Annotated in this window: 49 protein-coding genes and 1 riboswitch (2 of these 50 cut by a window edge); of the genes, 24 read left to right on the forward strand and 25 right to left on the reverse strand. The window is 68.8% G+C overall.

The window, feature by feature from the left end; all coding sequences use genetic code 11:
* The 7 genes from ACG00X_RS15355 to ACG00X_RS15385 all read right to left on the reverse strand — a co-directional run.
* Positions 1-1,269, reverse strand: partial view of an efflux transporter outer membrane subunit gene (locus ACG00X_RS15355; RefSeq protein ID WP_394489066.1) — the 5' portion only. Its footprint begins 117 nt before the window's first position; the window shows 1,269 of its 1,386 coding nt (coding positions 1-1,269); its start codon is at positions 1,267-1,269; the stop codon falls past the left edge of the window.
* Positions 1,266-4,421: an efflux RND transporter permease subunit gene (locus ACG00X_RS15360; protein WP_394489067.1), complete on the reverse strand. Its 3,156-nt coding sequence runs from the start codon at positions 4,419-4,421 to the stop codon at positions 1,266-1,268. Before ACG00X_RS15360 ends, ACG00X_RS15355 begins: the two co-directional genes overlap by 4 nt.
* A 16-nt stretch (positions 4,422-4,437) precedes the next feature.
* Positions 4,438-5,601 carry an efflux RND transporter periplasmic adaptor subunit gene (locus tag ACG00X_RS15365; RefSeq protein ID WP_394489068.1) on the reverse strand — a complete coding sequence of 388 codons (1,164 nt, stop codon included), beginning with the start codon at positions 5,599-5,601 and terminating at the stop codon, positions 4,438-4,440.
* A 220-nt stretch (positions 5,602-5,821) separates the two neighbouring features.
* Positions 5,822-7,045, reverse strand: coding sequence for a multifunctional CCA addition/repair protein (locus tag ACG00X_RS15370; RefSeq protein ID WP_394489069.1), 1,224 nt, complete (start codon positions 7,043-7,045; stop codon positions 5,822-5,824).
* Between the two features lie 65 nt (positions 7,046-7,110).
* Complete coding sequence (locus ACG00X_RS15375; protein ID WP_394489070.1) at positions 7,111-7,419, reverse strand: DUF1272 domain-containing protein; 309 nt, start codon at positions 7,417-7,419, stop codon at positions 7,111-7,113.
* Positions 7,420-7,495: 76 nt separating this feature from the next.
* Positions 7,496-8,179, reverse strand: a complete 684-nt coding sequence (locus ACG00X_RS15380; RefSeq protein ID WP_394489071.1) for a glutathione S-transferase — start codon at positions 8,177-8,179, stop codon at positions 7,496-7,498.
* Positions 8,180-8,261: 82 nt separating this feature from the next.
* Positions 8,262-10,244: a lytic transglycosylase domain-containing protein gene (locus ACG00X_RS15385; RefSeq protein ID WP_394489072.1), complete on the reverse strand. Its 1,983-nt coding sequence runs from the start codon at positions 10,242-10,244 to the stop codon at positions 8,262-8,264.
* 142 nt (positions 10,245-10,386) lie between these two features.
* Between ACG00X_RS15385 and ACG00X_RS15390 the strand changes: the two genes are divergently transcribed.
* Together ACG00X_RS15390 and ACG00X_RS15395 are read left to right on the forward strand one after the other, a co-directional pair.
* Positions 10,387-10,932, forward strand: a complete 546-nt coding sequence (locus ACG00X_RS15390) for a 5-formyltetrahydrofolate cyclo-ligase (RefSeq protein WP_394489073.1) — start codon at positions 10,387-10,389, stop codon at positions 10,930-10,932.
* 22 nt (positions 10,933-10,954) lie between these two features.
* A complete protein-coding gene (locus tag ACG00X_RS15395) occupies positions 10,955-12,640 on the forward strand; it encodes a cation:proton antiporter domain-containing protein (protein ID WP_394489074.1) in 1,686 nt (561 codons plus the stop codon).
* A gap of 87 nt (positions 12,641-12,727) precedes the next feature.
* On the opposite strand, the gene ACG00X_RS15400 is transcribed toward ACG00X_RS15395, so the two are convergent.
* Positions 12,728-13,681: a LysR substrate-binding domain-containing protein gene (locus ACG00X_RS15400; RefSeq protein WP_394489075.1), complete on the reverse strand. Its 954-nt coding sequence runs from the start codon at positions 13,679-13,681 to the stop codon at positions 12,728-12,730.
* A 116-nt stretch (positions 13,682-13,797) separates the two neighbouring features.
* On the opposite strand from ACG00X_RS15400, the gene ACG00X_RS15405 reads away from it, so the two are divergent.
* The gene (locus ACG00X_RS15405; RefSeq protein WP_394489076.1) at positions 13,798-14,109 is read left to right on the forward strand and encodes a DUF2917 domain-containing protein; all 312 of its coding nucleotides are present in this window, start codon (positions 13,798-13,800) and stop codon (positions 14,107-14,109) included.
* Here ACG00X_RS15405 and ACG00X_RS15410 read toward each other — a convergent pair.
* Both ACG00X_RS15410 and ACG00X_RS15415 read right to left on the reverse strand, forming a co-directional pair.
* Positions 14,044-14,481 (reverse strand): TfoX/Sxy family protein, encoded by a 438-nt coding sequence (locus ACG00X_RS15410; RefSeq protein WP_394489077.1) that lies wholly within the window; start codon positions 14,479-14,481, stop codon positions 14,044-14,046. The genes ACG00X_RS15405 and ACG00X_RS15410 overlap by 66 nt on opposite strands.
* A gap of 7 nt (positions 14,482-14,488) precedes the next feature.
* Positions 14,489-15,616: a sterol desaturase family protein gene (locus ACG00X_RS15415; protein ID WP_394489078.1), complete on the reverse strand. Its 1,128-nt coding sequence runs from the start codon at positions 15,614-15,616 to the stop codon at positions 14,489-14,491.
* Between the two features lie 101 nt (positions 15,617-15,717).
* Between ACG00X_RS15415 and ACG00X_RS15420 the strand changes: the two genes are divergently transcribed.
* The 4 genes from ACG00X_RS15420 to ACG00X_RS15435 all read left to right on the forward strand — a co-directional run bounded on the left by ACG00X_RS15420 (position 15,718) and on the right by ACG00X_RS15435 (position 19,509).
* Complete coding sequence (locus ACG00X_RS15420) at positions 15,718-16,287, forward strand: 5-formyltetrahydrofolate cyclo-ligase (RefSeq protein ID WP_394489079.1); 570 nt, start codon at positions 15,718-15,720, stop codon at positions 16,285-16,287.
* A gap of 655 nt (positions 16,288-16,942) precedes the next feature.
* On the forward strand, positions 16,943-17,176 hold the full coding sequence (locus tag ACG00X_RS15425; protein WP_394489080.1) for a DUF1161 domain-containing protein: 234 nt from the start codon (positions 16,943-16,945) through the stop codon (positions 17,174-17,176).
* A 15-nt stretch (positions 17,177-17,191) separates the two neighbouring features.
* Positions 17,192-18,514 carry a Xaa-Pro dipeptidase gene (pepQ, locus tag ACG00X_RS15430; protein ID WP_394489081.1) on the forward strand — a complete coding sequence of 441 codons (1,323 nt, stop codon included), beginning with the start codon at positions 17,192-17,194 and terminating at the stop codon, positions 18,512-18,514.
* 356 nt (positions 18,515-18,870) lie between these two features.
* Complete coding sequence (locus ACG00X_RS15435; protein WP_394489082.1) at positions 18,871-19,509, forward strand: hypothetical protein; 639 nt, start codon at positions 18,871-18,873, stop codon at positions 19,507-19,509.
* A gap of 929 nt (positions 19,510-20,438) precedes the next feature.
* Here ACG00X_RS15435 and ACG00X_RS15440 read toward each other — a convergent pair.
* A complete protein-coding gene (locus ACG00X_RS15440; RefSeq protein ID WP_394489083.1) occupies positions 20,439-22,724 on the reverse strand; it encodes a beta propeller repeat protein in 2,286 nt (761 codons plus the stop codon).
* 221 nt (positions 22,725-22,945) lie between these two features.
* On the opposite strand from ACG00X_RS15440, the gene ACG00X_RS15445 reads away from it, so the two are divergent.
* The 3 genes from ACG00X_RS15445 (at position 22,946) to ACG00X_RS15455 (ending at position 26,566) form a co-directional block, all read left to right on the forward strand.
* The gene (locus ACG00X_RS15445) at positions 22,946-24,457 is read left to right on the forward strand and encodes an MFS transporter (protein WP_394489084.1); all 1,512 of its coding nucleotides are present in this window, start codon (positions 22,946-22,948) and stop codon (positions 24,455-24,457) included.
* A 241-nt stretch (positions 24,458-24,698) separates the two neighbouring features.
* A complete protein-coding gene (locus ACG00X_RS15450) occupies positions 24,699-25,214 on the forward strand; it encodes an SRPBCC family protein (protein ID WP_394489085.1) in 516 nt (171 codons plus the stop codon).
* A 233-nt stretch (positions 25,215-25,447) separates the two neighbouring features.
* Positions 25,448-26,566: an NADH:flavin oxidoreductase/NADH oxidase gene (locus ACG00X_RS15455; protein ID WP_394489087.1), complete on the forward strand. Its 1,119-nt coding sequence runs from the start codon at positions 25,448-25,450 to the stop codon at positions 26,564-26,566.
* 54 nt (positions 26,567-26,620) lie between these two features.
* Here the strand turns inward: ACG00X_RS15455 and ACG00X_RS15460 are convergent, their stop codons facing one another.
* The 9 genes from ACG00X_RS15460 to ACG00X_RS15500 form a co-directional block, all read right to left on the reverse strand.
* On the reverse strand, positions 26,621-27,643 hold the full coding sequence (locus ACG00X_RS15460; protein ID WP_394489088.1) for a LysR family transcriptional regulator: 1,023 nt from the start codon (positions 27,641-27,643) through the stop codon (positions 26,621-26,623).
* Between the two features lie 63 nt (positions 27,644-27,706).
* Positions 27,707-28,198 (reverse strand): low molecular weight protein-tyrosine-phosphatase, encoded by a 492-nt coding sequence (locus ACG00X_RS15465; protein ID WP_394489089.1) that lies wholly within the window; start codon positions 28,196-28,198, stop codon positions 27,707-27,709.
* An 8-nt stretch (positions 28,199-28,206) separates the two neighbouring features.
* Positions 28,207-29,466, reverse strand: coding sequence for a putative Na+/H+ antiporter (locus ACG00X_RS15470; protein ID WP_394489090.1), 1,260 nt, complete (start codon positions 29,464-29,466; stop codon positions 28,207-28,209).
* A gap of 139 nt (positions 29,467-29,605) precedes the next feature.
* Positions 29,606-31,963 (reverse strand): TonB-dependent receptor plug domain-containing protein, encoded by a 2,358-nt coding sequence (locus ACG00X_RS15475; RefSeq protein WP_394489091.1) that lies wholly within the window; start codon positions 31,961-31,963, stop codon positions 29,606-29,608.
* Between the two features lie 72 nt (positions 31,964-32,035).
* Positions 32,036-32,650, reverse strand: a complete 615-nt coding sequence (locus ACG00X_RS15480; RefSeq protein WP_394489092.1) for an OmpW/AlkL family protein — start codon at positions 32,648-32,650, stop codon at positions 32,036-32,038.
* Between the two features lie 128 nt (positions 32,651-32,778).
* Positions 32,779-33,618 carry a methylenetetrahydrofolate reductase [NAD(P)H] gene (gene metF / locus ACG00X_RS15485; protein ID WP_394489093.1) on the reverse strand — a complete coding sequence of 280 codons (840 nt, stop codon included), beginning with the start codon at positions 33,616-33,618 and terminating at the stop codon, positions 32,779-32,781.
* Positions 33,615-34,364 carry a TlyA family RNA methyltransferase gene (locus ACG00X_RS15490; protein ID WP_394489094.1) on the reverse strand — a complete coding sequence of 250 codons (750 nt, stop codon included), beginning with the start codon at positions 34,362-34,364 and terminating at the stop codon, positions 33,615-33,617. Before ACG00X_RS15490 ends, metF begins: the two co-directional genes overlap by 4 nt.
* Before the next feature lie 258 nt (positions 34,365-34,622).
* Positions 34,623-36,056, reverse strand: coding sequence for an adenosylhomocysteinase (ahcY, locus tag ACG00X_RS15495; protein ID WP_394489095.1), 1,434 nt, complete (start codon positions 36,054-36,056; stop codon positions 34,623-34,625).
* A 71-nt stretch (positions 36,057-36,127) separates the two neighbouring features.
* Positions 36,128-36,207: riboswitch (S-adenosyl-L-homocysteine riboswitch) on the reverse strand.
* A gap of 9 nt (positions 36,208-36,216) precedes the next feature.
* On the reverse strand, positions 36,217-37,119 hold the full coding sequence (locus tag ACG00X_RS15500) for an AraC family transcriptional regulator (protein ID WP_394489096.1): 903 nt from the start codon (positions 37,117-37,119) through the stop codon (positions 36,217-36,219).
* A gap of 155 nt (positions 37,120-37,274) precedes the next feature.
* On the opposite strand from ACG00X_RS15500, the gene ACG00X_RS15505 reads away from it, so the two are divergent.
* The 3 genes from ACG00X_RS15505 (at position 37,275) to ACG00X_RS15515 (ending at position 40,779) form a co-directional block, all read left to right on the forward strand.
* A complete protein-coding gene (locus ACG00X_RS15505; RefSeq protein WP_394489097.1) occupies positions 37,275-38,276 on the forward strand; it encodes an aldo/keto reductase in 1,002 nt (333 codons plus the stop codon).
* Positions 38,277-39,328: 1,052 nt separating this feature from the next.
* On the forward strand, positions 39,329-39,778 hold the full coding sequence (locus ACG00X_RS15510; RefSeq protein ID WP_394489098.1) for a hypothetical protein: 450 nt from the start codon (positions 39,329-39,331) through the stop codon (positions 39,776-39,778).
* A gap of 86 nt (positions 39,779-39,864) precedes the next feature.
* The gene (locus tag ACG00X_RS15515; RefSeq protein WP_394489099.1) at positions 39,865-40,779 is read left to right on the forward strand and encodes an AbiTii domain-containing protein; all 915 of its coding nucleotides are present in this window, start codon (positions 39,865-39,867) and stop codon (positions 40,777-40,779) included.
* Positions 40,780-40,927: 148 nt separating this feature from the next.
* Here the strand turns inward: ACG00X_RS15515 and ACG00X_RS15520 are convergent, their stop codons facing one another.
* Together ACG00X_RS15520 and ACG00X_RS15525 are read right to left on the reverse strand one after the other, a co-directional pair.
* The gene (locus ACG00X_RS15520) at positions 40,928-42,022 is read right to left on the reverse strand and encodes a DNA glycosylase AlkZ-like family protein (RefSeq protein ID WP_394489100.1); all 1,095 of its coding nucleotides are present in this window, start codon (positions 42,020-42,022) and stop codon (positions 40,928-40,930) included.
* Positions 42,023-42,038: 16 nt separating this feature from the next.
* Positions 42,039-42,245, reverse strand: a complete 207-nt coding sequence (locus tag ACG00X_RS15525; RefSeq protein WP_394489101.1) for a hypothetical protein — start codon at positions 42,243-42,245, stop codon at positions 42,039-42,041.
* Positions 42,246-42,597: 352 nt separating this feature from the next.
* Here ACG00X_RS15525 and yajC point away from each other — a divergent pair, with 352 nt between their 5' ends.
* From yajC to ACG00X_RS15545, 4 genes are read left to right on the forward strand one after another with little or no spacing between them, the layout of a single operon-like run.
* Complete coding sequence (gene yajC, locus ACG00X_RS15530) at positions 42,598-42,921, forward strand: preprotein translocase subunit YajC (RefSeq protein ID WP_394489102.1); 324 nt, start codon at positions 42,598-42,600, stop codon at positions 42,919-42,921.
* A 44-nt stretch (positions 42,922-42,965) separates the two neighbouring features.
* Complete coding sequence (secD, locus tag ACG00X_RS15535) at positions 42,966-44,843, forward strand: protein translocase subunit SecD (RefSeq protein WP_394489103.1); 1,878 nt, start codon at positions 42,966-42,968, stop codon at positions 44,841-44,843.
* Positions 44,844-44,854: 11 nt separating this feature from the next.
* Positions 44,855-45,889: a protein translocase subunit SecF gene (secF, locus tag ACG00X_RS15540; protein ID WP_394489104.1), complete on the forward strand. Its 1,035-nt coding sequence runs from the start codon at positions 44,855-44,857 to the stop codon at positions 45,887-45,889.
* Positions 45,890-45,935: 46 nt separating this feature from the next.
* A complete protein-coding gene (locus ACG00X_RS15545; protein ID WP_394489105.1) occupies positions 45,936-48,344 on the forward strand; it encodes a DUF1631 family protein in 2,409 nt (802 codons plus the stop codon).
* 42 nt (positions 48,345-48,386) lie between these two features.
* Here the strand turns inward: ACG00X_RS15545 and ACG00X_RS15550 are convergent, their stop codons facing one another.
* The 3 genes from ACG00X_RS15550 to ACG00X_RS15560 all read right to left on the reverse strand — a co-directional run bounded on the left by ACG00X_RS15550 (position 48,387) and on the right by ACG00X_RS15560 (position 51,226).
* Positions 48,387-48,839 (reverse strand): Smg family protein, encoded by a 453-nt coding sequence (locus ACG00X_RS15550; RefSeq protein ID WP_394489106.1) that lies wholly within the window; start codon positions 48,837-48,839, stop codon positions 48,387-48,389.
* 86 nt (positions 48,840-48,925) lie between these two features.
* On the reverse strand, positions 48,926-50,020 hold the full coding sequence (dprA, locus tag ACG00X_RS15555; RefSeq protein ID WP_394489107.1) for a DNA-processing protein DprA: 1,095 nt from the start codon (positions 50,018-50,020) through the stop codon (positions 48,926-48,928).
* Positions 50,021-50,062: 42 nt separating this feature from the next.
* A complete protein-coding gene (locus tag ACG00X_RS15560) occupies positions 50,063-51,226 on the reverse strand; it encodes a LysM peptidoglycan-binding domain-containing protein (protein WP_419964735.1) in 1,164 nt (387 codons plus the stop codon).
* A gap of 116 nt (positions 51,227-51,342) precedes the next feature.
* Between ACG00X_RS15560 and def the strand changes: the two genes are divergently transcribed.
* The 7 genes from def to ACG00X_RS15595 form a co-directional block, all read left to right on the forward strand.
* Complete coding sequence (def, locus tag ACG00X_RS15565) at positions 51,343-51,879, forward strand: peptide deformylase (RefSeq protein WP_394489109.1); 537 nt, start codon at positions 51,343-51,345, stop codon at positions 51,877-51,879.
* Positions 51,880-51,897: 18 nt separating this feature from the next.
* Positions 51,898-52,839, forward strand: coding sequence for a methionyl-tRNA formyltransferase (fmt, locus tag ACG00X_RS15570; protein WP_394489168.1), 942 nt, complete (start codon positions 51,898-51,900; stop codon positions 52,837-52,839).
* Between the two features lie 57 nt (positions 52,840-52,896).
* Positions 52,897-53,742 carry a zinc metalloprotease HtpX gene (gene htpX, locus ACG00X_RS15575; protein WP_394489110.1) on the forward strand — a complete coding sequence of 282 codons (846 nt, stop codon included), beginning with the start codon at positions 52,897-52,899 and terminating at the stop codon, positions 53,740-53,742.
* 47 nt (positions 53,743-53,789) lie between these two features.
* Positions 53,790-54,161, forward strand: coding sequence for a hypothetical protein (locus ACG00X_RS15580; RefSeq protein ID WP_394489111.1), 372 nt, complete (start codon positions 53,790-53,792; stop codon positions 54,159-54,161).
* 114 nt (positions 54,162-54,275) lie between these two features.
* Positions 54,276-55,025 carry a head GIN domain-containing protein gene (locus tag ACG00X_RS15585; protein WP_394489112.1) on the forward strand — a complete coding sequence of 250 codons (750 nt, stop codon included), beginning with the start codon at positions 54,276-54,278 and terminating at the stop codon, positions 55,023-55,025.
* Positions 55,026-55,089: 64 nt separating this feature from the next.
* Complete coding sequence (locus ACG00X_RS15590; protein ID WP_394489113.1) at positions 55,090-55,809, forward strand: AzlC family ABC transporter permease; 720 nt, start codon at positions 55,090-55,092, stop codon at positions 55,807-55,809.
* On the forward strand, positions 55,802-55,929 hold the start of the coding sequence (locus ACG00X_RS15595) for an AzlD domain-containing protein (RefSeq protein ID WP_394489114.1). Its footprint extends 202 nt past the window's final position; the window shows 128 of its 330 coding nt (coding positions 1-128); it begins with the start codon at positions 55,802-55,804; the stop codon falls past the right edge of the window. The genes ACG00X_RS15590 and ACG00X_RS15595 overlap by 8 nt, the downstream gene beginning before the upstream one ends.

Raw genomic sequence — 55,929 nt, forward strand, 5'->3', positions numbered from 1 at the left:
CAGCGAGCTGGCGATGCCGGCCTGGTAGCGCTGTTCCGACAACGCCAGCCGGCGGGCCTCGGCGTCCACCTGGGCGGCCTGCGCGGTGCGCTGCTCGGCCAGCGTGGCGCGGCCCGCCAGCGCGTCGGCCACGTCGCGGAACGCGCTCTGGATGGCCTTTTCGTACTGCGCCGTGGCCGCGTCGCGGGCGGCGCGCGCGCTGGCCAGGTTGGCGCGGTTGCGGCCGGCGTCGAACAGCGGCTGCACCAGCGATGGCGCGAAGCTCCAGGCCGACTGCTTGAACAGGTCGGACAGGTGGCTGCTGGCCGTGCCGTACATGCCGGTCAGCGTGATGCGCGGGAAGAACGCGGCGCGCGCGGCGTCGATGTTGGCATCGGCGGCCGCGAGGGCCTGCTCGGCCTGACGGATGTCGGGGCGGCGCGTCAGCACCTCGCTGGGCACGCCGGGCGGCAGCTCGGCCAGCGGCTCGAAGTCGGCCAGCTCGCCGGTCGGCGGCGGCAGGTCGGCCGGCAGCGCGGTGCCCAGCAGCAGCACCAGCGCGTTTTCGTCGAGCGCGCGCTGACGCTGCGTCTGCGCGAAGGCCACGCGGGCGGCCTGCAGCGTCGACTCGCCGGAGCGCAGGTCCATCTCGCCGATGACGCCGCCCTCGAAGCGCTGGCGCAGCAGCTGCAACGACTGCTCGCGGCTGGCCAGCGTGTCGCGCGTGATCTTCAGCAGCGCCTCGTCGGCCTGCAGCGCGATCTCGGCCGTCGCGACGGCGGCCACCAGCGCGATGCGCACGGCCTGCTGGTTGGCCTCGGCCGCCAGCAGCTGGGCCTGGGCGGCTGCGTCCAGGCTGCGCAGCCGGCCGAAGAGGTCCAGCTCGTAGGCCGAGACCTGCAGCCCGGCCTGATAGCTGCTGTTGATACCGCCGCTGCTGTTGGGCGAGCGCGAGCCGGTCAGGCCCGCATTCACCGTGGGCCACAGGTCGGCGTTGCGGGCCTGGGCGGTGGCGCGGGCGCTCTCGATGTTGGCCGCAGCCACGCGCAGGTCGCGGTTGTTGGCCAGCGCCAGCGGGATCAGCCGCTGCAGCCGCGCACCCTGGAAGGCCTGGGCCCAGGGCAGGGCTGCTGCGGCGGTGCCGCCGGTGGCGGCCAGCTCAGCGCCGGGGAAGGTGGCGGCCGGCAGCGCCGCCTGTGCGGCCTCGGCGGCGGCGGGCTTCTTCGGCTCGGGGCCGGCGCAGGCCGCGAGCAGCGCGGCCGTGGTGAGGAGGGTCAGTGCGGACTTCATGCCTGGCTCCCTGGGGTTTCCTCGGCCTCGTGGGCGTCGCGCCTTCGCTGGCGTTCGCTGCCGGGGAAGAAGCGCCGCACGACGACGAAGAACACGGGCACCAGGAACACGGCCAGCAGCGTGGCCGAAATCATGCCGCCCATGACACCGGTGCCGATGCCGCGCTGGCTGGCGGAACCCGCGCCGCTGGCCAGCACCAGTGGCAGCACGCCCAGGATGAAGGCCAGCGAGGTCATGACGATGGGGCGGAAGCGCAGGTGCGCCGCTTCGCGCACGGCGTCGAAGATGCTGTGGCCCTGGGCCTGCAGATCCTTGGCGAACTCGATGATGAGCACGGCGTTCTTGGCCGACAGGCCGATGATGGTGATCATGCCGACCTTGAAGTAGACGTCGTTCTCCAGCCCGCGGAAGTTGGCCCCCAGCACCACGCCCAGAATGCCCAGCGGCACCACGAGCAGCACGGCCAGCGGGATGCTCCAGCTCTCGTACAGCGCGGCCAGGCACAGGAACACGGCCAGCAGCGAGAAGCCGAACAGGATGAAGGCCGTGGAGCCGGACAGCTTTTCCTCGCGGGACTGGCCCGTCCACTCGTAGCCGAAGCCGTCGGGCAGCGTGGCGGCGATCTTCTCCATCTCGGCCATGGCCGTGCCCGTGGACACGCCCTTGGCCGGCTCACCGGCGATGCGCATCGTCGGGTAGCCGTTGTAGCGCACCGTCTGCAGCGGGCCGGTGATCCATTTGCTGGTGGCGAACGCGCTCAACGGCACCGGCTGGCCGGCACTGTTGAGCACGTTGAGCTGGAGCAGGTCTTCGGGCTGCATGCGGGCCGGTGCGTCGGCCTGCACGATGACGCGCTGCAGCCGCCCGGCGTTGGGGAAGTCGTTCACGTAGCTGGAACCCAGCGACGTGCCCAGCACCGCGTTGACGGCGCTCATGTTCAGACCCAGCGCCATCGCGCGCTCGCGGTCGATGTCCAGCTGCACCTGGGCCGCGTCTTCGAGCCCGTCGGGCCGCACGGCGGTGAGCAACGGGTTCTTGGCGGCGGCGGCCAGCAATTGGTTGCGCGCGGCCAGCAGCTCGGCGCGGGTGTGGCTGGTGCGGTCCTGCAGGCGCAGCGCGAAGCCGTTGGCGCGGCCGAGGTCGCGGATGGGCGGCGGGCTGGTCGGGAAGATGACCGCGTCGCGGATCTTGCTCAGCGCCGGGAACGCGCGGGCCACCAGCGCCTGCGCCGAATGCTCGGCGCCGTGGCGCTCGTCCCAGGGCTTGAGCGTCACGAAGGCCAGGCCGGCGTTCTGGCCGGAGCCCGAGAAGCTGAAGCCGACCACGCCGACCATGCTGTCGACCTCGGGCTGCTTGAGCATGAAGTCCTCGGTCTGCTTCATGACCTCCAGCGTGCGCGCCTGCGTGGCGCCGGGCGGCAGCTGCACGTTGACGAGGATGTTGCCCTGGTCCTCGTTGGGCACGAAGGACGTGGGCAGCTTCTGGAACATCACCACGGCGGCCGCGATGACGGCCGCGTAGACGAAGCCCATGCGCACGGTCGAGTGGATGAACTTCGTCACCCAGCCCTCATAGCCCTTGGCCATGCGCGCAAAGCCGCGGTTGAACCCGCCGAAGAAGCCGCGCTTGTCGACGTGGTGACCGGCCTCGACCGGCTTGAGCAGGGTGGCGCACAGGGCCGGCGTCAGCGACAGCGCCAGGAAGGCCGAGAACGCGATGGCCGAGACCATCACCGCCGAGAACTGGCGGTAGATGTTGCCGATGGAGCCGCTGAAGAACGCCAGCGGCACGAACACCGAGATCAGCACCACGGTCACGCCGATGATGGCGCCGGAGATCTGGCTCATCGCCTTGCGCGTGGCCTTGAGCGGCGACAGCCCCTCCTCGCTCATGATGCGCTCGACGTTCTCCACCACCACGATGGCGTCGTCCACCACGATGCCGATGACCAGCACCATGCCGAACATCGTCAGCACGTTGATCGAGAAGCCCAAAGCCAGCAGCGTCGCGAAGCTGCCCAGCAGCGCGATGGGCACCACCAGTGTCGGGATCAGCGTGTAGCGGATGTTCTGCAGGAACAGGAACATCACCAGGAACACCAGCACGACGGCCTCAATCAGCGTCTCGACGACCTGCGAGATCGAGATGTCGATGAACAGCGAGCTGTCGTAGGGGATGCTGGCCTTCACGCCGGCCGGGAAGTAGGGTGTCAGGTCCTTGAGCCGTTGCTTGATGAGCTTGGCGGTCTGCAGCGCGTTGGCGGAGGGCGCCAGCTGCACGCCGATGCCCACCGAGGGCACGCCGTTCAGGCGGGTCTGGCGGCCGGTGTAGCTGTCGGCGCCCAGCTCGATGCGGGCGACGTCCTTGAGCCGCACGGTGGAGCCGTCGGCGTTGGCGCGCAGCACGATGTTGCCGAACTGCTCCGCGCTCGTGAGCTGGCCGCGCACGACCACCGTCGCGGCGATGGTCTGGCCCGCCACGTTGGGCAGGTCACCGATGGAGCCCGAGCTGACCTGGGCGTTCTGCGCCTGGATGGCGGTGTTCACGTCCGCCGGCGCGAGCTTGTAGCCCACCAGCTTGGCCGGGTCCAGCCAGATGCGCATCGCGCGCTCGGTGCCGAACAGCAGGCCCTGGCCCACGCCCGGCACGCGCTGGATCTCGGGCAGCACGGTGCGCGAGGCGTAGTCGCCCAGCGCGATGGGATCGAAGTCCGGGTTGCTGCTCGACATCATGATGAAGAGCAGGAAGTTGGGGTTGGCCTTGTCCACCCGCACGCCCTGCTGGATGACGGCCTGCGGCAGCCGCGGCTGCGCGCGCGCATAGCGGTTCTGCACGTCGACCTGGGCCAGGTCGGGGTTGGTGGAGGGGTCGTAGCTCAGCGTGATCGAGCCGGTGCCGTCGGCCTGCGTCACGGCCTCCATGTAGATCAGGCCGGGCGAGCCGTTCATCTCGCGCTCGATGACGCTGATGACCGAGTCTTCCAGCGTCTGCGCGGACGCGCCGGGGTAGGTGACCGACAGCACGATGGACGGCGGTGCCACCGGCGGGTATTGCGCGATCGGCAGCTGCGTGACGGCCACGGCCCCGAGGACCGTGATGAACAGGGCGATGACCCACGCGAAGATGGGTCGGTTGATGAAGAACTGCGCCATGAGTGCTCGGTCCTCTTCAGCGCGAAGCCGCAGAAGCAGGCGCGGCCGGCGCCGAGCCCGGGGCGGCCCACGGCACGGCGCGCGCCTTGCCACCGGCCTTCACGCGCTGCAGGCCGTCCACGACGACCTTCTCGCCGGCCTTCAGGCCGTCCAGCACCAGGGCGCGGCCACCTTGCGATGGCCCCAGCTTCACGGGCCGCGCGGTGACGCTGCCGTCCTCCGCGACGACCAGCACGCTCTCGCCGGTGGCGCCGCGCGTCACGGCCTGCTGCGGCAGCGTGATGGCCGCGTCCACGGCGGCCTGTGTCAGCCGCACGCGCACATACAGACCGGGCAACAACTGCCCCTTGGCATTGGGCAGCTCGGCGCGCAGCGTGATCTGGCCGGTCGTGGTGTCCACGCTCAGGTCAGAGAACAGCAGCTTGCCGGGTTCGGCGTAGACGCTGCCGTCCTCCAGCAGCACCTGCACCTGGGCGGCCTCCTTGCCACTGGCGCGTTGCAGCCGGCCGTCGGCCAGTGCCTGGCGCAGCCGCATGACCTCGGCGGCCGACTGCGTGAAGTTCACATACAGCTTGTCGACCTGCTGCACGACGGCCAGCGGCGTGGCCTCGCCTTGGCCCACCAGCGCGCCTTCGGTGACGAGGGCGCGGCCGATGCGGCCGGCGATGGGCGACGTGACGGCGGCATAGCCGAGGTTGATCTGGGCTGTCTGTACCGCGGCCTTGCCGGCGGCGACGTCGGCGCGGGCCTGCAGCGCGGCGGCCTGGGCATTCAGCGCCTCCTGCTGGCTCACGGCCTGGGTCTTGGCCAGCGGCGCGTAGCGGTCGGCCAGCGCCTGGGCCTGCACGAGATTGGCCTCGGCGCGGGCCAGTGTGGCCTGCGCGCTGGCGAGCGTGGCGCGGTAGGGGGCGGCGTCGATCTCGAACAGCGCCTGGCCGGCCTTCACGTCGCTGCCTTCGGTGAACAGGCGCTTTTGCAGGATGCCGGCGGCGCGGGCACGCACCTGGGCAACGCGGAAGGCTTCGAGCCGGCCGGGCAGCTCGGTCGCCAGATCGGCATGCCCCGGAGCCACGGTGACGACACCGACTTCCGGCGCCGGGGGCGCACTCGCCGGTGCGGCCTGGCCGCCGGCGGGGCTGCAACCCTGCAGGCCAGCCCCCAGGCCGGCCATCAAGCACATGACACCCAGCCTGGCCTTGCTACTTCTTGCCCACTTCATCTTCATGCCCTTGTCCGACGTTTACTGCTGCCCCGGCGTCCGCGTCGCGCGGCGAGGCAAAGCGGCTCACTTTAGCGATGCAGACGGGGCTGCGCGGATGAAGCTGTGCAAATCCCGGCGTGGCGCTGGGTCTGTTTGCTAATGCCGCGGCCCGTGGCGGGTGCCATTCGTCATGGCGTGTTCAGGCGGGCATGGCGGCCAGGCGTGCACGCATGACGGCGTGGCCGATGTCGGGCCCCTTGGCGCCGCGCGCGATGGCCGCCGCGCTCGCCGCAGCGAGGTCCACGGCCTGCGTGGCGCGCAGGTCGGCCAGCAGCCGTTCGCGCTGCGGATAGTCGCGGTTCTCGAATCTCAGACGGCCGCGGGCATCGCACTCGCAGGCCCATAGCAGTTCGGCGAAACGCTCGGGCCGCCGCCAGGCGTCGCAGCGCGCCATCAGCCGCAGCCGCGCTTCGGCGCTGAAGCCGCTGCTCTGATGCACATGCGTGTGCTCGCGCGCCACCAGCTCGGCCAGCTCGCGGCAGTCGGCCGGCACCTTCCAGCGTGCGCTGACGAGGCTGGCGAGTTCTTCGCTGCGCTGTTCGTGCCCGATGTGGCGGGGCAGTTCCTCGGGGGGTGTCGTGCCCTTACCGAGGTCGTGGCACAGGCAGGCGTAGCGCACGGTCAGCGGCGCGCCCTGCCGCGCGCATTGGTCCAGCACCATCATGAGGTGGACGCCGGTGTCGATCTCCGGATGGTGGGCCTCGGGTTGCGCCACGCCGAACAGCGCCTCCACCTCGGGCAGCAGCTTGGCCAGCGCCCCCGCCTCGCGCAGCACCGCGAACATGCGCGACGGCTGCTTCTCCATCAGCCCGCGCGACAGCTCCTGCCACACGCGCTCGGCCACCAGCGCGTCCACCTCGCCGGCGGCCACCATCGCGCGCATCAGCGCGACGGTCTCGGGCGCAACGGTGAAGTCGGCGAAGCGCGCCGCGAAGCGCGCCAGGCGCAGGATGCGCACGGGGTCTTCGGCGAAGGCCGGCGACACATGGCGCAGCACCCGGTCCTGCAGGTCGCGCTGGCCGCCGTGGGGGTCGACGATGGCGCCATGCGCGTCCTCGGCCATCGCGTTGATCGTCAGGTCGCGGCGTGCGAGGTCCTGCTCCAGCGTGACGTCAGGCGCGGCGTGGAAAGCGAAGCCGTGATAGCCGGCCGCCGTCTTGCGTTCGGTGCGCGCGAGTGCCACTTCGTCGTGCGTGTCGGGATGCAGAAAGACCGGGAAGTCCTTGCCGACGGGCTGGTAGCCGGCGTCCAGCAGGTCCTGCGGCGACGCGCCGACGACGACCCAGTCACGGTCCTGCACCGGCAGGCCCAGCAGGCGGTCGCGCACGGCGCCGCCGACGAGGTAGGTTTGAAAACTTGGCATCGCGGTGATTCTCTGCGCTGGCTGGACGTGGCTGCCCGGCGGTGACTCACCCGCGACCGCTACCGCTACCGCCTCTCGGGCGGCACGCCGCTCAGCGCCTCCACCAAGGTTGCATGCGCCGCCAGATCCACCGGCCGCAGCTTCGGCTCGGTCCGCGCCGGGTGGGCGCCGAGGTAGTTCTCGCCCTTCCAGTTGTGGGCCGGCCTGATGGGCCGCGGGACGAAGCCGCCGCCGCAGTTGGGACAGACGTTGCCCAGCAGGCCTTCCGCGCAGGCCGCGCAGAAGGTGCATTCGAAGCTGCAGATGCGGGCCTGGGTGGAGGCTGGCGGCAGCGCGGTGGCGCAGTGCTCGCAGCAGGGGCGCAGTTCCAGCATGGTCAGCGCCGCCCGGCCGCCCGAAGGCGCCGCGCGCCCCCTCGGGGGGCAGTGATCGAAAGCGAGCGTGGGGGCCTCATGCCCGCGCCGAGCGGTAAGGCTCGTCCTCGACGATGAAGTCCTGCTCGCGCAGCGAGTCGGCGATCCAGTCTTCCACGGCGGGGTGCGCCAGCACGGTGTCTCGGTACGCGGCGGCGGTCTCCGACAGCGGCAGGCCGAAACGGCTCAGCCGCACGGCCACCGGGGCGAAGTAGGCATCGGCGGCGCTGAAGCTGCCGAATAGGAAGGGGCCGCCGCTGTGCTTCAAGGCGTCACACCAGGCCGCGCCCAGCCGCGTGACGTCGGCGCGCAGCGCCTCGTCCTCGGCCCACAACCTCGCGCCGACATCGGGGAAGAAGGCCTCGATGTTCATCGGGCAGACGTTGCGCAGCCGCGTGAAGCCGGCGTGCATCTCGGCGCACAGGCTGCGCGCGCGGGCCCGGGCCTGCGTGTCAGCCGGCCAGATGGGCAGCTCGGGGTGGCGGTCGGCGATGTACTCGGTGATGGCCAGCGTGTCCCACACGGTGAAGCCATCGTCCTCCACCAGCACCGGCACGCGCTTCGTCGGCGTGATGGCCGAGATGGCGCGGCTCCATTCGGAGCCCGGCGTGAAGTCGAAGCGCAGCTTGACCTCCTCGAACGGAATGCCGAACGCCGCCAGCAGCACGCCGCTGCGCATGGACCAGGACGAGTAGTTCTTGTTGCCGATGTAGAGCTTCATGGGGCCTCGCTGTTAGGGCACAGAGCTTAGGTGGCGGGCTCGCGGCGTGTGTTGATCAATCCGCAACGGATTGATGCGCGAATCACGAGCCCGATCCCGCCGCTGCCGCTGCCGGCGGCACGTCGCTGACGTCGGCATCGCGGGCACCGGCCGGGCCGATGCTGGCGCCCAGGCGTTCACGCAGCTTGGTGGCCGGCAGGCCCAGGATCTGGGCGTAGACGGCGCCGCCCAGCAGCACCTTGCGCACGTAGTCGCGCGTCTCGTTGAACGGGATGTTCTCGGCCCAGATGGCGGACTCGAGCACCGGGCCGTCGCGCCAGCGGGCGGGCCGGCCGGGGCCGGCGTTGTAGGCCGCTGCGGCCAGCGCCTGCGCGCCTTCGAAGCGGTCCAGCACCAGCTTGAGGTAGCTGGTGCCGATGCGCAGGTTGAAGTCGCGGTCGTGCATCAGCGCGGCGTTGTAGTCGATGCCGACCTTCTTGGCCGTCCACTTGGCCGTGGCCGGCATGACCTGCATGAGGCCGGCCGCGCCCACATGCGAGCGCGCGTCCAGCACGAAGCGCGATTCCTGGCGGATCAGTCCGTAGACGTAGGCCGGGTCCAGCGCGGCGGCCTGGGCCTCACGCAGCAGCTCGGCCTTGTGCGGCAGCGGGTAGCGCTGGGTGATGTCGATCTCGGCCTTGGTGCGCTCGCTGGTGTTGATGCAGCGGTCCCAGACCTCGCGGTCGCAGGCCTCTTGCGCAGCGGCCAGCAACTGGCGGTCGCTCATGCCGCGCAGCGAGAAGTTCCACTCGCGCACGCCTTCGCTGCGCAGGCCTGCGCTCATGGCCAGCAGTGCCCGCGCCAGGCCCGGGTGGTTGCGCGCGGCGCGGCGCTCGTCGGCCGTCAGTGGCGCGGGAGCGGCGGGCAGCGGGGTGGGCAGCGCCAGGTCCTCGGCGGCGAGCCGGCCGAAGTAGCTCAGCGCTGCGCCCGGCGTGGCGGTGGCCAGTGCGGCGAGCTGGGCGCGCGCGGCGGCGGCGTCGCCCTGCATGCGCGTGGCGCGGGCTCGCCAGTACACCCAGCCGGGCTCGCGTTGTTCGGCGGCACTCATCTGCTCGATGGCGCGCAAGGCCACCGCCGGCTGCTTGGCGCGCAACGCGGCCCGCGCCGTCCAGGCGAGGGTGTCGTCGCTCCATGGCAGTTCCGGTGCGAGCTTGCGGGCGCGCTCGAACGCGGGCAGCGCGTCGTCCTGCAGCCGCAGCGCGGCCTGCCGGCCGATCTGCATCCACACCCAGGCCTGCAGGTCGCGGGGCAGCTGCGGCCATTTCTCCTGCATGACATCGCCGGCCTGGCTCGGGTCGGCAGCGGCCACGCGGGCCAGCGCCAGCGCCGTCAGCTCGGCTTCCTGGCGCGGGGCCGAGCGGGCCTTGCGGGTGAGGTAGCGGCCGGCGTTGTCCTGCAGCTCGGCCAGGCGCTGGTCCAGCAGCTTGCTGGAGAGCAGCGCCACGGCCTGCTTGGCGGCGCGGGGGCGGGCCTGCTCGACGGCCTGGCGGGCCTTGGCCCACAGCAGCTCGGGCTTGAAGAGGCCGGCCTCGACGAAGGTGGTGGCCAGCCAGTTGCAGCCGTCGTCGCCATCCTTCTGCGCCATCCAGGCGTCGCGCGCGGTCTCCACGCCGACGCGGTTGCCCGACAGGTGCTCGGCCAGCAGCGCATAGCAGGCCACCTCGCGGTCGTCGCGCATCTGGTAGCTCGCGTGGTCGCGGCGAAAGCCCGCCCAGTCGCGGCGGCGGCCCAGCTCCAGCAGCCAGTCGTTGCGCAGCCGGTCCTCGACATAGCTGCCGGGGAAACGGGCGTAGAAGGCGTCCATCTCGGGCTGGCGCACCTCCAGCAGCCGCGCGTTCAGCTCGTAATACTCGACCCAACCCGCCAGCGGGTGGCTCTGCGCGCGGGCGGTGTCGACGAGGGCCGCGAGGCGCTTGCGGTCACGCTTGACCCAGGCGTCGCGGGCCTGCACCGCGAGCTCGCCGTCGACCGGGGCGGGCGGGGGGGCCGCATCCGCGCTCAGCGACACGACCATCGCGAGCGCCACTGCGGCCCTCCACATGTACCCACCCCTGCTGCCTTGCTTGCCGTTCACTGCGCTTGCCATCGGTTCAATTTAACCCACCGGGCCCGAGGCTTGGGGTTTTCACGATGGGTTCCAATACGCGCAATTCCACGTCAGCGCGCCCATGACCGCAGCCGCCCTTTCCGACCGAGCCGACCTTCGCCGCAGCCTGCTGGCCGCGCGGCGCGCCTTTGCCGACACGGCGGTGTTCCAGGCGGCGCAGCACGCCGTGCGCGAAGCGCTGGCGCCGCTGCTGGCGCAGCTGGAGCCCGAGCTGCTGGGCGTCTACTGGCCGCTGCCGGGTGAGTTCGATGTCGGCGTTCAGCCCTGGCCCCGTGCGCTGCCGTTCGCCAGGCGCGACCCGGCGGAGATGCTGTTTCGCCGCTGGGACGGCAGCGTGCCGACCGTGCAGGACGAATGCGGCATCGCGGCCAGCAGCGGCGCGGTTGCCGTGCCCGATGTCGTGCTGGTGCCCTGCGTCGGCTTCACGCGCGAAGGCTTTAGGCTCGGCTACGGCGGCGGCTATTTCGATCGCTGGCTGGCCGCCCATCCCGGCGTGACGACCGTCGGCCTGGCGTGGTCTGCGGCCGAGGCGTCATTTCCCGTCGAGGCGCATGACCGCGCCCTGACGGTCATCCTCACCGAGCGCGAGCTCATCACCCCCGACTGAAGCCTGAAAGGACCCCCGCACGATGCACGACGGCATGACCCTGATCTCCACGTTGGCTGCGGCCTTCGGCCTCGCACTCGTGCTCGGGCTGCTGGCCCAGTGGGCGCGCTTACCGGCCCTGGTGGGCTATCTGCTGGCGGGGGTGCTGATCGGGCCGTACACGCCCGGCTTCGTCGGCGACGTGCACCTGGCGCAGCAGCTGTCGGAGGTGGGCGTCATGCTGCTGATGTTCGGCGTGGGCCTGCACTTCTCCGTGGGCGACCTGATGTCGGTGAAGGGCATCGCGCTGCCTGGTGCGCTGGTGCAGATGGTGGCGGCCACCGCCATGGGCGCCGGCCTGGCGCACTTCTGGTGGGGGTGGGACCTGGGGGCCTCGCTGATCTTCGGCCTGGCGCTGTCGGTGGCCAGCACGGTGGTGCTGCTGCGCGCGCTGGAGTCACGCGAGCTGCTGCACACGGGCAACGGCCGCATCGCCGTGGGCTGGCTGGTCGTCGAGGACCTGGCCATGGTGCTGGCGCTGGTGCTGATCCCGGTGTTGGGCGGGCAGGGCGAGGGGGCGGGCGGCAGCAGCCTGGCCGTCACCGTCGTCACGACCTTGCTGGCCGTCGCGGCCTTCGTGGCCGTCATGCTGATCGCCGGGCGGCGCCTGCTGCCGTGGCTGCTGTGGCAGGTCAACCGTACCGGCTCGCGCGAGCTGTTCACGCTGGCCACCGTGGCCGCGGCCGTGGGCCTGGCGGTGGGCGCGGCGGCGCTGTTCGGCGTGAGCGTGGCGTTGGGCGCGTTCTTCGCCGGCCTGGTGCTACGCGAATCGGCCTTCAGCGAGCGCGCCGCGCACGAAAGCCTGCCGCTGCGTGACGCGTTCGCGGTGCTGTTCTTCGTCGCCGTGGGCATGTTGTTCGATCCCAAGGTGCTGATCGAGCAGCCGCTGGCCGTGCTGGCGACCGTGGCCGTCATCCTGGTCGGCAAGACCTTTGCGGCCGGCGTGCTCGTGCTGCTGTTGAAGTACCCGCTGTCCACGGCGTTGACGGTGGCCGTGAGCCTGGCGCAGATCGGCGAGTTCAGCTTCATCCTGCTGGGCCTGGGGCAGAGCCTGCACCTCGTGCCCGCGCAGGCGACCAGCCTGGTCGTGGCCGGTGCCATCGTCTCCATCGCGGTGAACCCGCTGCTTTTCGCGGGCGTGGAGCCGCTGCGCCACTGGGTGCTGAAGCGCTCGGCCTGGGCGCGCAAGCTGGAGGCGCGCGACGATCCGCTGGCCGAATTGCCGGCCGACACGCCCAGCACGGCGCTGTCGGGGCAGATCGTGCTGGTGGGCCACGGCACGCTGGGCACGGCGCTGCACGAGTTGCTGGGCGACCGGCCGCTGGTGGTCATCGACCGCGACCGTGACGTGGTGGAGCAATTGCGCGGCGCCGGCCAGGCCGCCGTGCTGGGCGACGCCGCCGAGGCCATGACGCTGGTGCAGGCCCACATCGCCCAGGCCGCCTGGTTGGTGGTGGCGCTGGCCGACGTGCGCGGTGTGCCCGCCCTGCTGGCGCTGGCCCGCCAGCTCAACCCGGAACTGCGCTGCGCCGTGCTGGCGCACACCGACGAGGAAGAGCAGTGGCTGGGCGAGGCCGGCGTGAGCCATGTGCTGCGCTCGCAGCGGGCGCTGGCGCAGGCGCTGGCGAGGGTGGTCGCCGAGCCGCGGGCGGTGGTGGCGTCTCACTGAGGGGCGTGGCGGGTGCCCGCCGGGGATGGCTCAACCCATGCCAAGGCGCTGGAGCGCCGTGCCGGATCGTTCCGCTGAGGCGAGCCTCTACACCCCCGCCAACTGATCCCGCGTGATCGCCGCCTGCTCCTTCACCCAGTCGGCGAACTGCTGCACCTCGGGCCGCCGTGCCGCGTTGGGGCCGACGATGAGCCAGTAGCTGAACGGGCTGCCCAGGCGGCCGGCCTTGCCGAAGGGCTCGACCAGTTCACCCCGTTGCAGCTGCTCGTGCACCAGCGGCAGCCGCGCCAGCGCAACGCCCTGGCCGGTCAGCGCGGTCTGTACCTGCTGGTAGGTGAAGTTCAGGTAGAGCCAGCGGCGCGGCTGCAGGTCGGGTTCGCCCTGGGCGGTCAGCCAGCGGCGCCAGCCCAGGTACTCGGCGCTGGGTCGGGCGTCGTCCTCCTCGGCCAGCGCGTGGCGGGCGAGGTCGGCGGGCTTCTTCAGCGGCGCGGGCGGCTTCTGCAGATACCAGGGGCTGACGGTGGGTGACAGCAGCTCCTCGAACAACTGCACGGCATCCGGCGGCACGGAGGGTCGGTCGTCGTAGCGCAGCGCGAGGTCGATCTCGCCGTCCTCCAGGTCCACGCGGCGGTCGTAGGCGGAGACGCGGATGTCGATGTCTTCGTTGGCGCGCTGGAAGGCTTCCAGCCGCGGGATCAGCCACAGCGATGCGAAGGAGGCGAACGTCGTCACGTTGACGATGCGCCGGCCGCGGGTGCGGCGGATCTGGCGCACCGTCTGGTCCAGCTTGGACAGCACCGACACGGCCGTGGGCAGCAGCACGGCGCCTTCGCCGGACAGCTCCACCTTGCGTGTGCCGCGCAGGAACAGCGTGCAGCCGATCTCCTCTTCCAGCGCCTGGATCTGCCGGCTGATGGCCGACTGCGTGAGGCTCAACTCCTCGGCCGCCGCGCGGAACGACAGCAGCCGGGCGACGGCCTCGAAGGCGCGCAACGGGCCGATGGACAGCGGGCGTTGCCGGGGGACGGGATGGTCGGACATGCGCGTGGCGGGCGGGCGCGATTGATGCGCGGATCGTATCAATCGCTGCGGCGCATTCATTGGACCGCCTTGGGGCTTCTCAGCAGAATCCCTGATATCAACGCAGGAGAGACATCATGAGCGATGCGCAATCGGTATGGCATCTGGCCGGCGGCCGGGCGCTGACGCTGGCCGGCGCCGCAGAAGCCCGCCGCCTGGCCGTGCAGCGTGGCCGGGTGTGGCTGACTTTGTCCGGCACCGCCGACCGCCCGGCCGAGGACTGCTGGCTGGCCGCCGGTGACGCCGTGGCGCTGGCGCCGGGGCAGACGGCCGTGCTGGAAGGCTGGCCGGCAGCGGAGTTCGAGCTGCTGGTGCCGCCCGGCTCAGCCGCGCCGGGCCGTGGTCTTTTTGGCGGCCGGCTGTTTGGCGGCGGGCTTGTTGGCCGTTGATTTGACCGCCCGCTTCGCGACGGCCGGGCCTGAGTTCTTGACCTTGGCATTGGCCGCCCGCAGCGCGGCCTCCAGCGCCAACCGCGCCCAGGGCAGCATCAGCGGCGGCGATTCCAGCGCTTCTTCCGGCGGGCGGAAGTAGCTCATCACCGTGCGCTCACCGTCCTTGGTCGGGTAGGTGAACGGCGCGCAGCCGGCGGCGACGAAGCGCTCTCGCGTCGAGTCGTCGGCCTTCAGGAACAGCTGGCCGTCATCGACGATGGCCATGAACAAGCCGTCCACGTAGAGCCCCTGGGCGCCGAACATCGCCCGCGTTCGCACGGGGCCCAGCGGCGACAGCATCTCCACGCAGAGTTCGGTGAAGGCGTCCATGGCGGCCTCAACCCTTCCAGGTAAAGGGGAAGTGCAGCTGCTTCACGAAGCCGTCGGGCACGTAGTCGCCCAGCACGCCGTACTGCTCCGGCCACTTGCGCTCCGACTGCACGGCGGTGCCGAACAGGTGGTCGAGAAACGCGAAATGAGCCGCGTAGTTCTTGTCCAGCGCCTCCTTGTCCTGCGAGTGGTGCCAGTGGTGGAAGTTGGGCGTCACGATGACGTAGCGCAGCGGGCCCAGCCGCACGCTGACGTTGGCGTGGTTGAACACGGCCTGGAAGCCGACGATGACGATGTAGGTGTCGATGACTTCCTTGCTGAAGCCCAGCACGAAGATCGGTGCCAGCACCAGCGTGCGCGTGATGATGAGCTCCAGGATGTGCTGCCGCGAGCCGGCCAGCCAGTCCATGCTCTTCACGCTGTGGTGCACGGCGTGCAGCCGCCACAGCGTGGGCACCTCGTGATAGGCCCGGTGCGTCCAGTACTGCACCAGGTCGGCCACCAGGATGATGAGGAACAGGGCCACGCCGAAGGGCAGGTCTTGCACCCAGGCGCGGATGCCGTCCTTGGCTGCCCAGCCGAACAGCTTGTGCACCAGCAGGTTGGTGGCCAGCAGCACGAAGCCCACGGCCAGGTGGTTGACGATGAAGTGGTGGAAGTCGGTCTGCCACTCGGGGCGGAACACCGGCTGGTCGCGGCGCAGCGCGAACAGCTTCTCGATGAAGACGAAGATCAGCGTGGAGCCCAGCAGGTCGAGGATGAACCAGTCCAAGCCGATGTAGGGCGTGTGGTCGGGGAAGTTCGGGTCCACCTCCACCTTGTGGCCACCCAGCGCCAGCGCCAGGCCCAGCAGCACGAAGGTCCACAGCGCCAGCCAGCGCGCGCGGCTGAACACGATGTTGAACAGCGCCAGCGCGCCCGAGATGACCAGGCTCCAGTACAGCAGGCGCCGGATGACCTCCACGTCGTAGGACTGGCGCAGCTGAGGTGTCGTCAGGTACTGCGGAAAGTGGAAGGCCAGCACGCCCAGGAAACACAGGATGGCCAGGGTGAATGCGATGACGCCGCTGATGAGCCCCTTGCCCGGCCTGAGTTCGCCGCTGGATTCGCTGAGTTGGTTGATCCGGTTCAACATGTGTCGTCTTTCCCTGGGGACTGCTTCGAGGCGCGACTCTACCGAGGCCGCCGAGTGGCCCACAATGGCTGCATTCACCGGCCCGCGAGGAAGCACCCACCTTGGACGCCAATGACCGCTCCGCCATCCGGCACAAGCTCATCGAGCAACGTCTGGCGTTGCCCAACCGCCTGGCGCTGGCCGGCGACCTGCAGGAGGTGCTGCGGGTCTGGCTGCTGCGCCGCCGCGAGACCACCATCGGCGCCTACTGGCCCATCAAGGGCGAGTTCGACCCGCTGCCCGCGCTGTACCGCTGGAGCGAGGATCACCCGGAGCGCCGCATCGGCCTGCCGGTCGTGGACAAGGTGCATGGCACGCTGCGTTTTCACGTCTGGTACCCCGGCTGCCCGATGGAGGAAGACGCTTTCCACATCCCCAAGCCCAAGGGCACCGAGGAATTCCAGCCCCAGCTGATGCTGGTGCCCTGCCTGGGCTTCGGCCCCTGCGGGTTGCGGCTGGGCTACGGCGGTGGCTTCATGGACAAGACGCTGGCCGAGATGTCGCCGCGCCCGGTGGCGGTGGGCATCGGGTATGCGCATGGCTTCCTGCCGTTGCTCAAGCCCAGCGCGCTGGATGTGCCGCTGGATGCGATGTTGACGGAGGAGGGGGTGGTGTGGGATCGGGAAGGGTGATGGTTGCGGCTTGCCTTGGCCGACATCGCGGCTGCGCGGTGCATTGCCGGGAGTCCGCCCCGGCGGGCGGGTAACTTTCTTCTGTCTTGCCAGAAGAAAGTCACCAAAGAAGAGGCGCTGAACCGCACACGAGCACCAAACGGCCGTGGCGCGGCGTGCAACAGCCCAAGCCACCGCCCCCATGCGAGCCGCTGCGCTCTCGCGTCTGACTTGTGACGAACACCAGCCATCGCGCCAGCTCGCCGTCCGACGCGCGGCTGCACGCCGTGCTCACCAAAACAGCCGAATGCAGCGCCGCCCGGGCGGCGCGGCTGTTAGGTCTTCAGGCTGCCCAGCGCCGGCGTGCAGCCGCGCGTTAAGCGGCATGAAGGTCCGAGCCGTGGTGCCCGGCACAAGTGGTGGGCGAGAGCGCAGCGGCTCGCGTTGCGGGCATGTCTCGCTTCGAGCTTGCGAGCGCGGCACCCTGCTCGAGTGCGGATTGCGTTGGCGCCTCTCTTTTGGTGACTTTTCTCTGGCGTGGCAGAGAAAAGTTACCCGCCCTCGCGGGGCGGATTCCCGCGGCACTGCGAGGAGTCGCAAGGCTCTTCGCATAGGCAACAAAGACAAGCGGCCTGCCTCACAATCCGAACGTCTCATCACCACTCACGGACTCACCATGTTCAAGCCCGCCCTGTTGACCCTTACGACCGCCGCGCTGCTGCTGACCCAGGCTGCCCAGGCCCAGACCAAGCCCTGTGAAGAGCTGAAGGCCGAGATCGCCGCCAAGCTCGACGAAAAAGGTGTCAAGGATTACGAAATCGCCATCGTCGACAGCGACAAGGTCGGTGACGCCAAGGTCATCGGCAGCTGCGAAGCCGGCGCGAAGAAGCTGACCTACGTACGCAAGTGATCCCTGGAGCGGCGCATGAGCCTTTATCTTGACCACCTCAACACGCTGCAGCGCCAGGCCGAAGCCGCGCTGGAGCGCGCCGGCTTCGATGCGCTGCTGATCGCGTCCGGCATCGAGAAGTTCGCCTTCCTCGATGACCGGCCGTACCTGTTCCAGCCCAACCCGCACTTCAAGCACTGGCTGCCGCTGACCAGCCATCCGAATTCCTGGATCGCCGTGCGGCCCGGCAAGAAGCCGCGCGTCGTCTACTTCCAGCCCGATGACTACTGGCATGTGCCGCCCAGCGCGCCCAGCGGCGAGTGGGTGGACGCCGTCGAGCTGGTCGTCATCCGCGAGCCCGAGGACGCCGCCCAGGCGCTGGCCGATCTCGTCACGCCGCGCACGGCCATCGTCGGCGAGGCGGATGCGGCACTGCCAGGCCTCACCCCCAACAACCCCGAGCCGCTGCTGAACTTGTTGCACTGGGCGCGCGGCGTGAAGACGCCCTACGAGCTGGCGCAGATGCGCGCCGCCCAGCGCCGCGCCGTGCCCGCGCACCGGGCCGCGCACCAGGCCTTTCTCGCCGGCGGCAGCGAGGCGGCCATCCACCGCGCCTACCTCGTCGCCAGCGGCCACACCGACCGCGACCTGCCCTACACCAACATCATCGGCCTCAACGAGCACGCGGCCGTGCTGCACTACCAGTACCAGGACGAGCGCCCGCCGGCCGAGTCGCGCAGCTTCCTCATCGATGCTGGTGCTCAGGTGAACGGTTATGCCAGCGACATCACGCGCACCTGGAGTGCGCCGGGCCACGACGAGTTCGCCGCGCTGATCGCGGCGATGGAGGTTGAGCAACTGGGCCTCGTCGATGAGGTGCGCGAAGGCGTGGACTATCGCGACATCCACCTCAGCGCCCACCGCCGCACGGCACGCCTGCTGCGCAACGCCGGCATCGTCAAGATGAGCGAAGAGGCCATGGTGGAAGAGGGCGTTACCAAGCCCTTCTTCCCGCACGGCATCGGCCACCTGTTGGGCCTGCAGGTGCATGATGTGGGCGGCTTCATGGCCAGCGAGACGGGCGGCGTGGCGACCAAGCCCGCCGGCCACCGCTACCTGCGCCTGACGCGCCCGCTGCAGGCCGGCATGGTGGTCACCATCGAGCCGGGGCTGTACTTCATCCCGATGCTGCTGCGCGAGCTGCGCGCGTCGAAGAACGCCGGCCATGTGGACTGGGCCACCGTCGATCGACTGTCACGTTATGGCGGCATCCGCATCGAGGACGACGTGGCCTGCCGCGCGGGCGGCGAGGCGCCGGAGAACCTGACGCGGGATGCGTTCGCGGCCACCGGCGATTGATGCGCTCTGCTCGTCGGGGCGGTGACGCGAACCGGGCAGCTTTGGTGGCTGGATTCGGCCAGGAGCGGTCGTCCGCAGACGACTGGTATGCGGAGGTCAACCCGGTGCCCCACACGGAATCGGTGGCCATGTCACGACGGGGCTGCTACCTCCATTGCGCGCGGTCCGAGCGGCTGGCAAAGTCGCGCCGGTCCACGCCGCTTTTCACTTCAATTTAATGACCGTCCACACCCTGTCCGCTGGACAAATTTCCCATGCGCAACAACGCTTTATGGCGAATCATGCGAGCCTAGTTAAGCAGCAGGCGGCGGAGTTCTGCGGCACGGGCTGCCGGATAAACCAATAGTTAGATTGCTATGACTCACGACCCACGAACAGAGCCGTTGCGGGAGTGGAACCGGCTTGCCAGGGAGAACACCGAGAACGCGATCGTCTCGTCAATGTTCGAAGCCGCAAGCAAGGCGTCGAAACCACTGGAAGAATTTTCGACATGGCTGCTGGTCGGGGCCGCAGCGGTTGCCTCATTTCTCATAGCTAACTCAGACAAGGTTCTTCCGCTACTCGGAGCGAGAGGCTTTTCTTGGTGTGGCGCTCTGCTTTGCCTCTCGTGCTTGTTTGGCCTTCTCTCAAAGCTGATAGGTCTGCGGGCTCATATCGGGAAAGAGACGGGCGAGGCAGTCAGAAAGACTTTTGCAGAGCACCTTGCACGCTACGAGGTGGAGGAGGAAAAGATCCGGCAAGGCGCGAAGTTCTGGGGAATAGATCTTCAGACTGGGATTCGTATTGATCGCGTGCTTTCGGAGTTCTATAAGCCGCTGCCTTGGTGGGCTACGTGGCTGGCAAAGCGTCAGTTGAAGAAACATGCGGGGAATCCGCAGGTCGGCCACATCATCCTCATTAATAGCCTGAACTGGCAGGGGTACTTTGCGGCAGGTCAAGCCCTCGCCTTTCTTGCGTTTCTTGTGGCTGGGTTCGTTTATGCAGCAGCAATATAACCATTCCATCGAGCGGATGTCTTGCCGACTGCGTCGTCAATCCACCGTTCATGTCAAACGTTGAACATCCGGTTCGCGGCGGCTCCCTTGGCCCAGGCGTACTTCTGCTTCGGGTCGGTAGCTGGCATTGCACGCCGACATCGTGAACCCCAGCGGTCCGGCACCGTGCGTCGGGCTTCGACTGACCCACGCTATGTGTCTACGCGCTGGTTGCGGGCCGCATTGGTGGCGGCTGGTCTCCCCGTGAGTCCCAGCCGGGATTTCGTCCCGGCGGCCGACCTACTTTCTTGCACGCGCAAGAAAGTAGGCAAAGAAAGCGCCCCTGTTCCGTCGCCCCTTCGCTGCGCGAAGGGGTCCCCTGCGTGCCGTGCCGCTTGCATGCGGCACGGCGTTCGGCAGGCGTCGCGCAGCACGCAGGTGCTGCGCTCGGCCCTGCCTCACTGCGTCGGAACCCGAGGCCCGCGCAAAACTCCCTGCGTTCGCTGCGCTCACTTCGGTCAGACAGTTGCGCGGAGTCAGTTCACGAAGCGAGCTTCGCTCGCGCCTCGGGCTCCTGCGCTTCTCGGCTCCTCCAAAGGGGAACCCCGCAACAGCCAAACGCCGAAGCCGGCTGCCGCGAGGTATTCGTCTTGCCCCCTTCGGCACCGCCGAGCAGGGCAAGGCCTTGAGGGCGTGCGCGAAGCGCACTTCGTGAACTGACTCCGTGCGGCTGTCTGACCGGAGCGAAGCGGAGGGAGTTCCGCACGGGCCCGCAAGGCCTGAGCAGCGCAGGGAACCGCTCGCGCAGCGGGCGGCGGTGCGGTCCGGGGGCGTTTCTTTGCCTACATTCTTGTCGACACAAGAAAGTAGGTCGCCCGCCGGGGCGAAATCCCGGCGCGATGCAACGGGTCAAGCCGACCGTCGCCAAGACCTCCTCAACAGCGCGCCCCTCAAGGCCGCGCAGCGTTGCCGGCCCCAGCCCGGGCCTGTGGATCACCGTACAGCACTCCCCGCCCGTGCGTGCCCACGTAAACGCGGCCGAAGACCTTGGGGTCGCCGTTGACTTGCAGGATCAGGCCCCACTGGTGGGCGTCGTCGTTGATGCGCTGCCAGGTCTTCGCGGCGTCGGTGGAGCGGAACAGGCCGTAGCGGCCTGACACGGTGCCGACGAGGTAGAGGGCGGGTTCCTTCGCACCCTGCGCCGCGCGGCCGAAGCCGAAGGCGTGGATCTCGTCGACGCCAGGCTGCTGCTTGAAGGCCTTGCCGTCGCCGGCCCGGTACAGGCCGTGGAAGGCCGCGACCCAGAGATCGCCCTCGCGACCCGGCGTGGCGTAGAGGCGGTCCTGCCCGCCGCGGTCGTCGCCGCGGTCGCTGCGGTTGTGGCCGCCAGCGGCGGCGCGCAGGACCGGGCCGTCCGGCAACGCGAGCGGCCGGCTCGTGAACGTGAGGCCACGGTCGTTGCTCGTGAAGAGCTGGTCGTCGAACAGCGCCATTGCGTGGAAGCGCTGCGGGTTCACGCGGTCGGCGATGACGCGGGTGCCGACGGGCAGGCCTTGCACAGCCGTCCACGTGTCACCGCGGTCGTGCGTGACGTGGGGCAGGGCACCCTTGGGTGTCCACACCCAGGCCTTGCCGTCGGCGGACACGGCGATGAAGCCGTCGCCGGTGGTCGCGCCGGCCGGCACGGTCTTGGGCTCGCGCCAGATCTTGCCGCCGTCCAGCGAGTAGCCGAGGTTCTTGCCGCCGTCGCGGGCGTGGCCGATGCGCACGATGACCTCGGGCGCCCGCTCCGCGCCGGTCACGTCGTGCGTGTTGCCGAAGAAGGGCGGCTTGGGGTTGCCTGGCGCCGGTTTGTCGAGGTCGGTGTGCACGAAGCCGGAGTAGTCGCCGATGGCCGTCACCAGCGGCACGCCTTGGGTCGGGCTGTGCAGCGCGAGGGCCACGGTCTCCTCGATGCCGCCGGCCATGACGCGCCAGTGCGTGGGCTGGCCTTTGTCGGCGGCGGTCAGGTCCAGCGTCTCCCAGCCGCCGTAGCCGGTGGTGAAGAGCGCGTGGTCGGGATTGGCGGGATTGATCTTGACGTCGTAGAGCCAGTGCAGATGGGTGTCGGCCACATAGGGCGCGGCGGCGGCGTCGAACCGGGCGGTGGCGAACAGGGATTGCCACGTCGTGCCGCCGTCGGTGCTGCGGAACAGCTCGTCACCCTTGGCACGGCCGGCGGTGCTGGCGAGCAGGCGCTGCGGATGAGTGGGGTCCACGGTGATCGTGGCGTAACCGAAGGGTTGGGCGGCGCTGGGGCGCTCGGGCGTGATGTCGGCCCATGTCTGCGTGCGTGGGTCGTGCCGCCACACCGATCCGTCCTTCATGCGGTGCGGGCCGGGGTCACTGGCGTACGCGATGTAGAGCCGGCCGTCGCTGGCGAGCGCCGCGCGCATGGGGCGGTGCTGCGCCGGGCCGCCGGGCACCGGCTGCCAGCTGGCGCCGGCGTCGCGGCTGACCCACAGCCCCGGCCGGCCGACGACGGACACACCGGCGTAGATCGTGCGGCTGGGCTGGCCGCGCGTGCCGCTGCTCGGGTCGAACAGCACGAAGTTGATCGTCGCCTTGCCGTCGCTGCCGCCCCAACTGGGCGGTGGGCCGTCGGACTCGTGGCGCTGCCAGGCGCTGTCGGGAAAGGCGTCGACACGCTGGAAGCTGCGTGCGCTGTCGGTGCTGCGCCACAGGCCGGCCAGGCGGCTGCCGAGGTAGAGCACGCGGCCGTCGTTGGGGTCCACGGCCAGGCGCTCGCCGTTGCCGCGCCCGCCCTCATTGCCGCCCAGTTTGAACGGCAGCTCGGTGCGCTGGAACGTGCGGCCGCGGTCGTGCGAGCGCAGCACGGCGCCGTTGGGCACCAGCGGATTGGTGTAGGTGCCGCAGGCGAGGTAGAGAGCGTCAGGGTCGTTCGCGTCGACGGCCAGGCTTTCGACGCCCATCAGGTTCACGTCCTTCAGCGGCAGCCCGTCGAGCAGCGGCTGCCAGGGGCCGGTGGCGCTGTCGCGGCGGTAGGCGCCGCCCATGTCGGTGCGGGCATAGGCCAGGCCTGGCACGGCGGGCTGGAAGGCGATGCCGCTGACGAAGCCGCCGCCGACGATGGCCACGGGGCGCCAGCGGTAGGGCTGGTCGGTTGATGCCGGCGTGCCGGCGAGCGCGATCTGGGCGCCGAGCAGCGCGCCCAACAGGGGCTTGAGTGGGTTCATGTCTCCAACGGGGTCTTGTTCTCGGAGATGGGATCGTAATTTGTTCGCTCCTCGAACAAATATCGGCCACTGAAAAAACACCTGCGCCAGCGCCCTCGGCTCGCGGTGGCGACGGCCGCCGGGTCGGGGTTCCCCGCAGGTCGGCGCGGCGATGGAGGTGGCATACTCAAAACCAAATACCACAAAAAATGGAACGAGATTCCATTTATGCAAGAGGCAGCATGAGCAGAGCGATTTCTTTGAAGCACACGCTGAGCTACGGCAGTGCGAACCTGTTGGGCAGCGGTGCCCTGGCCATCGCGGGGGCCTGGCTGCTGTACTTCTATACGACGTTCTGCGGGCTGACCATCGTCGAGGCGAGCGCGATCTTCTCGGTGGCCAGCATCCTGGACGCCATCAGCAACCCCGTCATGGGGTACATCAGCGACAACTTCTACAACACGCGGCTGGGGCGGCGGTTCGGGCGGCGGCGCTTCTTCATCCTGCTGGGCATTCCGCTGGTGCTGCTGTACCCGCTGATGTGGATCGAGGGCTTCGGGTTCTGGTACTACCTCGGCATGTACGCGCTGTTCGAGCTGGTCTACACGTCCATCATGGTGCCGTACGAGACGCTCGCGACCGAGATGACGACGGACTTCGCCGTGCGCTCCAAGCTGACGGGCTCCAAGGCCATGTTCGGCAAGGCGGCCAATTTCCTGGCGGCGTTCATCCCGGCCCAGCTGTTCCTGGTCTACAGCAAGGACTCGCCGACGCCCTTCCTGCTGATGGGCATCATCTACGCCGTCATCATGTGCGCGGCCATGACGGCGCTGTACCTGTCGTCCTGGGAGCGGGCGCCGCACGAGGTGGCTCAGGAGCGCGCGGGCAGCCTGCTGCAGGCGCTCAAAAAGCTGGGCGCGGACATGCTGTCCACCTTCCACCTGAAGATCTTCCGCAAGCACCTGGGCATGTATCTGCTCGGGTTCGGCGCGGAGTGGCTGTTCGCGTCCATCTTCACGTACTTCATCGTGTTCGTGATGGGGCAGGACAAGTCGGTCGTCGGCTACCTCAACAGCTTCAGCTCGGTGATGCAGTTGATCTCGACGATGCTGTTCATCGGCATCTGCATCAAGTTCGGTTTCGCGCGGCCTTACCGCATCGCGCTGCTGGTGGTCTGCGGCAGCGTGCTGGCCTACACGGCGCTGTACTACCTGGGTTGGTCCAAGCAGACGACGGCCATCGCGCTGTTCGCCATCACGGCCGTGTTCGGCCTGGGCACCGGCGGCGTCTACTACATCCCCTGGACGGTCTACACCTTCCTGGCCGACGTCGACGAGGTGCTGACCGGCCGCCGCCGCGAAGGCATCTACGCCGGCGCGATGACCTTCGCCGGCAAGATCACCCGCTCGGTCATCGTGTTCGCGATGGGCTGGTTGCTGGGCGAGTTCGGCTTCGCCTCGGGCCAGGCCACACAGCCGGCCTCGGCGATCGACGCCATCATCGGCATCTTCACGCTGGGCGTCATCGGCCTGGGCCTGGGCGGCATCTACTACACGACGCAGATGAAGCTGGACCGCAAGAACCACGCGATCCTGCTGGCCGAGATCGCCCGCATCAAGGCGGGCGGCCGCATCGCCGACGCCCCGGCCGAGGCCCGCGCCGTGGCCGAGGAGCTGACGGGCTGGGCCTATGAGCAGTGCTGGGGCAACAACAAGCTGGCGTTGAAGGACAGCGGCCAGCCGGTTCAGGCTTGACCTCCCGATCCGGGCGGGGGGCGTAGCACGGCGCGCAGGGCGACTCATGGGACGCACGGTCGGACTTGCGCTTCGCTCGCACCGGGGCTGATACGGCGGGCGAGTGCCGATGCCCATGTCGGCGCCGGCGAGGTGGGTTGTTTATCAGCGTTGCTGATGGCGACGATTTCAACTCGCGATTGGACGAATAAGTGGCGCCTCGTGATCATGACGGCACTTTCAACAAAGCCGTTTCACGACCATGCACGCCATCCATTGGCCCGAGGGCTACGTCCCGGGCTTCACCGACAACTTCTGCTCCAACGAGGTCATCGTGGCCGGCCTGACGGCCGCCGAGGTGTGGCCGTTCCTGGCAACGCCGTCGCACTGGCCTACGTATTACGCGAATTCGGCCAATGTCCGCTTCCACGGTGGCGGGCCGGTGCTGGCGGCGGGCGATCGCTTCTACTTCGAGACCTTCGGCTTCCCGGTCGAGGCGCAGTGCAACGAATTCGTGCCTCCCGCCGACGGCCAGCCCGGCCGCGTGGCATGGCATGGCTGGGCCGGCGAGCCCGGCGCCGATGACCGGCTGGACGTGCATCACGCGTGGCTGGTCGAGGACTTGTCCGGTGGCCGCGTGCGCATCTTCACGCAGGAGACGCAGCAAGGTCGGCCGGCGGCCGAACTGGCGCGCGCCAAGCCCAACCCCATGATCAACGGCCACCAGGACTGGCTGGACGGGCTCGTGGCCGCAACGCGGCAGGCCAAGGGGAGCTGAGCGATGGGTTCGGTCTTCAAGAGAGTCGGCTGCGCGAGCTGGGGGCCCGCTACGAGAAGGGGCCGGACTTTCAGCCCTTTGCGTTGCGCGACGGGCAACTGGTGACCGGGCGGAACCCTGCCTCCTCGGAGGCGGCGGCGCGTCTGACTCTGCAGGCCCTGCGCGGCCAATGAGCGCCGGGCGCCGCATGCGCGCCCGCGTATCCATCCTTCATCTCGAATCTCGACGTTTGCATGTCTTCTCTCTTTTCATCGTTCACGCTCAAGAGCACGACGCTGCGCAATCGCATCGCCATCCCGCCCATGTGCCAGTACAGCGCCGTCGACGGCGTGGCCAATGACTGGCACCAGGTTCATTACGCGGCGCTGGCGCGCGGCGGTGCGGGGCTGGTGATCGTCGAGGCGACCGGCGTGTCGCCCGAAGGCCGCATCACGCCGGCCTGCCTGGGTCTCTGGAATGACGCGCAGGCCGCCAGCCTGCAGCGCGTGGCGGCCGGCATCAAGGCCGGTGGCGCCGTGCCGGGCATCCAGATCGGTCACGCCGGCCGCAAGGCCAGTGCCAACCGCCCCTGGGAGGGTGATGACCACATCCCCGCTTCCGACCCGCGCGGCTGGACGCCGCTGGCGCCGTCGGCCCTGGCCTTCGGCGAGACGCTGAACCGGACGCCCCAGGCCATGAGCCTGGAGGACATCGCCCGTGTGCAGGCGGATTTCGTGGCTGCTGCGAGGCGGGCCCTGGCGGCGGGCTTTGAGTGGCTCGAACTGCATTTCGCCCACGGCTACCTGGCGCAGAGCTTCTTCTCGCCGCACAGCAATCGGCGCGACGACGGGTACGGCGGCGACTTCGAAGGCCGAGCCCGCTTCCTGCTCGAGACGGTGGCTGCCGTGCGCGCCGTCTGGCCCGAGCACCTGCCGCTGACGGCACGGTTCGGCGTCATCGAGTTCGATGGCCGTGATGAAGCCACCTTGCAGGAGTCCATCGAGGCGGTGTGCCGCATGCGCGATGCCGGCCTGGACCTGCTCAACGTCAGCATGAACTTCGTCATCCCCAACACGGCGGTGCCCTGGGCCACTCCCGGCTTCATGGCGCCGATCGCCGAGCGCGTGCGGCGCGAGGCGGGCCTGCCGGTGGCGTCGAGCTGGTGCCTGGACGACCCGCAGACGGCCCAGCGCGTCATCGTCGAGGAACAGATGGACCTGGTGATGATCGGGCGCGCTCATCTGGCCAACCCGCATTACCCGCGCGAGCTCGCCCATGCGCTGGGCGTGGACCGCCCGGACTGGGTGCTGCCCGCCCCTTATGCCCATTGGCTGTCGCGCTACCGTGGCCCGGGCAGTGCCTCGGCCCAGTGAGCGGGCGAGGCGCGGCGTCAACCGTGGGGCGCTGCGTGCGAGCGCGGTCGGCCGTCAGCGCCGCGCCGGGCCGGCCGGCTCCGGGCGCGCGCAAGCGTCGACCAGCAGCTGCCGCAACCAGCGGTGGCCGGCATCGCCATGGGTGCGGCCGTGCCAGGCCAGCAGCTTCGTGAAGCCGGCCACCGGCAGCGGTGGCGCCTTGACGCACAGCCCCTGTGGGTCGTCGATCAGGCGCTCGGGCACCAGCGCCACGAGGTCGGTCGATCGGATCAGATCCAGCAGCATCACGAAACTGGGCACGGACATGACGACCCGGCGCTGGCGCCCCACCAGCGCCAGCGCAGCATCTGTCGCTCCGGTGAAGCCGCCGCCCTGCAGTGACACGATGCCGTGGTCCTGGGCGCAGAAGTCATCCAGCGACCAGTCCGCCAGCGCGGCGCAGGGGTGGGAGGCGCGCATCGCGGCGACGTAGCGCTCGTCGAACAGGCGCCGGGCGTGCAGCTCGGGGGGCGTGCTCTCCGGCGTCAGCAGCGCGAGGTCTAGCTCGCCACGTTCCATGCGCTCCAGCACCGTCGCCTCGTCCAGCGGGCGCACCGCCACCTTGATGCCCGGCGCCTGCGCGCGCAGCGCGACGACGAAGGGCGTGACCACCGCTCGCAGCGCGTAGTCCGTGGCGGCCACCGTGACGGTGAAGGCGGCTGTCGCGGGGGTGAATTCGTCCGGCAGCAACAGCTGATCGGCCTCGGCCAGGATGCGATGGATGGGCTCGGCCAGCCCTTGCGCCTTGAGCGTCGGCGTGATGCCACGCTGGCTGCGGATGAACAACGGGTCGTCGAATGCTGCACGCAGCCGGTTGAGCATGCCGCTGACGGCGGGCTGGCTCAGCGCCATGCGGGTGGCCGCGCGGGTCACGTTGCGCTCCAGCATCAGGGCCTCGAAAGCGCGCAGCAGGTTCAGGTCGAGATGCCGGGGCAGCGCGGCAGGCCGCCGGGCAGCGGCCGGCGACCGGTTTGCGTCATCGGCCGCCGACTCGGCACTTCGGTCGATCGCTGGGGCGCTGTCGGCAGGTCTTGGCATGGCGGATCGGGGCGGCATCGTCAAGTAGAACGCATGAACGGCGCGCGCGGCTAGCGGCTGCCATCAGCGCCGCTGCACGCCCGGTAGCCGACCGTCGCGCAGCGCCGCGATGAGCCCGTCGCACGCGGCCTCGACGAGATCCAGCACGTCCTCGAACCCCGCCTCGCCGCCGTAATAAGGGTCCGGCACATGCGGGTTGCCGGCCTGCGGCGCGTAGCGCATCAGCAGCTTCAGGCGGTCCCGCCGTGCGGGCGGGCACAGGCGGGCGGCGTGGGCGAGGTTGTCGTCGTCCATGCCTAGCACGAGGTCGAAGCGTTCGAAGTCACGTGCCTGCAGTTGGCGGGCGCGCAGCGGGCTCAGGTCGTAGCCGCGCTTCAACGCATGCTCCTGGCTGCGCTCATCGGGTGGCGCACCGACGTGGTAGCCGTGCGTGCCGGCGGAGTCCACCTCGACGTCGAGGCCGGCAGCGGCCAGCTTGGCGCGCATGACGCCCTCGGCCGTCGGGCTGCGGCAGATGTTGCCCATGCAGAAGAACAGGATGCGGGGGGCAGGCATGGTGGCGCTCACAGCAGCAGGAAGGCGGCCGCCGCCAGCGCCGTGGGCCCCAGCGCGCCCAGCAGCAGGCCGCCTGCGCCGATGGACTCGTCCTCGAAGCCGCGCTTGAGCAGCGCCACGCCGGCCGGGTTGGGCGCGTTGGCGATGACGGTCAGCCCGCCGCCGGCCACGGCGCCGGCCACCAGCATGTACTGGGCATCCTGGGAGATGCCGGTGATCAGCGAGCCGAGGTAGGTCAACGCGGCGTTGTCGGTGACGGCCGTGAGGCCCAGGGCGCCGAAGAACAGCGCCAGCGGCTCCAGGCTGGAGACGATGGGCTGCAGCCACCAGGCCTGCATGCCGCCCAGCACCACCAGGCCGGCCAGGAAGAAGCCCACCAGCAGCGCTTCCTTCAGGATGAGCGGGCTCTGATGGCGCTCATAGGCCTGTGTGACCCCGAGGAACAGCAGGAACAGCCCGAGGAAGGCCACCGGGTGGTGGGCCAACAGCACGACCCCGGCCAGCAGCGCCAGGTGCACCAGCACCAGCGGCAGTGGGACGGGGGGCTCGGCCTGCGCCGCAGCGCCCGAAGGCGGGGTGGCGAGGTGCTTGCGCAGCAGCACGGTGGCCAGCGTGGCGTTGGCCACCACGGCCAGCGCGGCCTTCCAGCCGAAGTGGGTGAACATGAAGGCGCTGTCCCACTGCCAGGTGGCTGCCACCATCAGCACCGGCGGCGCGGCGTAGGAGGTCAGCGTGCCGCCGATGGAGACGTTGACGAACAGCACGCCCAGCGCAAAGTACTTGATGCGCTCCGGCACGTCGCGGCGGAACACCTGCGGCGCCAGCATCAGTGCTGCGATGGTCATGGCGGCTGGCTCGGTGATCACCGAGCCCAGCAGCGGCACGGCCGCCATGCCCAGCCATGCCCCGGCCAGCGCGGTGGGCAGGGGCAGCAGGCGGGCCGTCGTGTCCACCGCCCACACGACGGTGCGCAGCACCGGCCGCGACGCGGCCACCACCATGACGACGAAGACGAACAGCGGCTCGGTGTAGTTGCGCGATTCCGCGTAGGCCAGCGCCGGGCTGCCACCCTGCATCACGGCCATGGCCAGGATGAGGACGATGGCCCAGAACCCGAACACCACCTCCACCTCGCCGAGCAGGTGGAACAGGCCCGCATGGCGCGGGAAGCGGTGCGACAGGCGTTCGAACTGCTTGGCGGCGAAGGTGTGCGCGAGTGCCAGCCCGAACAGGGCGAGGGCGATGTGCTGGATGACGGCGTCGGACATGGCGTGCCTTTCTCAGGGGCTCTCGTGCGAGGCCCGCAGGTCATGCGCGAGGCGGCCCGACCATCGCAGAAGTCCTGCCGCCCCGAGACCCGGGCCGGCACCCGGCGCGCAGTGTAGCGACCGACGGCCGCAGGGCGCGTCAGAAGCGCAGATCGGCGCGCAGCGAGATGACGCGGAAGGTCTTGTTGTTGGACCAGCTCTCGGTGAGGCGATGGTTGGCCACGTCAATGCCCTCGGTCGACACGGAGGCATCGCGCGGGAACAGGTTGGCCATGGACAGCCGCCAGTTGATGCCGTCGCGCACGGCGCCGCTGGCCCAGGACAGGTAGGCGTCGAACTGGCGGCGCGCGGTTTCCTCGCGGCGCAGTGCCTCGGTTTGCTGCACGCGGCTGGCGGGCACGTAGTTGAAGTTGAAGCCGCTGCCGAAGTTCAGGCCCAGCGCCTTCCAGCGGTGGTCGATGCCGACATTCAGGCTGCCTTTGGGCTGCTGGTCCAGCCGGTTGTTGCTGCCGGGAATGCCCTTGACCTCGCTCTTGAACAGCGCCACGTTGAAGCGCAGCAGCATGAGCTGCAGCTCGGGTGGTGCCTCTTCCCACAGCTCGTCCAGCCGCGCCTTGACCTCGAACTCGAAGCCCATCGTGCGCGCGCCTTCCATGTTGCGCGGCCGGCTGACCCAGCGCGGCGACGTGTCCCAGCTCACGTTCTCCAGCAGCACCTGGCTGCGGATCAGGCTCTTGATGTCGCGCACGAAGGCGCTGCCCGACACGATGCCGCCGGTCGGCAGCCAGTGCTCCAGGCTCAGGTCCACACCGGTGGCCAGTTCGGGCTTGAGGTCGGGGTTGCCGGCGCGGTCGGCATCGGTCTGGCGGTTGGGGCCCTCGGGGTAGGTCGAGTTGATGCTGGGCCGGGCGACCAGGTCATTGAGGTTGGGCGAGCGGTAGCTGCGCGTCAGGCTCAGGCGCACCTGGTCCTTCGGCAAGGCCTCGGGCTTCCACAGCAGGTGGAACAGCGGCGAGGTGACCTGCGAGACGTTGCGCGTCTCGGGCAGCGTGCCGGCGGCGTCCGCGCGTGTCTCGATGCGCTCGTAGCGGATGCCGGCGTAGACCGACCACTGCTTGGTCGGGCTCCACTCGTCCTGCGTGTAGGTGGCGAAGCGCTGGTTGCTGGAGCCCAGCGTGTTGCCGAACTTCACGAGGCCGGGGATGACCGCGCCGTTGACGGTGGTGTCGCGCAGCTGCAGGCGATCGCTGCGTTCGGTCTCCAGGCCCGTCACCCACTGGTGTTCCTGCGCGGTCTTCAGGCTCCACTTGCCGCTCAGCGTGGTCTGGTCCTCGGTGGCGCTGTTGTGATCGTCCTGCACGCGCTCGCTGGTGGCGCCGTTGGCGGTCTTGGTTTCGCGGCGCTCGCTGTTGCTGACGTTCTTGAAGCTGCCGCGGCCCACGCGGATGTCCCAGGTCTCGCCCACCTGCGGCCGGTAGCTGGCCGAGAGGTTCACGCGCACGTTGTGCATGTGGCCGTCGGAGTTGCCATGCACATCGCGCAGATAGTCGGACGTGACGGGTTGGTTGGTCAGCGGGTCCAGGCCGGTGGTGAAACCCTCGGCGATGTTCTGGCTGCTGCCCTTGTTCTGCGACAGCGCGAAGAACGGGGCGATGTTGAAGCTCAGCGTGTCGCTGTACTTCCAGCGCAGCCGGGCATTGCCGTTGAGGTTGGCGCTGCGGCCCATGCTGGTGCCGATCTGCGCGATGTCGTCGGTGACGTCGCCCGTGTCCGTGTCGGTGACGCGGTTGTGCGAGTCGATGTTGTTGAAGCGGCGGTGCACGCCGCCGTTGGTGGAGAGGGCGCCGGCCACGTCGTCGCCGTTGGGGCCGCCCCATTTGAGGTTGCGCGTCCAGCTGAAGTCGGCCTGCGGCTCGCCGCGGTCCTGGCCCAGCGTGACGCGCACCTCGTGGTTGGACTTCTGCAATGGCTCGCGCAGGATGATGTTGATCGTGCCGGCGATGGCCCGCGCGCCGGTCTCGGCGGTGGGGGCGCGGTAGATCTCGATGCGCTCGACCTGGTCGGGCGGCAGGTCTTCCACGGCGAAACCGGCCGGCGCACGCTCGCCGTCGACGAGGATCTGCGTGAAGCCGCTGCCCAGGCCGCGCATGCGGATGTCGCCACCGCGGCCGGCCCGGCCGCCGATGGTCACGCCCGGCAGGCGGCGCAGCACGTCACCCAGCACCGTGTCGCCATAACGGTCCAGGTCCTCGCGCTCGATGACGATCTTGCTGGCCGTGCTGTTGCGCCGGCGGCTGTTGGCGGTGGGGCCGCCACTCACTTCCACGCGCTCCAGGCGGTTGGGCACACCGCTGGCGGCCGGCGCCGGGGCGCTGGCCGCTGCGCCGGCGGACGCCGCCATGGCGGGCGGTTTGGGAGTGGGCCTGGCCGGTGGCGTCTGGGCCGTGGACACGGCGGCGATGCACAGCGCGGCCAGCGCGAGGAGGCGGCGGCTCATGGCCGCGCATTCTGCTGACGAGCGGTGACTTGCGCTCGCCAGAAACGCTCATTTACATGAGCGCAGCCGGGGTCAGAAGCGGTAGCCGACGCCCACGCCGACCAGCGTCGGGTCCACCTTGAACTTGCCGGCCGAAGCGCCGTTGGAGTAGATGGTGGTGTCCAGCTTCACCTTCTTCACGTCGAAGTTCAGGTAGGTGTTCTTGGCGATCTCGATGTCGGCGCCGATCTGCAGGGCCAGGCCGTAGCTGTTGTGCTTGATGCCGGGCTTGAGTGCTGCCTGCACGGCAGGGGCGAACTCCACCGACGAGAAGTTGGTGTAGTTGACGCCGGCGCCGACATAGGGGCGGAAGGTGCCGGTGGGGTTGAAGTGGTACTGCAGCGTCAGCGTCGGCGGCAGGTGCTTCAGGGAGCCGATCTCGGTGCCGTTGGAAGAGATCGTCTGCTTCTGCGGATAGGTCAGGATCAGCTCGGCCGCGATGTTGGGCGAGAAGAAGTAGCTGAAGTCGACTTCCGGGAAGGTCTTGTTGTTGATCGACAGACCGAGGCCGGTGCTGTCCTTGTTGGCCGAGTCCAGGTGCAGTGCGCGCACGCGGACCATCAGCGGACCCTCATCGGCCTGGGCGGGTTGCAGGGCGAAGGCGACGGCGGCGATGGCGGCCAGACGGAGGGTGGTAGCGAACTTCATCAATGACTCCTGGTGACTGGGACGTGTCCCGATGTCGTCATTGAACGCTTCGTCAGCCCTCCGCCATTTGAGGCAACACAAAGTCGCGCCTGTCGTTGCGGCCGATCAGTGCTGCAACTTGTGTTGGATCAAGTTTGTGGGCCGAAGCCGAGGCGTTTGCACAACTCCAGCGTCAGTGCGCTCTGGTTGAGCGTATAGAAGTGGATGCCCGGCACGCCGCCGGCGATGAGGCGCTCGCACAGCCGCGTGACCACGTCCAGCCCGAAGGCGCGGATGCTGGCGGCGTCGTCCATGAAGCCCTCCATCTTCATCTGCACCCAGCGCGGGATCTCGATGCCGTCGCGCTGCGCGAACTGCGCGATGCGGCCGTAGTTGTGGAAGGGCATGATGCCCGGCACGATGGGTTGCGTGACGCCCAGGCGCCGGGCCTCGTCGACGAAGTGGAAGTAGGCGTCGGCGTTGAAGAAGAACTGCGTGATCGCACCGTCGGCGCCGGCGCGCATCTTGTCGGCGAAGTGCTGCAGGTCGCGCGCGGCGTAGCGCTGCTGCGGGTGCACCTCGGGGTAGGCGGCCACCTCGATGTGCCAGTCCTTCCCTTGCGTCTCGCGGATGAAGCTGACCAGCTCCGACGCGTAGCGGAACTCGCCGGCCGTGGCCGTGCCGCTGGGCAGGTCACCGCGAAGTGCCACGACGCGGTGGATGTTCTGCGCGCGGTAGGTGGCCAGGATCTCGGCGATGTTCTCGCGCGTGGAGCCCACGCAGCTGAGGTGCGGCGCGGCCTCGAAGCCGGCGCCGGCGATGTCCATCACGGCCGACAGCGTCTTGTCGCGCGTGGCGCCGCCGGCGCCGTAGGTGACGCTGAAGTACTGGGGCTTGAGCGCGCCCAGCTCCTGCACGACGGTCTTGAGCTTCTCGACGCCGACCGGCGTGTTGGGCGGGAAGAATTCGAAGGAGACAGACGTGTTCATCGGGACGCGTGTAGAAAGAATTCGCGATTGCCATCACCGCCGGTGATGGGGCTGTCGAAGTAGTCCAGCACCTTGAGCCCGAGCGCCGTGCAGGCCAGGCGCACGCGGGCTTCCAGGCGAGGGTAGTCGGCCTCGTCCTTGACGAGGCCGCGCTTGTCCAGCGCCTGCGGGCCGAGCTCGAACTGCGGCTTGATCAGCACCAGCAGGTGGCCGTGCGCCTCCAGCCAGGGCAGCAGCTCGGGCAGGCTGCCCACCATGGAGATGAAGCTGAGGTCGCCCACGATCAGCGCGAAGCCGCCCGTCGGCGCGTGAGCGCGCAGCGTGCCGTCGAGGTCACGCACGTGCAGGCCTTCCAGCGCGGTCACGCGCGCGTCGGCCTGCAGCCGCGCATGCAGCTGGCCGTGGCCCACGTCGATGCCGACGACATGCCGCGCACCGCGCGCCAGCAGGCAGTCGGTGAAGCCGCCGGTGCTCTGGCCCACGTCCAGCACCGTGTGGTGCGCCACGTCGAAACCCGTGTGCGCCAGCGCGCCTTCCAGCTTGAGCCCGCCGCGCGACACATAGCGCAGCTCCGCGTCGTCGGTGACGCGCAGCTGCGCCGTCTCGGGCAGGTCCTCGCCGGCCTTCTTCAGCGCGGCCCAGCCGCTGGGCGAGGCCCACTCGGCCGCGCCGTGGCTGATGAGCCGCTGGGCCACCGAGCGCGTGGGCGCCAGGCCTTGTGCGACGAGGAGCTGGTCAGCTCTCATGGACGTCAACGCTGCGCGAGCAGCGCACGAAACCTGCGGGACGAGCGCCGGGCCGCTCCCTAGCCGGCCCGCCTTGGGCGATGTGCTCGCGGCTCGACGCCGCGAGCATCGCCGTCCCCTCGGGGGCTGAGGCCGGACACAGGGCGTCCAGTGGACGCCCCGTGCCTGCCGAAGGGCTGAGGCGCAGGCCGAAGCGCGGTCTGCAAGACCGGCCAGGCACGCCTGCGTTCAGCAGGGCGAGAGTGGACGAGGGGCTCATCAATACCTGTAGGTGTCGGGCTTGTACGGGCCGGCCTTGGGCACGCCGATGTAGGCAGCCTGCTCCTCGGTCAGCTCGGTCAGCTGGGCGTTCAGCGTGGTCAGCTGCAGGCGGGCGACCTTTTCGTCCAGGTGCTTGGGCAGCACGTAGACCTTGCCGATGTCGTAGGCGTCCTTGTGGGCGAACAGCTCGATCTGGGCGATGGTCTGGTTGGCGAAGGACGAGCTCATCACATAGCTCGGGTGGCCCGTGCCGCAGCCCAGGTTCACGAGGCGGCCCTTGGCCAGCAGGATGATGCGCTTGCCCGGCTTGCCATCAACACTGGGGAAGATGACGTGGTCGACCTGCGGCTTGATCTCTTCCCACTGGTACTTCTCGAGCGACGCGACGTCGATCTCGTTGTCGAAGTGGCCGATGTTGCAGACGATGGCGTTGTTCTTCATCGCGGCCATGTGCTCGTGGCGGATGACGTTCTTGTTGCCGGTGGTCGTCACGAAGATGTCGGCCTTGTCGGCGGCGTATTCCATCGTCACGACGCGGTAGCCTTCCATCGCGGCCTGCAGCGCGCAGATCGGGTCGATCTCGGTCACCCACACTTGGGCCGACAGTGCGCGCAGTGCCTGGGCCGAGCCCTTGCCCACGTCGCCGTAGCCAGCAACCACGGCGATCTTGCCGGCCACCATCACGTCGGTGGCGCGCTTGATGCCGTCCACCAGCGATTCGCGGCAGCCGTAGAGGTTGTCGAACTTGCTTTTCGTGACCGAGTCGTTCACGTTGATGGCGCGGAACAGCAGCGTGCCCTTGGCCGACATTTCCTTCAGGCGGTGCACGCCGGTGGTGGTCTCTTCCGTCACGCCGATGATCTCGGCGCTCTTGCGGGTGTACCAGGTGCCGTCTTCAGCCACCTTCTTCTTGATGGCCGCGAACAGGATGCGCTCTTCCTCGCTGCCGGGGTTGGCCAGCACGGAGAGGTCTTTCTCGGCCTTCTGGCCCAGGTGCATCAGCAGCGTCGCGTCGCCGCCGTCGTCCAGGATCATGTTCGGGCCTTCGCCGGCCTCGCCCTTGCCGGCGAATTCGAAGATGCGGTGGGTGTAGTCCCAGTAGTCTTCCAGCGTCTCGCCCTTGTAGGCGAACACCGGCGTGCCCTTGACGGCCAGCGCGGCGGCGGCGTGGTCCTGCGTGGAGAAGATGTTGCACGAGGCCCAGCGCACTTCGGCGCCCAGTGCCTGCAGCGTCTCCACCAGCACGGCCGTCTGGATGGTCATGTGCAGCGAGCCGGTGATGCGCGCGCCCTTGAGCGGCTGCGAGGCGGCGTATTCACGCCGAATCGCCATCAGCGCCGGCATCTCGTGCTCGGCGATGTTGATTTCCTTGCGACCCCAGTCGGCCAGCGACAGGTCCTTGACGATGTGGGCGGGGAGGTTGGCGGTCATGACGGCTCCTTCGGGGAATGAAGCCGCTGACGCGTGTCGAGGGAGTCAATGCCTCACCCCGACCATCGGTCAGCGGGTGAGCGCAGTTGCAGGGGGATCAGGTTCCGAGCCTGGCCTCAGGGGTGCTGAGGTTGCAACGCTCCTCGGAAGGCTGGTGATTCTAGCCGGCTGCGCTTCGCCGCAGTGTGACGTCCTCCCGCGGTGGCGCACCAAACAGTCGCCGGTACTCGCGGCTGAATTGCGACGCGCTCTCGTAGCCCACGCGGTGGGCCGCGCTGGCGGCGTCCAGCCCGTCGCCGAGCAGCAGCCGGCGCGCATGCTGCAGCCGCAGGGACTTCTGGAACTGCAACGGCGACAGCGCCGTCATCTGCTTGAAGCGCAGGTGCAGCGTCGACGGGCTCATGTGCGCCAGCGCGGCCAGCTCGGCGATGGAGAAGGGTTGGTCGAACTGCCGCGTCAACCGCTCGATGACGCGATTGAGCCGCCGCGCCACCCCGTCGCCCTGCGCCAGCGCGCGCAGCCGCGGGCCCAGCGGGCCGGTCAGCACGCGGTAGAAGATCTCGCGCTGCACCAGCGGCGCCAGGGCATTCAGGTCCTGCGGCTGGGCCAGCAGCTGCAGCAGCCGCTGCGCGGCGTCCAGCAGCGGCGCGGTGACGGGCGCGACCTGCAGGCCCGTGTCGGCGTCGCGGTCGGCCGGTGTCGCGTCCGCGCCCAGCAGCAGCTCGGCAAGGGCCTGGGTGTCGCAGCTCAGGCGCAGGCAGACGTAAGGCTTGTCGGCGCTGGCTTCGACGACGCGGCCACGCGGCAGCGCCGTCACCGGCACCAGCAGGCAGTGCATCGCGTCGTACTGCACGATGCGGCCGCCCAGCTGCGCCTGCTTGCGCCCCTGCAGCACCAGCACGAGGCCGGGCTCGTAGATGGCGGGCACCGGCAGCGCCGGCGCGCTGGCCCGGATCAGGCGCAGCCAGGGCAGCGCGGTGGGGTGCTGTCCGTCGCCCGGCGCGTGGGCCAGGGCCAGCTGGATGGTGCGCTCGCGCAGCGGCTGCAGGTCGTCAGGGTGCATGGCGCGATTGTGCAAACCGCAGGCCATGACGCGCAGGCCAACCGGTGCGGGATCGGACGATCAGGCAAGCATCCGCCAGCTTTGTGCTGGCCGGCAGCGGGCCGGGTTTCCTAAGCTCCGGCCCGTTCCGTCGATGATTGATGCAAGGAGTAGCGATGACCCACACCAACTTCCCCCGCCGCCGTCTCGGCGCCGCCGGCCCCGAGGTCTCGGCCCTGGGCCTGGGCTGCATGGGCATGTCCGAGTTCTACGGCCCGGCCGACGAAGCGCAGTCGCTCGCCGTGCTGAACCATGCGCTGGATGTCGGCATCGACTTCCTCGACACGGCCGACATGTACGGCAGCGGCGCGAACGAGCGCCTGCTCTCCAGCCTGTTGCGCCAGCGGCGCGACGAGGTGGTGCTGGCCACCAAGTTCGGCCATGTGCGCGCGGCCGACGGCGCGGTCGTGCGCATCGACGGCAGCCCGGCCTATGTGCGCCAGGCCTGCGACGCCAGCCTGGCCCGCCTGCGCGTCGATCACATCGACCTCTACTACCAACACCGCGTCGACAAGACCGTGCCCATCGAGGACACCGTCGGCGCCATGGCCGAGCTGGTCAAGGCCGGCAAGGTGCGCCACCTGGGGTTGTCCGAGGCGTCGGCCGCCACCATCCGCCGCGCGCACGCGGTGCATCCCATTGCCGCCGTGCAGACCGAGTACTCGCTGTGGAGCCGGGATGTGGAGGCCGAGATCCTGCCGACCTGCCGCGAGCTGGGCATCGCGCTGGTGCCCTACAGCCCGCTGGGCCGCGGCTTCCTGACCGGCGCGATCCGCTCTGCCGACCAGCTCGCCCCCGACGACCGCCGCCGCATCCACCCGCGCTTCCAGGGGCAGAACCTGGACCACAACCTGGCGCTGGCCGATTCGCTCAAGGCGCTGGCCGAGGGGTGGCACTGCACGCCGGCCCAGCTCGCATTGGCCTGGCTGCTGGACCAGGGCGATGACATCGTGCCCATCCCCGGCACGCGCAGCATCGCGCGGCTGGACGAGAACGCACAGGCGGCGCAGATCCGCCTGGACGAAGGCCGGCGCGAGCGCATCGCGGCGCTGTTGGCGACGCATGCGATCGAAGGCACGCGCTATCCGCAGGCGCAGATGAGTTCGGTCAATGTCTAGGACGACAGGGGCGTGATGCCGCCCGCCCTGAACGCCAATCGACCGGCGCATGGTTGTTGGGGATGTCTTGGTGACGACTGGCTCGACCCGTTGCATCGCGCCGGGAGTTCGCCCCGGCGGGCGACTTACTTTCTGGGCCGCCAGAAAGTAAGCAAAGAGCTCCCCCCGACCGCACCGCCCGCAGCAAAGCTGCGGGTTCCCTGCGCTGCTCAGGCCTTGCGGGCCCGTGCGGAACTCCCTTCGCTACGCTCCGGTCAAACAGCCGCACGGAGTCAGTTCACGAAGTGCGCTTCGCGCACGCCCTCAAGGCCTTGCGCTGCTCGGCGGTGCTAAAGGGGGCATACCAAACAGCCCGCGCCAGCAGGATGTCGGGTTTGGCTGTTGGCTGTTCCGGGGTTCCCCTTTGGAGGAGCCGAGAAGCGCAGGAGCCCGTGCCGCATGCAAGCGACACGGCACGCAGGGCACCCCTCGCGCAGCGAGGGGCGACGGAACAGGGGCGCTTTCTTTGCCTACTTTCTTGCGCGCGCAAGAAAGTAGGTCGGCCGCCGGGACGAAAACCGCAGGTTTCGCCGAAGGCAAATCCCGGCTGGGACTCACGGGGAGACCAGCCGCCACCAATGCGGCCCGCAACCAGCGCGTAGACACATGGCGTGGGTCAGTCGAAGCCCGACGCGCGGTGCCGGACCTCTGGGGTTCACGATGTGGGCGTGCAATGCCAGCTACCGACCCGGAGCAGCCGTCCATTCGCGCGCCGCCCGACAGCGTTCGTGCGCACAGCGGCCACTGATTCGGCTGGGGCGCGGGCAGTTTTCACCAAGTTCGGGTGAACCATGGCTGGCATCATCCGATGCGTCGCCGCAGCCGTTTCCCGGCGACGAGAGCTTGTAACGGTGCGCCGTTTTTGTCGGAAATTTAATGACCGTTTCGCCCGTCAATTCCTTGAAAACCGTATATGAGTCAATCACTTGCGGAATTCAACCAGGGATATGTTGTGGCGCAACGGGCCTGCCTGAGCAGCAGCGGCAGTCTCCCGAGAACACGTTAGGCCTCGTATGAAGTTAAAGCGCGAACCAGTTCTAAGGGCCGAATACCGTGCACTACTGCGTCAGGCGGACGGTAGCCAGATTGAGGCACTTTTCTATTGCTTCGATGATTCGATGGCAAGTCTTGACGAACCGTGCAGGTTGATCGTCAAGTTCAATGGGGAGGAGCTCAAGGGAACGGATAGGGACTTTTTTGCTGCGCTCGACAAAGTGCGGCTGCAGTTGGAGGCAAGGGGCATTCTTCCTCTGGTAAATGGCGCAAACAAAACAAGTTATCCGTCCAGCATGGCTCGCGACATGGGCTCTGGTTTGTCTGTCTATCGACTGCAACTTGGCAAGCCCATGGGAGACTTGGAGGATCTCGTGCAAACATTCGAAGCCAATATCATTGACCAAGTGTCATCAGTGGCGGATCAGAGATCATTCGTTGAGCAATGGCACAAGAGTTTCGCAAAATGAGGCCTAACCCCTCCGTGGAGCCGACTCTCCAAGAGCTGCGCTCTTTCCGAGCGGCTCGCCTCGAACGTTAGCCATCAGAGAAGCCAATGACACTTCTCGAAGAGATTCAAACCCTCGCCGTTGATTCTTCGACCGATGTTGCTGCGCTTCTGCGGAAGTGCAAACTCCTTGCAGCTCGCCTTCAGACGGTGGAGCTCGAGCAGTGGGTGGCACATGAAGCCAACGGCTACCCCGACCAAGTACCTGTTCCGGAATACCGCACATGGCCCGTCCAACTCAAAGGTCACTTTGCAGGGCCTTTTGGTTCGGCGATCAATAACGCACCTATTCCATTTGCAGTTCTTCCTTCGGAAATCCGTAAGAAGTACGAAGACTACGAGTGCAGGCAAAGCATCGCGTCAATCGAAGGGCTGCTTGGCAAGAACAAGAATGGCGTTCTAACGGTAGTCACCGGCGACCTGGCCATGTTCCTTGGAAGCAAGGTCTACAAGGGCTACAACTGCATCCAAGCTTGGGGCGAATTTGGCACTATGGCGCACATCGAAGTCGTCAACTCTGTACGAAATCGAGTGCTGGACTTCGCCATCGAAATTTGGAAGCTGGATCCAAAGGCCGGAGAACTCGGAACACAGGCCAGTCCAATAGGAGCACAGCGCGTGACGCAAATCTTCAACACAACCGTATATGGCGGCTCGGCAAACCTTGTTGGCTCCGCTGAGTCTTCAACCGTCACATTCCACATCGGTGTTCAGGACATAGATTCGCTTCGCATGGTCCTTACGGCGAACGCAGTACAGGACACCGACATTCAAGATCTTGAAGCTGCGCTGTCATCCGATCCTCAGCCAACAGCATCAAACCAGTATGGCCCGAAGGTAACTGCCTGGATCGCCGGAATGATGTCCAAAGCCGCAAGTGGAAGCTGGGCTATTGGCTTAGGCGCTGCAGGAAACCTCTTGGCAAGTGCGATCGCAAAGTACTACGGCTTGCCAACCGGCTGATGGCTAAACCCCTCCATCAAGAGGACCAGTCCGGGCAAGCCGGGCCTGGCCTCTCATGTCAAACGTTGGGATGCCGCTTTCTGGCTTTGGCCTGTCTCTGGCTGTGGTGGCGCAAAGCTTCGCTCCTGGCCGCGAGCAGCCGTTGGACCTACGCCCGCGCGACTCCGAGGAACTCTGCCATCCTGCCGCATTCCTCCTCCAGCGCCCCCTTGAACCCAGCCTCGCGCGGTGCGCGGCCCGTGACATAGCCGCAGTCCACGTTCAGCGAGCCACCCTTCACGCTCGCATTCGCCCAGCCGATGACCTCGTCCCGCCACAGCAGCGGCAACGCGTAATGCCCGCGCACGCGCTTGGCGGCGGGCGTGTAGGCCTCGAAGCGGTAGGCCCAGCCCCACAGCAGTTCGAAGCGGCGGCGGTCCCAGACGACCGGGTCGAAGGGCGCCAGCAGCCGCACCTGCGCGGGTATGCGCCAGCCGCGCGCCGGGTCTTCGTCCGCCGGCCAGTACCAGTCGACACCGTCCACGCGGGCGTGGGCCAGGCGGGCCTTGGCGCGGGCGAGTGTGGTCTTGCGCAAGTCCTGCCATTGCCGTGCGCCGCTGGCCAGCATGCTGATCAGCGTGGACAGGCTGCCGGCCGGCAGTGGCGCGTATTTCTGGATGACGACGTCGGCCAGCGCGTCCATCGCGGCCTGCGGGTCGGGGTGCGGCTCGAACGGGGCGGCGAGGCGATAGACGCGCGTGCCGCTGTCCCGCCGCACCACGTCCAGGTGGCCGCGGTAGTGCAGGCCGTCCAGCAGCTCGGTGGAGAGCCGGCTGTTGCCGCCAAACCAGTTCTTCACGGGGCCGTGGCCCAAGGCGGCGTCGACCTCGGCGGGGTGGGCCTCGCCCAGCCGCTCCACCTCGGCCAGCACGGCGTTGGCAAGCTGCCAGCGCGGCTTGTCCCACTGGCGGTACGCGGTGCGCGGGTGCATCAGCGCGCGCAGCGCGGGCGTGACGAAGCCGTAGTTGATGAAGAAGTCTTCCTGCAGCGGCAGGCGCGGGTAGCGGCGTTCCAGGTCGCCGGCCTGGTAGCCCTTGACGCGGTGGCGCAGCGTCAGGTCCTGCGCGCGGGCGGGGGCGCGCAGCGGGTCAGCCTGCACGAAGCCGCCCAGGCGTTCGACCGCCTTCAGCAGCGTCGTGGGCGTGAAGAGGCTGCGGGCAACGGCGTGGCGGCGCAGTGCGGCGAGGTCGACGGTGGTGGGCATCCGGGTGGCGAGGCGGTCAGGCGTGCGGGTCGGGTGGCAGGGCGCTGGTGACACCGGCGGCGCGCAACAGCTCGGCCGCCCGGGCGAGCATCTGGGCCTCGGTGTCGCAGTATTCCAGGCGGTAGCCGCAGTCCTCGTGCACCTGCTGCCAGAGCGGCTTCATGATCGCGGCGTCCTCGATGTCGGGGCCCACCAGCCACTGGCTGGCCAGCTCGGCAGGCACGACCTGCCGCCCCTGGCGCAGCAGGCCGGCGGCGGTTGCCAGGCCTTGGCAGGTGGTCGTGCTGCCAGACCTGCAGTTCGCCGTGGGCGACGAAGCGGCCCTGGCGAAGCTGTCCGACGTCGATGCGCGGCCTCGGGGCGTTCATGGGGCCCAGCATAGCGGGCGCCGCCGGCCTTCCGCGGGGTGGTGCCGGCGAACACTTACACTCCCGGGTTGATTGCGCCCGGCCCTTGTTCGAGGCGGATAGGGCAATGCCTTCAGTGTCGGCGGCTTCATGGCGCCGCCGCCGGGCGCCTCATCTGCGTTGCGGGGCGGGCCGCCCATCCTGAGTGAATCCCTGAAGGAACGCAACGTGTTCATCTCCAACGCCTACGCCCAGGCCGCCCCGGCCGCCGGTGGTGCCGAATCCGGCCTGCCCAGCCTGCTGATGATGGTCGCCATGTTCGTGGTGGTCTTCTTCGTCATGATCCGCCCGCAGATGAAGCGCCAGAAGGAACACAAGGCCATGCTCGAGGCCCTGGCCAAGGGCGACGAGATCGTCACCGCCGGCGGCATCATCGGCAAGGTCAGCAAGCTGGGCGATAGCTTCGTCCACGTCGAAGTGGCCAGCGGCGTCGAGCTGCAGCTGCAGCGCAGCGCCATCACCCAGGTTCTCCCCAAGGGAAGCTTGAAGTAAGTCGGCGTGGCGCCACCTCCCCGGGCGCCCACAAGGAAGTTTCCATGAACCGTTATCCGCTCTGGAAGTACGCGCTGCTGCTCGTGGCGCTGCTGATCGGCACGCTCTACACGCTGCCCAACCTGTTCGGCGAGGCGCCGGCGGTGCAGGTGTCGTCCGCCAAGGTCACCGTCAAGGTCGACAGCACGCTGCAGAGCCGCATCGAAGCGGCGCTGCAGCAGGCCGGCATCCGGGCGGACTACGTGCAGTTCGACGGCAACTCCGTCAAGGCGCGCTTCGGCGACACCGACACGCAGCTCAAGGCCAAGGACGCCATCAGCAAGGCGCTGAACACCGAGCCGGCCGACCCGACCTACATCGTGGCGCTGAACCTGCTGTCGCGGTCGCCCCAGTGGCTGACGGCGCTGCATGCCAACCCGATGTACCTGGGCCTGGACCTGCGCGGTGGCGTGCACTTCCTGATGCAGGTGGACATGAAGGCCGCGCTGACCAAGAAGGCGGACGCGCTGGTCGGCGACGCGCGCACCATGCTGCGCGACAAGAACATCCGCCATGCCGGCATCAGCCGCGATGGCAACACCGTCGTCATCGCCTTCCGCGATGCCGACCAGCGCACCGCTGCGTTGGACCTGCTGAAGAACCAGCTGCCCGACGTCACCTGGGCGCCGCTGCCCGACGGCGGCCTGTCCGGCGCGCTGAGCCCCAAGGCGCAGGTCGCGGTGCAGGAAGCGGCGCTCAAGCAGAACATCACGACGCTGCACAACCGCGTCAACGAACTGGGCGTGGCCGAGCCGGTCATCCAGCAGCAGGGGCTGGACCGCGTGGTCGTGCAGCTGCCGGGCGTGCAGGACACGGCCAAGGCCAAGGACATCATCGGCCGCACCGCCACGCTGGAGTTGCGCATGGTGGACGACAGCGCCGAGTCGCTGGAGGCGCTCAAGGGCAACGGCCCGGTGCCGTTCGGTGCCGAGCGCTTCATCGACCGCGGCAACGGCCCCATCATCGTCAAGCGCCAGGTGGCGCTGACGGGTGACGCCCTCGTGGACGCCCAGCCTGGCTTCGACGAAAACCACTCGCCCTCGGTCGACCTGACGCTGGATGCCAAGGGCGCCCGCATCATGAAGGACCTGTCGCGCGAGAACATCGGCAAGCGCATGGCCATCATCCTGTTCGAGAAGGGCAAGGGCGAGGTCGTCACGGCGCCGGTCATCCGCAGCGAACTCAGCGGCGGCCGCATCAAGATCAGCGGCGCGATGACCACGCAGGAAGCCAGCGACACGGCCCTGCTGTTGCGCGCCGGCTCGCTGGCCGCGCCGATGGAGATCATCGAGGAGCGCACCATCGGCCCGAGCCTGGGCAAGGAGAACATCGAGAAGGGCATCGCCAGCGTCACCTGGGGCTTTGCCGCCGTGGCGGCGTTCATGTGCGTGTACTACCTGCTGTTCGGCGTGTTCTCGTCGCTGGCGCTGGGCTTCAACCTGCTGCTGCTGATCGCCGCGCTGTCGCTGATGCAGGCCACGCTGTCGCTGCCGGGTATCGCCGCCATCGCGCTGGTGCTGGGCATGGCCATCGACTCCAACGTGCTCATCAATGAACGCGTTCGCGAGGAGCTGCGCGGCGGTGCGTCGCCGCAGCAGGCCATCCACCTGGGTTACGAGCGCGCCTTTGCGACCATCCTGGACTCCAACGTGACGACGCTGATCGCCGGCGTGGCGCTGCTGGTGTTCGGCTCCGGCCCCATCAAGGGCTTCGCCGTCGTGCACTGCCTGGGCATCCTGACGTCGATGTTCTCGTCCGTCGTGTTCTCGCGCGGTCTCGTGAACCTCTGGTATGGCCGCCGCAAGAAGCTCAAGAGCGTGTCCATCGGCCAGGTCTGGAAGCCGCAAGGCGACGAACCCACCACCGCCGTCACCGAGGCCTGAGGAACTAGACGATGGAACTCTTTCGCATCAAGCGTGACCTGCCACTGATGAAGCACGCGTTGGTCTTCAACGCGATCTCCTTCATCACCTTCGCCGCCGCCGTGTTCTTCCTGGTCACGCGCGGCCTGCATTTCTCGATCGAATTCACCGGTGGCACCGTCATCGAGGTGGCCTACCCGCAGACGGCCGAGATCGAGAAGACCCGCCATGTCGTCGAGCAGATGGGTTATGGCGAAGTCCAGGTGCAGAACTTCGGTTCGTCGCGCGACGTCATGATCCGCCTGCCGGTGCGTGCCGGCGAGAAGCAGACCGAAGTGGTCGGCAAGGTCTTCGGCGAGCTGTGCAAGGCCGAGTCCGGCACGGTCAGCGAGCACCAGGAAGTCACCGCGCAGGGCGAGCAGATCAGCAAGCAGGTCTGCAAGAAGGCCGATGGGGCGGAGCCGATCAAGCTGTCGCGCTCCGAAGTGGTGGGCCCGGCGGTCGGCGCCGAGCTGGCCCAGGATGCCGCCAAGGCGCTCGGGGTCACGGTGCTGGGCATCATGATCTACCTGGCCATCCGCTTCGAATGGAAGTTCGCGGTGGCCGGCATCATCGCCAACCTGCACGACGTGGTCATCATCCTGGGCTTCTTCGCCTTCTTCCAGTGGGAGTTCTCGCTGGCGGTGCTGGCGGCCATCCTGGCGGTGCTGGGCTACTCGGTGAACGAGTCCGTCGTGATCTTCGACCGGGTGCGGGAAGCCTTCCGCAAGTACCGCAAGATGAACACGCACGAGGTCATCGACCACGCGATCACGTCGACGATGAGCCGCACCATCATCACCCACGGCAGCACGCAGCTGATGGTGGTGTCCATGCTGCTGTTCGGCGGCCCGACGCTGCATTACTTCGCCGTGGCGCTGACCATCGGCATCCTGTTCGGCATCTACTCCTCGGTCTTCGTGGCCGCCGCCATCGCGATGTGGCTGGGCGTGCAGCGCGAGGACCTGGTGAAGACTGCCATCAGCCGCGACGACCCCAACGACCCGAACGCCGGGGCCGTCGTGTAGAGTGAACCGCTCCCGTCACTCAGGCACCGCTGCTCTCACGTCTCCCATGACCGCCGCCCGCAACCAGGCCCTGGCCACGCAGGCACGGCGCGTCTACCTCGAGGCCCTGGTGAGGGGCATGACACCCTTGGTCGCTGCGATCGGCCAGGGTGCGGTGCAGCTGCTGGCGCAGGGCGCTGCGCACACGGTCATGAGTGCCCGACGGGATGCCGTGCAGGCCTGGCAGAAGCTCGGCCCCGGCTGGCAGATGACGGTGGTCGGTGCGCTGCGCCACGCGGCCATCCATGGCGTGGCCGACACGGGCCGGGAGCATGAACCCACCGTTCAGATGCCTCTGCACGGGATGAGCCTGGTCGACGATTCGACGATCGAGCGCGAGATCACGAGCTCCCGGCTGGCGCTCGTCATGATGGACCGCGCGACCTGGGAGTTCACCGACCTGCGCACCCGCATGCAGGCGCTGGAGGCCCATGACGACCTGGACCCGCTGGATCTGCTGCGCGCCCATGTCGTGGCGCGCATCGCGCTGGATGCCTGGACCCGCGTCGGCCTGGGCGCCCACATCTGGCAATTGCTGCATCACGAGCTGCACGAAGAATTCGCGCAGCTCATCAGCGAGGCCTATCACGAGACCAACCGCTGGCTGATCGCGCAGCAGGTGCTGCCCGAGGTGGACCTGCGGCCTTTCATCCGCCGCACGGCGCGGGGCACGCGGGACGCCTCCGTGGCGCCGGCAGGCCTGCCCTCGCCAGCGGCGGCGCCTGCGCAGCCGACGCCCCCACCGGCCGCTGCCGCCGAGCCGCCGCGCAGCCGCGCAGCGGTCCAGGCCAATGAGGTCATGTCGCACCTGCAGCGCGTGCTCGCCCGGCATGTGCCTGGCTTTCCGGTCAGCAAGAGCCACGCGGCGACGCGCCCCGGCGACAGCCGCCCCAGCCTCGCGGGCATGGGCGGCACGGCGCCAGGCACCGAGCCCGGTGGCGTGCGGCCTTCGCTGGCCGACGCGCTGCCGGCCGGCACGCCGCCGTCGCCGCGGCTGGTGGGCGCCATTCGCCATGCGCAGGAATCGCTGCAGCGCCGCCCGCCCGCGCCCACGGCTGCGGCCGGCGACACGGTCGCCCAGAGCGCGCCGCTTCAGCTCGACGAGATCGGCGCCCGCAGCCAGGCTTTCAAGCAGGTCCTGAAGCAGGCTGCCAGCACACCGGCCGAGCGCGCGACCATCGAGATCGTCGCGATGATGTTCCAGAGCATCCTGACCGAGGAGCGCATCCCGGCCTCGGTGCGCGTGTGGTTCGCACGGTTGCAGATGCCGGTGCTGCGCGTGGCGGTCTCGGAGCCTGACTTCTTTGCCGAGGTCGACCACCCGGCTCGCCGCCTGATCGACCGCATGGGCGCCTGCGTCATGGGTTTCAAGTCGGCCCAGCCCAGCGCGGCCGGGGCCGAGCGCGCCAGCAACGATGCGCTGGAGCGCGAGATCAAGCGGGTCGTGCAGGTCGTCGAGGCCTACCCCGATACCGGGCGCCGCGTGTTCGCGACCGTGCTCGGCGAATTCGAGAAGTTCCTCGATCACTATTTCGAGAACGAGAACCAGGCGTCCCGGCGCGGCGTGTCGCTGGCCCAGCAGGTCGAGCAGCGCGAGACCCTGGCCATCCAGTACACCATCGAGCTGCGCAAGATGCTGGCCGAAGTGCCGGTGCAGGACGGCGTGCGCGAGTTCCTGTTCCATGTGTGGGCCGATGTGCTGGCGGTCACGGCCGTGCGCGCCGGTGCGCAGGCCGATGTCACCAAGACCATGAAGCGCGCGGCGGCAGACCTGATCTGGTCTGCCAGCGCCAAGTCGACGCGTGAGGAGCGCGCCGACGTCATCCGTCGCCTGCCCCCGTTGCTCAAGACGCTGCGGGACGGCATGAGCCACGCGGGCTTGGCGGTGGACAGGCAGGACGAGCATGTGCGCCTCCTCAACAACGCGCTGGCGGCCGCCTTCACGGCCAAGACCGCGGCCATCCCGCGCGAGCGCCTCGAAGAGCTGATGGAGCAGCTCGAGGCACTGGAGGCCATGCTGCCGGAGGATCTCGAAGGTGGCGACAGCCATGTCGACGAGATGCTGGTGCGCGATCTCTCGGGCCACGAGTCCGATGGCATGGAGGTCGTTGCCGAGGGCGGTTCGGCGCCCACGCCGGCCATGCTGGCCTGGGCCCGCGAATTGCAGGTGGGCGGCTGGTTCATGCTGGACTACCGGGGCCGCAACGAGCAGGTGCAACTGGCGTGGCGCGGGCTGCGCAAGCAGCTGGCGCTGTTTGTCACGCCCAAGGGTCGTGGCGTGCTGTTCTCACTGAACCGCATGGCAGCCTTCCTGCAGGCTGGCCTGCTGCTGCCCGCCCAGGACGAGGCGCTGACCGTGCAGGCCACGCGCAAGGCGCTGGCCAAGCTGGACGCCGATCCCAGCCAGCTCAAATGAAAAACGGCGCCTGGGGCGCCGTTTCTTCGGTGTGGAGAACGCTCAGTGGATGAGCCGGTCTTCCGGTGCGACGAACAGCTCGTCCAGGATCAGCGCGTCGGGTTCCTCGCCCAGGCTCCAGAACACCATCAGCACGATGATCTTGAGGTCTTCCAGATCCATCGCGTTGCCGCCGATGGCCATGGCGCGGTCGATGACCATCTCGCGCATCGGGCCGGGCAGGACACCGGCCGATTCGAGGAAGCTGATGAAGCCGATGGAGGCCTCGCCCAGGTGATCGATTTCGCTGGCCGAGTACACACGCAGCGCGTGCGGGCTCTGTTCGGCCTGGATGGCGTCTCCGGCGACGGCCAGGCCTTGCAGCCAGCTCAGCGCCTCCTGGATCTCGTCGTTCTCGAAGCCCACGGCCGTCAACTTGCGCGTCAGCTGCGCATGGTCGGGGCAGGCATCTGGCCGCCAATAGGTCTCGTAGAGATAAACCAGCACATCGAACATCGTGAGCCGATGATAGCCCAGCGTTTCGACCGAACCGGCTGCGAATAACCCCCGGGATTCCCCGCTGATGGCTCCGGGTAAGCTCGTCAGCCCTGCTTGCGGCGCTGGAAGAGCTGGCCTGCCAACCGGGCGACTTCGCCGTCCAGTTCCAGCTCCAGCAGTGCGGCGCTCAGCGCTGCCGCGGGCCAGCCGCAGCGCGCCATCAATGCGTCCAGGCTCACGGGATCGAACCCCATCGCCTCCAGCAGCGCCTGCTGTTCATGCGGCGTGTCTTCGGCGTCGACGGCGGCTGGGGCGGCGTGGCCTTGTGGCGGCAGTTCCTCCAGGATGTCCTCGGCCGATTCGACGAGCTTGGCGCCCTGTCGAATGAGGGCGTGGCAGCCGCGGGCCTGCGGTGAATGGATGGACCCCGGAATGGCGAACACCTCGCGCCCCGCCTCGGCGGCCAGGCGGGCGGTGATCAGCGAGCCGGATTGGACCGCGGCCTCGACAACCAGGCAGCCCTGGCTGAGACCGGCAATGATGCGATTGCGGCGAGGGAAGTTGGCGGGCAGCACGGGCGTGCCCAGCGAGTACTCGCTCACGATCAAGCCGTTGGCCGCCACGATACGGGCCGCCAGTTTCTCGTTGCGACGCGGGTAGACTTGATCCAGCCCGGTGCCGACGACGGCGATCGTCGCCCCGCCGGCATCCAGGGCGCCTTCATGCGCCGCGGCATCGATGCCCAGTGCCAGCCCCGACACGATGGTGTGGCCTTGCTGCGCCAGCGCCTTGGCGAAGGCGCGGGCGTTGTCGCTGCCCTGCGCGGTCGGGTTGCGGCTGCCCACGATGGCCAGCGACGGTGTAGTCAGCAATTCGCGTCGACCCTGCAGCCACAGCAGCAATGGCGGGTCGGCGGTGGCCAGCAGTGGGGCCGGGTAGTCGGCATCGCCCAGGGCGAGCAGTGCATGGGCGGGGTTTTCGAGCCAGGCCCGGGCCTTGTCCAACAGCTCCGGCAGGTGCTCGGGCGGGTGATTGAAGCCATCACGCTGCCGGGGTGGCAGCGCCTGGTCCCGCGCGACGGCGGGCAGCTCGAACACGGCCTGCGGGCTGCCCGCCATCGCGAGCAGGCGCCGGGCGGCGCCCGGCCCGACGCTCTCGGTCAAGCGCAGCCAGGCAGCCAGCTCGGCCGGATCGCGCATGTCAGTTCATCGCGAGCCGGACCGGACGGTGCGCGCCCCGACTCAGGGCTGCGTGAAGCGGTCGCCCGCCTTGACGGGCTCCTTCACCGAGATGATGAGGGCGTAGGACACGCGCTCATAGACCTCAAAGACGAACAGCACGCCGTGGCGTTCGTCCGGCAACTTGATGAGTTGCCCCTCCGGCCGCTCGGTCTTGTCCATGACCGATTCGCCGTTGCGCCACAGCGCGAACACGTGGCCGCGCTCGATGCCGTCCCGCTTGCCGCGATTCAGCGCGACGATCTGGTTCTGGCCAGCTTGCATCGCTTCGCCGTAGATCGCGGCGATCTGGCCCTTGATCTCACGCTCGGGGGCGTGCGGCATGTACTGCTCGAGGTCACGCTGCGGCGCGGGCGCCAGGCGGTCACCGACGCCGACTTCCTGCTTGATCTGCTGGATCTTCAGCGTGGCCGGCACGACTTCCATGCTCTTGCCGTCCGGGCTCGGGCGTTCCTCCCCGGGGCGGATCAGCTCGGCCGTGCCGACGTAGGGCGCTTCGTAGCCGAGGACTTCCTTCGTCGTCGGGTCGATCAGCGGGCGTGTCTTGCGGAAAACGCGGAAGTCGGTGTTGCTGCCGAAGTCGCCGCGGGCATAGGCCAGATCGCCCGAACCGACGAGCACACGGCCCTCCTGGGCGGCGACGACGCGCGGCGCGCGCGCCAATTCGTCGGTATCGAAGACCACCGCATCCGTCAGGAAGGCCTGGATGAGGTGCATCGGGATGCTCGGGATGGCGCCGTTCTCCAGCGCCGAAATGCGCATTTGCGGGCTCAGCTTGACCGTGCCGTTCGCGCCACCCACGGACTGCCCCACCTGCAGGCGGGCGCGGCCGTCGGACTTGACCAGCATCAGCACCTGGCCGGGGTAGATCAGGTGGGGGTTGCGGATCTGGTCGCGGTTCATGCCCCAGAGCTCGGGCCAGCGCCACGGGCTCTTCAGGAACAGCTTGGAGATGTCCCACAGCGTGTCGCCGGCCACGACGGTGTGGCTGTCGGGGGCGTTGGGGGCCAGCTCGGACAGCGGCACGCCGGCGCTGGCGACCTGATCGGCCACGCGGCGTTGTTCAGCGGTGATCGGCAGCTTGCTGGCTTGGGCCCAGGCCACGTTGGTCGCAAGGGTCAGGCAGGCCGCAAGGACAGCCAAGGGGGCGGGGCGGGCAGCGGGCATCAGGCGCGGTCTCCGAATAGGGGTGCCGGATCGGCGAAAATCCCGGCGATTCTGCCCGCATTACCCGGGTCAACCAACACCAGAGGGCGCTCGTTTGCGAGTGCTTACAAGACGCCATGCCCCAACTGTCGATCCTTCGCTACCCCGATCCCCGTCTGAATACCGTCGCGAAGCCGGTTGTGGCCGTCGACGAGCGCATCCGCCGGCTCGTGGACGACATGCTGGAAACGATGTATGCCGCCGACGGCGTGGGGCTGGCAGCCACGCAGGTGGATGTGCACGAGCGCGTGATCGTCATCGATACGTCGCAGGAACGCGACACGCCGCGCGTGTTGATCAACCCGGAGCTGATCAAAACCAGCGAGCGCATGGTCGACGGCGAGGAGGGCTGCCTGTCCGTGCCGCAGATCTACGACAAGGTGCCGCGCCATGCCGAGGTGACGGTGCGCGCCACCAACCGCGACGGTGAGGTCTATGAATTCGACGCCGACGGGCTGCTGGCCGTCTGCGTGCAGCACGAGATGGACCACCTGGCCGGCAAGGTGTTCGTCGAATACCTGAGCCCGCTCAAGCGCGACCGCATCAAGACCAAGATGATCAAGAAGACGCGCGACGAAGAGGCCGAGGCCAAGCGTCGTCAGCAGCGCCTGTAAGTGGACGCGCGCCGGGACATGAGAGTTGTTTTTGCCGGTACGCCGGAGTTCGCCGCCGTCGCGCTCGACGCCCTGCTGGCCGCCGGTTTCACCGTGCCGCTGGTGCTGACCCAGCCCGACCGCCCGGCCGGCCGCGGCATGAAGCTGCAGGCCTCGGCCGTCAAGCAGCGGGCCGTCGACGCGGGAATCCCGGTCGCGCAGCCGCAGGGGCTGAAGCTCGATGGCAAGTACGCCACCGACGCGGCTGCGGCGCGCGAGGCGCTGCTGGCGGCGGATGCCGACGTCATGGTCGTCGCCGCCTACGGCCTGATCCTGCCGCAGTGGGTGCTCGATTTGCCCCGGCGCGGCTGCCTGAACATCCACGCATCGCTGCTGCCGCGCTGGCGCGGTGCGGCTCCCATCCACCGGGCCATCGAGGCCGGTGACGCCGAGACCGGCATCACTATCATGCAGATGGACGCCGGGCTGGACACGGGCGACATGCTGCTGGTCGGCCGAGAGGCCATCCGCGCCGACGACACGACCGCCGTGCTGCACGACCGGCTGGCGGCGATGGGCGGCACGCTCATCGTCCAGGCCTTGCAGGCTGCGAGCCTGACCCGCACGCCGCAGCCGGCCGAGGGCATCACCTACGCCCACAAGATCGAGAAGGCCGAGAGTCGCATCGATTGGGCTCAGACCTCACTCGAGATCGAGTGTCGTTTGCGAGCTTTCGATCCTTTCCCTGGCTGTGTGACTGAGTTTGACGGCGAGGCCATCAAGGTATGGCGTGCGCAGATTGTGGCTGGCCAAGGTGAGCCTGGCCTTGTGCTCGGACGGGGCGCTGATGGCCCCATCGTTGCTTGTGGCCAGGGGGCGCTTCAACTGACCGAGCTGCAACGCGCAGGTGGCAAGCGCGGGCCGGCGGCGGCCTTTCTGCAGGCTCGGCCGATCCAGGTCGGGGAGCGCTTCGACGCTTGAATCGGCCCGACCCGGCACCATTTGCGATGGCGTCGTTCACCCGAGGAGCCCACTGAGATGTTCAACCTCATGAAGACGGCCGTGCTGATGGCCGCCATCACCGCGCTGTTCATGGCCGTGGGCGTCATGATCGGTGGACGCACCGGCATGCTGATCGCGCTGCTGGTCGCCGTTGGCATGAACTTCTTCAGCTACTGGTTCTCGGCCGACATGGTGCTGAAGATGTACAACGCCCGCGAGGTGGATGCCTCGTCGGCGCCTCAGTTCTACAGCATGGTGGCCGAACTGGCCGGCCGGGCCGGCCTGCCCATGCCGCGCGTCTACCTGATCGACGAGGCCGCGCCCAACGCCTTCGCGACCGGCCGCAACCCCGAGCACGCGGCCGTCGCCGCCACCACCGGCATCCTGCGGGTGCTGTCGGAGCGGGAGTTGCGGGGCGTCATGGCGCATGAACTGGCCCATGTGGCCAACCGCGACATCCTGACCAGCACCATCAGCGCGACGATGGCGGGTGCGATCTCCATGCTGGCCAATTTCGCCGGCTTGTTCGGCGGCCGCGACGAGCATGGGCGGCCGACCAGCCCGATTGCCGGCATCGCCGTGGCCATCCTCGCGCCGCTGGCGGCCAGCCTGATCCAGATGGCCATCAGCCGGGCGCGCGAGTTCGAGGCCGACCGTGGCGGCGCCGAGATCTCCGGCGACCCGGCGGCGCTGGCATCGGCGCTGGACAAGATCCACCGCGTTGCCCAGGGCATTCCGCTCGGCACCGCCGAGGCCCACCCCGAGACGGCGCAGATGATGATCATGAACCCCTTGTCCGGGGGCGGGCTGCGGGGCTTGTTCTCCACGCATCCGTCCACCGAGGAGCGCATCGCGCGCCTGATGGAGATGGCGCGGCGTTGACCCGCCCGCCGCTCAAGTTGCCCGCATCCGAGCCGATACCCCAGCAGATGAAGCGTCCTGTCCTGCTCCTCCTCCCGTTGCTGCTGGTGCTGAGCGCCTGCGAGCAGCTGGGCATCGACGACCCTGCCAAGGTGGCCGCGGCCAAGGAGGCCGACGGCAAGGCCATCGGCAGCGCCTGCCGGCACGCGATGCGCGCCATCGAGGACTGCTATGTGCTCAACCCCAAGGCGCAAAAGGCGGCCGTCTACGCCGGCTGGCGCGACATGGACGAGTACATGCGCGAGAACAAGCTCGAAGGCATCGCACCGGTCGTGCCCCGCCCCGGCGCCAAGCCGGTGGTGACCGAGGACGCGGCCGACAAGGCCGACGAGAAGGCGGAAAAGGCAGAGAAACCCGCCGACAAGGCCAAGGGCCACTGACCGGCGCGCGCAGGCGCATTTCAGCCCGCCGATCCGGCGAGTCGTCGCGCCGGGCAGGGCGGCGGCCGGCAGGCTCGGCAACATGCGGCCATCACAACCCCGATGGAGCCCGTCATGTACCCCACCCGCCGCCTTGTCGCCCTTGGTCTTGTCGCTGCCAGCCTGTGTGGCGCCGCCCAGGCCTGGAGCTGGGGCTCGGCCGAGCGCGTCACCGGCAACGGCGACGTGACCACCGAGGCGCGTGACCTGGGCGGCTTCGACGCCGTGGCGCTGAGCGACAGCTTCGATGTCGTCATCCGCCAGGGCAGCGGCCACAAGGTCGAGGTCAAGGCCGACCGCAACCTGTTGCCCTACATCGAGACGCGGGTCGTCGACGGTGGCAAGGGGCGCACGCTGCAGATCGGCACGCGCCGCGACACCAGCCTGTCCATGGCCGGCACGCCGACCATCGCCATCGAGCTGCCGGCGCTGCGTGGCGTGTCGGTGGCGGGTTCCGGCAAGGTCAAGGTCGAGGCGGTGAAGTCGGCCGGTGTCGATGCCGACGTCGCCGGCTCGGGCGACATCCGCTTCGCGCAGCTGGACGTCGAGCGCCTGACGATGCGGGTCAGCGGCAGCGGCGACATCGTGGCCGCCGGCCGCTGCGGCGACGCGCAGGTCTCCATCGCCGGCAGCGGCGACGTGCGGGCCGGCGACCTCGTGGCGCAGGAGGTCAAGGTCAACATCGCCGGCAGCGGAGATGCACTCGTCAACGCAGCCAAGCGCCTGAAGGTGTCCATCGCCGGCAGCGGCGATGTGAAGTACAGCGGCTCGCCCGAGATCTCCAGCTCCGTCGTCGGCAGTGGCAAGGTGCGCCGGGTCAACTGACGCTGCCGGCCGGCTTTTTGCCGGCGCTTGCCGGGTGGCGCGCGCCGGCGCCGACAATGGCGGCATGCAGTGGATGAACAAGCTGCGCGAACTGGCCCGGGACCCCGCGTTCCGCCAGGGCGCGCACGACATGGCCTCGCCCTCCCTGGGCCTGGCGGCCTGGGGGTTGGTGACCGGCGTCACGATGGTCAAGAGCGGGCTCAGCCTGCCGCTGGCCTGCGGCATGTCGCTGCTGGTGTTCGCCGGCAGTGCGCAGCTGACGGCCTTGCCGTTGATCGCCGCGGGCGCCCCGATGTGGGTGCTGATGGCCACGGCGTTCTGCGTGAACCTGCGTTTCGTCATCTTCAGCGCGCACTGGCGGCACTATTTCGGCCACCTGCCGCGCTGGCGCCGGCTGCTCAACGGCTATCTGGCGGCGGATTTGAACTTCGTCTATTTCGTCAAGCGGTGGCCCGACCCCGTGCCGGCGCCGGCTCAGCAGCGCTATTTCTGGGGCGGCGTGGCGGTGAACTGGCCCACCTGGCAGCTGTGCTCGTTCACCGGCATCTTCCTGGCCGACCGCATTCCCACGCAGTGGGGCATCGGCTTCGCGGGGGTGCTGGCGCTGCTGGGGCTGTCGTACTCGCTGCTCACCGAGCGCATGCTGTGGTGGGTGGCCGTGACGGCGGGCGCGGTGTCCATCGCCACCTACTCGCTGCCGCTGAAGCTGAACATCCTGTGCGCCATCCTGGCGGCCGGGGCCGTCGGCTGGTGGCTGGACGCGCGCAAGGCCCGCCATGAGTGAGGCCCTCACCTGGGTGGCGCTGGTGCTGCTGGCCGGCATCACGGTCGTCACGCGTGGCTTTTTCATGCTCGCCGACAAGCCGCTGCCCATCCCCGGCTGGCTGCGCGAGCTGCTGAAGGT

It is taken from the genome of Pelomonas nitida (assembly GCF_043555975.1).
Taxonomy (GTDB): Bacteria; Pseudomonadota; Gammaproteobacteria; order Burkholderiales; family Burkholderiaceae_C; genus Pelomonas; species Pelomonas nitida.

What these genes read in the sequence shown, in the direction of transcription:
- ACG00X_RS15435 (WP_394489082.1), top strand. Translation starts at nt 18,871, where the DNA reads ATGACTCACGACCCACGAACAGAGCCGTTGCGGGAGTGGAACCGGCTT.
- ACG00X_RS15560 (WP_419964735.1), bottom strand. Translation starts at nt 51,226, where the DNA reads ATGCCCGCTGCCCGCCCCGCCCCCTTGGCTGTCCTTGCGGCCTGCCTG.
- fmt (WP_394489168.1), top strand. Translation starts at nt 51,898, where the DNA reads ATGAGAGTTGTTTTTGCCGGTACGCCGGAGTTCGCCGCCGTCGCGCTC.
- ACG00X_RS15390 (WP_394489073.1), top strand. Translation starts at nt 10,387, where the DNA reads ATGACCGCAGCCGCCCTTTCCGACCGAGCCGACCTTCGCCGCAGCCTG.
- ACG00X_RS15470 (WP_394489090.1), bottom strand. Translation starts at nt 29,466, where the DNA reads ATGTCCGACGCCGTCATCCAGCACATCGCCCTCGCCCTGTTCGGGCTG.
- pepQ (WP_394489081.1), top strand. Translation starts at nt 17,192, where the DNA reads ATGAGCCTTTATCTTGACCACCTCAACACGCTGCAGCGCCAGGCCGAA.
- ACG00X_RS15360 (WP_394489067.1), bottom strand. Translation starts at nt 4,421, where the DNA reads ATGGCGCAGTTCTTCATCAACCGACCCATCTTCGCGTGGGTCATCGCC.
- ACG00X_RS15455 (WP_394489087.1), top strand. Translation starts at nt 25,448, where the DNA reads ATGTCTTCTCTCTTTTCATCGTTCACGCTCAAGAGCACGACGCTGCGC.
- ACG00X_RS15585 (WP_394489112.1), top strand. Translation starts at nt 54,276, where the DNA reads ATGTACCCCACCCGCCGCCTTGTCGCCCTTGGTCTTGTCGCTGCCAGC.
- ACG00X_RS15405 (WP_394489076.1), top strand. Translation starts at nt 13,798, where the DNA reads ATGAGCGATGCGCAATCGGTATGGCATCTGGCCGGCGGCCGGGCGCTG.
- ACG00X_RS15370 (WP_394489069.1), bottom strand. Translation starts at nt 7,045, where the DNA reads ATGCCAAGTTTTCAAACCTACCTCGTCGGCGGCGCCGTGCGCGACCGC.
- ACG00X_RS15425 (WP_394489080.1), top strand. Translation starts at nt 16,943, where the DNA reads ATGTTCAAGCCCGCCCTGTTGACCCTTACGACCGCCGCGCTGCTGCTG.
- ACG00X_RS15380 (WP_394489071.1), bottom strand. Translation starts at nt 8,179, where the DNA reads ATGAAGCTCTACATCGGCAACAAGAACTACTCGTCCTGGTCCATGCGC.
- ACG00X_RS15400 (WP_394489075.1), bottom strand. Translation starts at nt 13,681, where the DNA reads ATGTCCGACCATCCCGTCCCCCGGCAACGCCCGCTGTCCATCGGCCCG.
- ACG00X_RS15410 (WP_394489077.1), bottom strand. Translation starts at nt 14,481, where the DNA reads ATGGACGCCTTCACCGAACTCTGCGTGGAGATGCTGTCGCCGCTGGGC.
- ACG00X_RS15515 (WP_394489099.1), top strand. Translation starts at nt 39,865, where the DNA reads ATGACACTTCTCGAAGAGATTCAAACCCTCGCCGTTGATTCTTCGACC.
- ACG00X_RS15475 (WP_394489091.1), bottom strand. Translation starts at nt 31,963, where the DNA reads ATGAGCCGCCGCCTCCTCGCGCTGGCCGCGCTGTGCATCGCCGCCGTG.
- ACG00X_RS15395 (WP_394489074.1), top strand. Translation starts at nt 10,955, where the DNA reads ATGCACGACGGCATGACCCTGATCTCCACGTTGGCTGCGGCCTTCGGC.
- ACG00X_RS15465 (WP_394489089.1), bottom strand. Translation starts at nt 28,198, where the DNA reads ATGCCTGCCCCCCGCATCCTGTTCTTCTGCATGGGCAACATCTGCCGC.
- ACG00X_RS15545 (WP_394489105.1), top strand. Translation starts at nt 45,936, where the DNA reads ATGACCGCCGCCCGCAACCAGGCCCTGGCCACGCAGGCACGGCGCGTC.
- metF (WP_394489093.1), bottom strand. Translation starts at nt 33,618, where the DNA reads ATGAACACGTCTGTCTCCTTCGAATTCTTCCCGCCCAACACGCCGGTC.
- ACG00X_RS15590 (WP_394489113.1), top strand. Translation starts at nt 55,090, where the DNA reads ATGCAGTGGATGAACAAGCTGCGCGAACTGGCCCGGGACCCCGCGTTC.
- ACG00X_RS15450 (WP_394489085.1), top strand. Translation starts at nt 24,699, where the DNA reads ATGCACGCCATCCATTGGCCCGAGGGCTACGTCCCGGGCTTCACCGAC.
- ACG00X_RS15460 (WP_394489088.1), bottom strand. Translation starts at nt 27,643, where the DNA reads ATGCCAAGACCTGCCGACAGCGCCCCAGCGATCGACCGAAGTGCCGAG.
- ACG00X_RS15550 (WP_394489106.1), bottom strand. Translation starts at nt 48,839, where the DNA reads ATGTTCGATGTGCTGGTTTATCTCTACGAGACCTATTGGCGGCCAGAT.
- ACG00X_RS15510 (WP_394489098.1), top strand. Translation starts at nt 39,329, where the DNA reads ATGAAGTTAAAGCGCGAACCAGTTCTAAGGGCCGAATACCGTGCACTA.
- ACG00X_RS15505 (WP_394489097.1), top strand. Translation starts at nt 37,275, where the DNA reads ATGACCCACACCAACTTCCCCCGCCGCCGTCTCGGCGCCGCCGGCCCC.
- ACG00X_RS15490 (WP_394489094.1), bottom strand. Translation starts at nt 34,364, where the DNA reads ATGAGAGCTGACCAGCTCCTCGTCGCACAAGGCCTGGCGCCCACGCGC.
- ACG00X_RS15480 (WP_394489092.1), bottom strand. Translation starts at nt 32,650, where the DNA reads ATGAAGTTCGCTACCACCCTCCGTCTGGCCGCCATCGCCGCCGTCGCC.
- ahcY (WP_394489095.1), bottom strand. Translation starts at nt 36,056, where the DNA reads ATGACCGCCAACCTCCCCGCCCACATCGTCAAGGACCTGTCGCTGGCC.
- ACG00X_RS15440 (WP_394489083.1), bottom strand. Translation starts at nt 22,724, where the DNA reads ATGAACCCACTCAAGCCCCTGTTGGGCGCGCTGCTCGGCGCCCAGATC.
- ACG00X_RS15520 (WP_394489100.1), bottom strand. Translation starts at nt 42,022, where the DNA reads ATGCCCACCACCGTCGACCTCGCCGCACTGCGCCGCCACGCCGTTGCC.
- dprA (WP_394489107.1), bottom strand. Translation starts at nt 50,020, where the DNA reads ATGCGCGATCCGGCCGAGCTGGCTGCCTGGCTGCGCTTGACCGAGAGC.
- ACG00X_RS15500 (WP_394489096.1), bottom strand. Translation starts at nt 37,119, where the DNA reads ATGCACCCTGACGACCTGCAGCCGCTGCGCGAGCGCACCATCCAGCTG.
- def (WP_394489109.1), top strand. Translation starts at nt 51,343, where the DNA reads ATGCCCCAACTGTCGATCCTTCGCTACCCCGATCCCCGTCTGAATACC.
- ACG00X_RS15365 (WP_394489068.1), bottom strand. Translation starts at nt 5,601, where the DNA reads ATGTGCTTGATGGCCGGCCTGGGGGCTGGCCTGCAGGGTTGCAGCCCC.
- htpX (WP_394489110.1), top strand. Translation starts at nt 52,897, where the DNA reads ATGTTCAACCTCATGAAGACGGCCGTGCTGATGGCCGCCATCACCGCG.
- secD (WP_394489103.1), top strand. Translation starts at nt 42,966, where the DNA reads ATGAACCGTTATCCGCTCTGGAAGTACGCGCTGCTGCTCGTGGCGCTG.
- ACG00X_RS15415 (WP_394489078.1), bottom strand. Translation starts at nt 15,616, where the DNA reads ATGTTGAACCGGATCAACCAACTCAGCGAATCCAGCGGCGAACTCAGG.
- ACG00X_RS15445 (WP_394489084.1), top strand. Translation starts at nt 22,946, where the DNA reads ATGAGCAGAGCGATTTCTTTGAAGCACACGCTGAGCTACGGCAGTGCG.
- ACG00X_RS15375 (WP_394489070.1), bottom strand. Translation starts at nt 7,419, where the DNA reads ATGCTGGAACTGCGCCCCTGCTGCGAGCACTGCGCCACCGCGCTGCCG.
- secF (WP_394489104.1), top strand. Translation starts at nt 44,855, where the DNA reads ATGGAACTCTTTCGCATCAAGCGTGACCTGCCACTGATGAAGCACGCG.
- ACG00X_RS15580 (WP_394489111.1), top strand. Translation starts at nt 53,790, where the DNA reads ATGAAGCGTCCTGTCCTGCTCCTCCTCCCGTTGCTGCTGGTGCTGAGC.